This is a genomic window from Roseomonas sp. AR75 (assembly GCF_005222815.1).
In the GTDB taxonomy this organism is placed as follows: Bacteria; Pseudomonadota; Alphaproteobacteria; order Acetobacterales; family Acetobacteraceae; genus Falsiroseomonas.
In genome coordinates, this window is record NZ_STGB01000004.1 from 548,398 (window position 1) to 604,126 (window position 55,729).

Below are 55,729 nucleotides of genomic sequence, written 5' to 3' on the forward strand. Positions count from 1 at the left end.
GCCTTCCCCGCCGCCTTCCTGGTGCTGCGGGCGCTGGCCGGCGCCTGGGCGGACCGGCTGCAGCCGGCCACGCGCTTCCTGCTGGCCTGGGCCGTGCCAGTCTGGCTGATGTTCGAGGCGGTCACCACCAAGCTGCCGCACTACACGCTGCCGGCCTTTCCCGCGCTGATGCTGCTCGCCGCCGCCTGGGCCATGGACCCGCTGCGCCGGCCGCCGCCGCGCTGGCTGCACTGGCTTTCGCTGCTTGCGCTGGTCGGTGCGGCCGCCGGGCTCGGCATCGCCGCGGCGATCCTGCCGGTGCTGGCGGATGGCGCCGTCTCCCCCGTCTCGCTGCTCGGCCTGCCGGTGGCTGCGGCGATCGCCGTGCTGGTGCTGCGCGAATTGCGCGCCGGACAGCCGGCGCGGGCGGGCCTGCTCGCCGTCGCGCTTGCCGTGCCGTTGAACTGGGTGGTGCTGGAAGGCGTCCTGCCGCGGCTGACGGCGCCCTGGATTTCGCCCCGCCTGGCGGCCCTGGTGCAGCAGGCGCGCCCCGGGCTGGCGGATACGCAGTTCGGCGTGGTCGGCTACCACGAGCCGTCGCTGCAATTCGCGCTCGGGGGCGGCATCGCCTTGCTGCGCGACGGCGCGGAGGCGGCGCTTTTCCTGGCAGCGGCCCCGGGCCGCCTGGTGGCGGTGGCCGACAGGCAGGCTGAAGAATTTCGCCGGGCGGCGGCGGAGCAGGGGATCGCACCCCGAGAGCATGGCGTTGTTGCCGGGTTCAACTATTCGCGGGGCCGGCGCGTGGCGCTGACCGTCTACGGAGCAGGCGAATGATCGAATGGGTGACCGGCGTCGTCGCCGCGCTCGGCTGGCCGGGCGTCCTTGCGCTCATGTTCCTGGAGAACCTGTTCCCGCCGATCCCCTCGGAGGTGATCATGCCGCTGGCGGGATTCGCCGCCTCCCGCGGGCAGATGTCCTTCGTGCTCGCGGTGCTGGCCGGCATCGCCGGCACGCTGCTGGGCAATGCCGTGTGGTATGAGCTCGCCCGCGCCATCGGCGCGCGCCGCATCCGGCCGCTGTTCGCGCGCTACGGCCGCTGGTTCGCGGTGGACGAGAAGGATTTCGACCGCGCCGAGGCGACGCTGCGAAAATACGGGGCGGTCGCGCTGTTCTTCGGACGCCTGCTGCCGGCGATCCGCACGCTGATCTCCATCCCCGCGGGCATCGCGCATATCCCGCGCCACGTTTTCTACGTGTGGACCGCCGCGGGCAGTGCCGTATGGGTGCTGTTCCTGGCCAGCGCCGGCTACATGCTGCGCGACCACTACGACAGGATCGAGACCTGGCTGGAGCCGATGTCCTATGTCGTGCTGGCCGCGATCATCGGCAGCTATCTCTGGCACATCTGGTCCACGCGCGTCCGCCGCCAGGATTGATCGCCTGTCCGGCGGATCGCGGCTGATCCGACCGCGCGCGCCGCGCAACGGAAATCACCACGTCGCGATGTCAGACAAAGGCTTTGCATGCCGCGGCGCCGGCATCGCAGACTCCGCGCAACCTCATCCTGTCGAAGGGCCGTCAACACAGGGAGGACGCCATGGCCGACGGAGTGGTTGCCAGGCTGCGGGAGAAACTGCGGGGCAGCGCGATCGGGCGGACCGATCCGGATTACGAGGCGGCGCGCGCGCTCTACAACGGCATGATCGACAAGCATCCGCTGCTGATCGCGCGCTGCGCCGACGTGGCGGACGTGATCGCCGCGGTGAATTTCGGCCGCGAGGAAGGCCTCGACATCGCGATCCGCGGCGGCGGGCATAACGGCCCCGGGCTCGGCAGCGTCGAAGGCGGGCTGGTGATCGACCTGTCGCGCCTGCGCGGCGTGCGCGTGGATCCGGAAGCGCGGACCGTGCGCGTGGAGGCCGGCTGCACCCAGGGCGACGTGGATCACGCCACGCATCCCTTCGGCCTGGCGGTGCCGGCAGGGATCATCTCCACCACCGGCATCGCGGGGCTGACGCTCGGCGGCGGGCACGGCTATCTCGCGCGGAAATACGGACTGACCATCGACAACCTGATCGAGGCCGATGTGGTGCTCGCCGATGGCAGGCTGGTGGTCGCGAGCGAGGAGAAGAACCCGGACCTGTTCTGGGCGCTGCGTGGCGGCGGCGGCAATTTCGGCGTCGTCACCAGCTTCCTGTTCCGCGCCCATCCCGTCGGCATGGTCTTCGGCGGGCCGGTCGCCTGGGATCAGGCGCATGGGCAGCGGATCATGCAGACCTATCGCGATGCGCTACCGCACATGCCGGAGGAACTCGGCGCCTTCATCGGGCTGAAGAAGGTGCCGTCCACGGCGCCTTTCCCGGAAGCGCATTGGGGGCAACGGATCTGCCTGCTGATGAGCTGTTATGTCGGCGACGAGGAAGCCGGGCGGCGTGCGCTGGCGCCGCTGCTGGACCGGCTGCCGGAGCCCTGGTTCGACTGGCGCGGCATGCTGCCCTATCCCGCGCTGCAGTCCATGTTCGACCCGCTGATGCCCAGCGGCATGCAATGGTACTGGCGCGGCGATTTCGTGAAGGAACTGCCGGACCGCGCGATCGCGGCGCATCTCGCGCAGGCCGCGCAATCGCCAAGCGAGCTGTCGCTGATGCATCTCTATCCCATCGACGGAGCCGTGCGTCGCGTGGCGAAGGATGCCACGGCCTGGGGCGCGCGGGACGCCACCTGGTCCATGGTGATCGCCGGGATCGACCCCAATCCGCAGATGGCCGGGCCGATCACGCGCTGGACCAAATCCTACTGGGAGGCGGTGCACCCCTTCGACATGGGCGGCGCCTATCCGAACTTCATGATGGATGACGAGGGCGAGGGACGGGTGAAGGCCAGCTTCGGCGACAATTACGAGAGGCTGGCGCAGGTCAAGAAGCGCTACGACCCCGCCAACCTCTTCCACGTGAACCACAACATCCGCCCGGCCGCCTGAGCGCCCGCGGGGGCTGCCCGTCGCCGTTCAGCGGCGGCGGGCACGTGCCATGGCCGGGATCAAACCCGCCGGCGCCCGGCTGCCGCCGCGGGGGCGCTGTGCGGGATCGTCCAGCATCATCGTCGCGATGCCGATCTGCGCGCAGGCATAGGTCAGGCCGAGGAAGAACCACAACGCCACGGCGGGCCACCAGTGATCGGCAGCGGTCAGCAGCACGCCGCCGGCGCCATGCGGATCGGCCAGCAGGAAGGCCACGACGAAGACGCCAGCCAGGCCGAAGCCGAAGGCGGCGTGGCAGACCAGGAAGCGCGCGAACTCCGGCAGGTCGCGCCAAGCCTTCGCGGAGGACCGCATCGGCCGTTCCTTTCTCGGCCGGCCGCCGCCGCGCTGTCCCGCGATGGCCGGTGCTCGGGTTACCCCCAGGGGTTGCGCCGCCCGCCCCCGCTCCAGGGGCCCGGCTGCCCGGATGCAACGCGCGGCGAGGGCGCATGGATGCGTGGCGCGGACGGCGGCGGGCCCATGCGGCTGGCGAGTTCCTCCAGCGCCGCCACCCGGTTCTCGGTGCGCGGATGCGTCGAGAACAGCCCGTCCATGCGCATCCCCGAAAGCGGGTTGATGATGAACATGTGCGCGCTGGCGGGATTGGCCTCGGCAGCCTCGTTCACGTGGCCGTGCTTGTATTCCTCGAGCCGCATCAGCGCGGAGGCGAGGCCGCGCGGATCGCCGGTGATCTCCGCCGCCGCCCGGTCGGCCTCGTATTCGCGGGAGCGGCTGATCGCCATCTGCACGATCATCGCCGCGATAGGCGCCAGCACGATCAGCAGGATGCTGCCGATCGGGCCGAAGGGGTTGGAGCGCCCGTCGGAACTGCGGCCGCCGAACAGGAAGCCGAACTGCGCGAGCATGCCGATGGCGCCGGCCAGCGTCGCGGTGATGGTCATGATCAGCGTGTCGCGGTTCCGGATGTGCGCCAGCTCGTGGGCGATCACGCCGGCCACCTCGCGCTCGCTCATCATGTCGAGCAGGCCGGTGTTCACCGCGACCGCGCCCTTCTCGGGATTCCGGCCGGTGGCGAAGGCGTTGGGCTGGTCCTCATGGATCACGTAGAGCGCGGGCATCGGCAATCCGGCGCGCTGCGCGAGCTCCTGCGTCATCTGGTACAGGCGCGGCGCATCGTGCGGGCCGATGGGCTGGGCATTGTGCATGCCCAGCACCACGCGGTCGCTGTTCCACCAAGCGAAAAGGTTCATGCCGCAGGCCATCAGGAAGGCGATCACCATCCCCTGCTGCCCGCCGATGGCGGCGCCGATGCCCACGAACAGCGCCGTCATCGCCGCCAGCAGCAGCGCGGTGCGGAAGTATCCGGCCATGGATTGACGCTCCCGAATGGCTCCGTTGCGCGTTGGCCTCGCGACACCGCGCATGGAGGACCTAGATGTGGGGCATGAACCAGGCAAGCAACGGGGGCGGCGACGCCTCCTCCCGCAAGGCGCAGATTCCGATCCCGCCGGGAGATCCCACCGGCCCGCAGCCCGGCCGCCCGGTGCCGGAGCCGAACCCCGGCCCGCCGCCGGCACCCGACATCGAGCCTCCGCTGCCGGGTGAGAAGAAGCCGCCGGTCGGCGACCCGCCCAAGGAGGAGCCGGTGCGCCTGCGCAAGGAGGTCGGCGGCCCTGCCGGCCCGGAACCCACCCGCTACGGCGACTGGGAGCGGAAGGGCCGCGTCAGCGACTTCTGACCGAAGTGCCCTCCGCGCGACTCGGGCGATGGTGCTGGAACGGCCTTGTGGGTGAAAAACCGAATCGCCCCAAGGTCTTGTGGCAGGAGAACGCTGTCAGGGGGGTCAGCGATTCGTTCGCGCGACTCGGGCCAACCCGCTGAAAAGGCGAAGTTCCCGGTGTGCGATTCGCGTTCCGATTCACGTCCCGTTCCATCGGCGGGGCGAATCGCGAACCGTTGGGCAAGCTCAACGACCGCCCGCGGCCCCTCGCCGACCCGCCCGGGAAAGCCAGACGGCCAGCAGCACCATGCCCGCCGCAGAGGCCAGCAACGCGGCGACCGGGCCCACCGTCGCCCAGCCCGCGCCCATCAGCACCGGCCCGACGGACTGGCCGAGGAAGAAGCTGCAGGCATGCAGCGACACGGCGCTGCCGCGCGACTGCGGCGCAACCTCGGTCACCCGGGTCTGGATCGCCGAGTGGATCATGTAGAAGCCGGTGCCGAGGACCAGGCACGCTCCGATGCCGATCCAGGCCAGCGGCGCCACAGCCAGCATGGCCAGCCCGCCGCCACAGACCACCCCGCCCAGCATGATCGTGCCGGACTGGCCGAGCCGGCGGAGCAGGACGGGCGCCAGCGCGGCGAACACGAAACCGCCGAGCGCGTACCCGGCGATGGCGAAGCCCGCCTCGAGCGTGCCGCCCTGGCCGCGCTGGGCGAAAAGCGGCGCGAGGAAGGGAAACACGCCGAACAGCAGCGCCCCCTCGATGAACACCGCCATGTAGAGCCGGCGCGCTGCCGCGAGGCCGAGGATCGACCGATAGCGGTTCAGCGCCTCCGCCAGGTTGAAGCGTCGGGCTGCCGGCGGCGGCGATTCCTCCCGCAGCACCAGCAGCGAGGCAAGGCACGCCGCGGCGCAGAGCAGCATCACGCCGCGCCAGCCGATGAAGGGCTCCAGCAGGGCCGAGAGCGCGCCGCCCGCAATCGACCCGCTGAGCCCCGCCACCAGAAGGCGCGACAGCGCCACCTGCCGGCGTTCCAGCGGCACGTTGTCGCCGACGCTGGCGATGGCGAGCGGGAAGACGCCGCCCGATGCCGCGCCGGCCAGGACGCGCAGCACGGCGAGGGCGGCAAGGGTCGGCGCGAAGGCCGAAGCGACAAGGGCGAGGGTCAGCACCACCAGGCAGACGCGGATGACGCGCCGCTTGCCCAGCGCATCGCCGATCGGCCCCAGGATCGGCTGCACCAGCGCATAGGGCAGCGCATAGGCGGTGGTGAGCAGGGCGACGGTCGCGGCCGCGACGGCGAACTCGCCGGAGAGCACGCCGACCAGCGGGTCGAGCGCCCGTCCCGCCAAGGACGATGCGCCGGCGCCGAGGCCCAGGACGAAGATCAGCCGCGTGGTCGGGTCGGAGATGAGCGGCATGCCCCGAAGCTCTGCGCCGTGCCTGCCCGTCGCGCAATCCGGCAAGGCGGCATGCGAGGCATCACGCGGGCGCGGTGGTGGCTGGCATGACAGCCCCCACCCGACCCTCCCCCGCATGCGGGGGAGGGCCTTGATGCCTCACCCGACGCGGTTCTCGATCAGGTCCTGCACCACCGTCGGATCGGCGAGCGTCGAGGTGTCGCCCAGGCCGTCGGTCTCGTTCGCGGCGATCTTGCGCAGGATGCGGCGCATGATCTTGCCCGAACGCGTCTTCGGCAGGCCCGGCGCCCACTGGATGGCATCGGGCGCGGCGATCGGGCCGATCTCCTTCCGCACCCAGGCCACCAGCTCCTTGCGCAGCGCGTCGGTCGGCTCCTCGCCCGACTTCAGCGTCACGTAGCAGTAGATGCCCTGGCCCTTCAGGTCGTGCGGCATGCCGACCACGGCGGCCTCGGCCACCTTCGGATGCGCGACCAGCGCGGATTCGATCTCGGCCGTGCCCATGCGATGGCCGGAGACGTTGATCACGTCGTCCACGCGGCCGGTGATCCACCAGTAGCCGTCGGCGTCGCGGCGCGCGCCGTCGCCGGTGAAATACATGCCCTTGAAGGTGGAGAAGTAGGTCTGCCCGAAGCGCGCATGGTCGCCATAGATCGTGCGCATCTGCCCAGGCCAGGAATCCAGCAGCACGAGGTTGCCCTCCGCCGCGCCCTCGATGATCTTCCCTTCACCATCCACAAGCGCGGGCTTCACGCCGGGGAGCGGCAGCGTCGCGGATCCCGGCTTCTGTGCGATGGCACCGGGCAGCGGCGAGATCAGGATGCCGCCCGTCTCGGTCTGCCACCAGGTGTCCACGATCGGGCAGCGCTCGTCGCCGACATTGCGGTAGTACCAGAGCCAGGCTTCCGGGTTGATCGGCTCGCCCACGGAACCCAGGATGCGCAGCGACTTGCGGCTGGTCTTCTTCACCGGCGACTCGCCCTCGCGCATCAGCGCGCGGATCGCGGTGGGCGCGGTGTAGAAGATGTTGACGTTGTGCTTGTCGATCACCTCCCAGAAGCGGGAGACGCTCGGGTAGTTCGGCACGCCCTCGAACATCAGCGTGGTCGCGCCGTTCGCGAGCGGCCCATAGACGATGTAGGTGTGGCCGGTCACCCAGCCGACATCGGCCGTGCACCAGTAGATCTCGCCGTCGCGGTAGTCGAACACGTTCTCATGCGTGAAGGACGCCCAGACCATGTAGCCGCCGGTGGTGTGCAGCACGCCCTTGGGCTTGCCCGTGCTGCCGCTGGTGTAGAGGATGAAGAGCGGATCCTCCGCGCCCATAGCCTCGGGCTCGGCCGTGTCCTTCTGCCGGTCGCAGAGATCGGACCACCAGATGTCGCGGCCGGCCTGCATCGGCACATCGCCGCCGGTGTTCTTCGCGACGATGACGTGCCTGATCGAGGGGCATTGCAGCAGCGCCTCGTCGGCATTGGTCTTGAGTGGCACGGTGCGCCCGCCGCGCCGTCCCTGGTCGGCCGTGATCAGCACGCTGCATTCGGAATCCTGGATGCGGCTGGCCAGGCTGTCCGGCGAGAAGCCGCCGAAGACGATGGAATGGATCGCGCCGACGCGCGCGCAGGCCAGCATCGCGACGGCCGCCTCCACGATCATCGGCAGGTAGATGCAGACGCGGTCGCCCTTCTTCACGCCGAGCTCGCGCAGCCCATTGGTCAGCTTGCAGACGCGGGCATGCAAATCGCGGTAGGTGACCGTCGAATCGCTCTTCGGGTCGTCGCCTTCCCAGATGATCGCGACCTGGTCGCCGCGCGTGGCGAGGTGGCGGTCGAGGCAGGAGACGGAGGCGTTCAGCACGCCATCCTCGAACCACTTGATGCTGACATCGCCGGTGAAGTCCACGTCCTTGATCTTCGTGGGCGCCTTCATCCAGGCGATGCGGTTCATCTGCTGCCGCCAGAAGCCATCGGGGTCGCTGGCCGCCTGGTCGTACATCGCGCGGTATCTCGCGGCGTCCACATGCGCCTTCGCGGCGATCTCGGGCTTCACGGCGATCAGGCTGTCGGTCATGCGCTTCCCCCAAAAGGCTGGGCCAGGACCCCTTGCTCGGGGCGGCGCCTCTATCCGGGGCAATGGGCCACGCGGCCTTGATGTGCGTCAACCGCCAGCCTGGACCGCGCTTATGCGTCCGGCTCAGCACGATGTCGCGACGGGATGGCGCAATAAAACGGTGGGCTTGCGCTGCATTACGGCAATTTCAGCCCATCACCATCCCAGGGAGAGAACCGCTCCCGCATCCTTCGCGCCGATGGGGTGCCATGCTGATTGGCGGGCGCCCTGGGTCATCGGTGTCGGCCATTTCCCGGCAGGCCGCCGCCGACGAGGCCGGTTCCCCGTTTGGGGTGTCGGCCCCTTCGGGCCGGTCGCAGCAATGCGACCGGCCCTTTCTTTTTCTGGTGCCCTCAATCGCCGGGCGCGCGCATCCGCGTGCTTGGCTTGCGCGCCTCAGCAAGACGCCGGGCGTCCACGGCGGTCGCTTCATGGCGTATCGAACGCCTGCCCGGTTTTCCCACTGTCGGTGGCTTATTCCGGCCGACCAGCCAGGCATTGCCGAACCAGCGGCTGCTTCGGCCGCCGCTTACATCGGCGCGAAGAGTTCCTCCACATCCGCCTCGGTCAGCCGCAGGGCTCCACCTTCCTCGCCGCCCAGCACGGTCGCCACCAGCGCGCGCTTGCGCTCCTTCAAGACGTCCGTCTTCTCCTCGATGCTTCGAAGCGTGATCAGCCGACGCACGAAGACTGGCTTGTCCTGGCCGATGCGGTGAGCGCGGCCCGTCGCCTGATCCTCGGCGGCGGGGTTCAAACACCTCGACCGGCTTGGCGAAGTCGACGAGCGATCGGTAACATCCTGCTCAGCTTTGCCCAGTTCGAGCGCGAGGTGAGTCCCCGACGCCTGTGTGATGTGAGCCGGATTGGTGAGCATCGGAGGCTCACCATGGCGCGCGCCATCGCCCTGCGTTCGTACGTCACCGCGACCAAGCTGCGTCAGCTGGCGCCGCGCAGGAAGGACGCTGCCCAGGCGCGGCGGCTGCTCGCGCTGGGCACATCGGTTCTCTGTGGGAGTCGGTGTCAATTCACGGCGAAGCAGTAGAACAGGCCGGCGCCGCCGCTGCTGCGCAGGTTGTCCTGGCTGCAGCCGCGCGACGGATGCGAGGTGTTCCAGGACTTCGCCGCATCCGACTCGTCCAGCCCGATCCGGTCGTGATGGCCCACCATCGCCGAGCCTTCGCCGCCGCTGTAGGTCCAGTTGCGGCAGGTGCGGTCCTGCCCCGCGGCGAAGGCCGTGCCGTCCGCCTGCGAGCCGGTCAGCACGTCATGCTCGTTCGGCGTGTCGCCGCGGCCGTTCACCACCTGCCCGCGCTCGTTCACGTTGGTCTGCTTGGTCATGGCGTTGGCCGGCGAGTGCAGATCCGCGATGCTGCGCGCGATCACCACGCCCCTGGCGTTCTGCCAGGGGCCGGCGCCGATGCGGTCGCGGGCATTCACGGCGCCCGTGCCCTGCGTGCTGAGATAGGCGCGCCAGGTGCGGCCGCCGGCGCCCACCGCCTGGGCCAGGGCTTGGCAATGCGCATCGGCGCCCGCAAGCCCGCCCAGATCGGCGCCGCGGCCGAGGCCGACGCTGGTGACGAAGAAGGTCGTCGCCGCGGCATTCGGCGCGGGCGACTGTGCATCGGCTGCCAGGATGGGCGCCATCAGGCAGCCGGCCGTCAGCATGGCCCTGAGCGGGTATGGCATCGCGTTCCTCCACCGTCCCGGTTCTGTCCGGGCGTGGGGTAAGGATGATGCTGAATCGCCGCCGAAAGAAAGCCTGCTGTTGCGGCGGTCAGATTACCTGGTAGCGCGCCTTGGCCGCGCGCTCGATCGCGCCCGCGATCAGCCGGTCGATGTCGAGGCCGATGCGCAGGTCCTGCAGGAACTGCAGTTCCTCCTGCGTGGCCTCGCCGTCGGCGGCGCAGACCTCGCAGGCCAGCAGGTAGGCGGTCTCCCGCAGGCGCATCGGCAGCGCGTCGCGCAGCAGCGTCATGACCTGATCGAGCCCGTCGGTGCGGCCGAGCAGCCGCGTGACGGCATCGGTGACCGTCTCGATCTCGCGGCTCTGGAAATCCGCGAAGGCTGGCAATTCCTGCACGAGGCGGCTCATCATGCCGAGCTCGGCGTCGGACATCGGGCCATCGGCGACGGACATCACGACCATGGCGCAGACCAGCGCTTCCTGCGCGGTGAAGCGGGCGATCGGCGGCTCGGTGCGGGCGTTCATGGAGGCACTCCGGCGTGGTCCGCCTTCCCTTGCGCGCCGGTGCGGCGGGGTCAAGCGGCGGATCGGTCACGTCTGCGGCGGGTCGTCCGAGTCGCGGGCGGCGTCGAGCGCGGCGCGCAGCCGGCGAAGCAGCGGCAGCGCGGATCGGATCTCGTGCTCCGGCAGGCCGGCGGCGACGGGGGCGATCGCGGCCGTGGCGGCGGAAACGGCGGCGGCGCGCGCGGCCCGGCCCGCGGGGGTCAGGAACACCAGCTTGCCGCGGCCATCCCGCGGGTGCGCCGCGGTGCGCACCATGCCGCGGGCTTCGAGCTTCTGGATCGTGTTGGTCATCGCCGGCCGCTCCACCTGCACGGCGCGCGCGATGCGCGCCAGGCTGCGGCCGTCGCCCAGCCGCGCCAGGTGGTTCAGCACGACGAAATGGCTGGCGCGCAGGCCGTCGGGCAGCACGCGTTCCAGCCGGTTGCGGGCGAGATGCTCGATGATCGCGATCTCGTTCAGCAGCGCGAAGAGCGGGGGGTCGCCGCCCTCGGCGCTGCCAGGCGGGTCAGACGACACGCATGCGGCTCTCCACCGGCCAACGGGGCGTCGGCGGCACCGGCGCAGCATAGCCGAGCCGGCCCAGCATCTGAACCGTGCCGCCGCCCGGCGCGAGGGCGGCATGGATCTCGCGGTAGGGGCCGCGCATGGCGTCGAATTCCTGCAGCGCCTGGCTGACGGGATGCAGCGCCAGGCCGAGCGCGGTGGCGGCCAGGTTCACGCGCAGCCAGTCCCGGCCGGCGGCGAGTTGCGCGGCGCGGTCGTTGCCGTCGGTGGTGAGCCAGAGATAGGCCGGCGTCGCGGCGAGCATGGCAGTGTAGCGCTCGATCATGACGCGGTAGCCGGCACCGCCGGGCAGCATGGAATCGCGGGTCACCTGCCCGGCGGCGATCGCCTCCTCAAGGCCGGGGCCCCAGACGCTGATGCCGTCCGGGCTGGTGGCGACCGCGGCACGCCCCAGCCGCATCAGCGCGACGCTTTCCCCATGCGCGGCGGGGTCGCCGGCTTCCACCTGCCAGGCGCGCCAGGCGATCTCGCGCAGCGCCGCGACCTGCATGGGCGCGCCGGTCCCGCCGAAGCGGACCGGCGCCGCGACGGCGTCGGCCAGCGTGGCGAAGGCGGCATCCGGCACCGGGCGGTCCATGTCGAAGGGCCGCTTGGTGGATCGGCGCCGGCCAGCATGGGTGAAGAGCGGGTCCGGCACCGCGCTGCCGGGCGCCCCCAGCCGCAGCAGCGCGACGGGGCGGGCATCGAGGCGCGGCGCCGGCTCGCCTTCGGGGAAGGGCACCAGGGTGGCGGCGCGGCCGGTCTCGGCGGCGGCAAGCCGGAACAGCTCGGCGAAGGCGCCGAGCCCGATGGTGATCTGCCGGTCGAAGGGATCGGTGACGGGCAGGCGCCGGTCGAGGTCGCAGCGCAGCACCACGATCTCCGGCATGGCGGCCGGCAGCTCGGCGATCCAGGGCTGCCGGTTGTGGGGATTGGGCGCGAGCACGGCCCAGGCCAGCGCCCGGACGCGCGGATCGGGGTGCGCGGCAGCCGCTGGCGCGGCGTCCCAGGGGGCCAGCGGATCGGGCGTCGCCGCGCGCACCACCTGCCCCCCGCCGAAGGGAGCAAAGGTGAGAGCGGCCGCGCCGGCAGCGCGAAGGACGAGGCGGCGGGGCAGGGTCACGGTCGGCTCCACATGTTCGACTTCGAACCAGATAGTTTGATATCGAACATCATGCAAGCCGGTTCTTCCCGTGGCCGCGCAGTCCTAAGCTGGCGGCGTCGGCGAGAGGGCGCTGCGATGGATGGTCGCACCGAGGCATCCGGCGGCTGCCTGTGCGGGGCGGTGCGGTTCCGGGCGGGGTTGCCCAGCCGGTGGGTGGCGCATTGTCACTGCGCGATGTGCCGCCGCGCGCACGGCGCGGCCTTCGTCACCTGGGTCTCGGTGCCGGCCGCGCGGTTCCGGCTTCAGGAAGGGGCGGAGGCGGCGCTGGCCTGGCATGCTTCCAGCGCCGAGGCGGAGCGCGGCTTCTGCCGCCATTGCGGCGCCTCGATGCTGTTCCGCTCCCGCCTCTGGGCGGAGGAGATGCACGTCGCGGCCGCCTGCCTGGATGACGGCCCGGACCGGATGCCGCAGATGCACGCCTTCTGGGACGCGCATGTCGGCTGGACCCGCGCCGATCCCGACCTTCCGACCCGGACCGAGGCCGAGATCCGCGCCGCGCTGGCGAAGCGTCAGGGCTGAGACAGGAAGTCCCGCACGATATCCACGGCCTGCTTCAGCCCGCCGCGCTGCACGATCACGCCATCGGGCAGCCCGGCCAGCAGGCGCGACGGCGTGCGCGCATCCAGGATCACGAAGACGCCCTTGTCGTCGGCGCGGCGGATCAGCCGGCCGAAGGCCTGGCGCAGGCGGTGGCGCGCGATGGCGTCGTCATGCGCCTTGGGGCGGCCTTCGCTGAGATGCAGCCGGCGTTCGCGGTGCAGGATGGAGGGGCGCGGCCAGGGCACGCGGTCGAAGACCAGCAGGCGCAGGGAATTGCCCGGCACGTCCACGCCGTCGCGCATCGCGTCGGTGCCGAGCAGGCAGGAGGTTTCCTCCGCGCGAAAGACGTCCACCAGCGTGCCGTTGTCCATCGCGTCCATGTGCTGCGCATAGAGCGGGATGCCGGCGCGGGCGAGCGGCTCCGCGATGCGGGCATGCACCTCGCGCAGGCGGCGCACGGCGGTGAACAGGCCGAGGCCGCCGCCGCCGGCGGCGAGGAACAGCGCGCGATAGGCCGCGGCGATCTGGCCGAAATCCTCGCGTGACACGTCGTTGACGACCAGCGCACGCGTGCGCGCGCCGTAATCGAAGGGGGAGGGCACGGCGGCGCGGATCGCGGGCGCGGCCAGGTGCAGCAGGCCGGTGCGGGCCTCGGCGCCGTGCCAGGCGGCTTCCGGGTCGTCGGCTTCCTCGCCGGTGTCGCGCAGGGTTGCGGATGTGATCAGCACGCCATGCGCGGGCGCGGCGACGGTGGTGGCGAAGGGCTGCGTCGGGTCCAGGTGATGGCGGAACATGCCCGCATCCACCTCCCGCCCCTCGCGCCGTTCCAGGGCGAACCAGTCCACGTAGTCGGGCCGCGTGCCGGGCGGGCGTGGCGGCTCCGCGATGGTCGCCAGCATCGCGCCCCAGGCAGTCAGCGGCATCAGCGCGCGGCGTTCCAGGCCGCGGCAGGCGGCCTCGATGCGGATACGGTCGCCGACCTCCAGCTCCTCCGCTTCGTCTTCCAGCCGCGCCTGCAGGCGGTCATGCAATGTGCGCAGCGGCGCGTGCAGCGCGGCGAAGGCGTCGCGCAGCGAGGCCGCGGCCTCGGCCACGCCGGGGTTGAGCGGGTGCAGGTCGCATTCCAGGCCGTAGCCGGCATCGTCCTCCTGCGTCCGCGCGATGACCTGCCGGCGGACGGCATGAAGAAAAGATTCGGCGGTGCCGCGGGGGTCGTTCTCCGTCAGGCGGCTCGGCCAGCCGGGGCCGGGCAGGGCGCGCGCGGCCTGCAAGGCTTCCTCCAGCGGCATCAGCAGGTCGGGGCGGTCGCCGATGAGTTCTTCCATGCGGCGGGCGAGGCCGCGCGCGCGGGAGCGGCCGCCTTCCGCGCCGAGCAGCCAGCGGCGGAGCTCCGCCGTCTCGCCGCCCGTCAGGTCGGCGCTGAACGCCGAGTCCGCGGCGTCGAACAGGTGGTGACCCTCGTCGAAGACGATGCGCAGCGGCTTGCCGTCCTCCCCGCCGCCGAGCGCGGCCTGCACCATCACCAACGCATGGTTGGCGACGACCAGCGTCGCGGATTTGGCGCGGCGGATCGAATGCTCGACGAAGCACGCCTTGTAGTGGCCGCAGGCGGAGTGGATGCATTCGCCGCGCCGGTCGGCCAGCGGCCAGACGGCGTGATGGCCGAACAGCTCGGAAAGCCAGCCGGGGAAGTCGCCGCCCATCAGGTCGCCGTCGCGGGTGGCGAGCGCCCAGCGCGCGACGAGCGCGAGCGGCAGCAGCATCCCCGCCATCTGCGCCGCGCCGATCTGCTCCTCGAGGTTCAGCAGGCAGAGGTAGTTTTCCCGGCCCTTGCGGACCACGACGCGGCGGCGGCGGTCCTCCGGGTTCGGGTAGAGGCGCGCGGTCTCCTGGTCGATCTGGCGCTGCAAATTGCGGGTGTAGGTGGAGATCCAGACGGGGGCGTGGTTGCGCTCCGCCCAGAGCGATGCGGGTGCGACATAGCCGAGCGTCTTGCCCGTTCCCGTGCCGGCTTCGGCCAGCACGAGGTTGGGCGCACCGCGCGCCTCCCGGACCTGGAAGGCGCTGGCGGCGGCGGAGGCGTAGTCGGATTGCTGCGGCCGCTGCTCCGCGCCTTCGCCCAGAATTTCCGCGAGGCGCGTGCGGGCCTCGGCCTGGGTGATGGGCTGGTGGGCGGGGGGCGGGGGCGGCGCTTCCTCCTCCCATTCCGGCAGGCGGCGCCAGACCTTCAGCGAGTCGAGCGAGGGGCGGGCATCGGGCTGGCCGAGTGCCGCCAGGACGGACTCCGCCCAGGGCCAGCGGATCTCGGCACCGAGTTTCTGGGCCAGCATCGCGGCATCGCGGTTCAGCGGCAGGTGGCGGCCGGCGGCGAGGTGGCGGAGCAGCGCGGTGGCGAGCTCCGGCAGCAGGGCGGCGGCGGATTCGTCGTCCGCGGGCGGGTCGCGATCCAGCGCGATGGCGAGGCCACGCGGGGTGGGGGCGGCCGGGTGGGCCGGGCGGCAGAAGGCGAAAAGCTCGAGCAGGTCGCAGGCCGGCAGGGGCGGGATGCCGAGGCGCTTCCAGGTGGCCGGGGCATGGACCAGCAGCGGCGGCGGGCCGTCCCGCAGGCGCCGGCCGAGCTCGCCGGCGGTGAGCGTCAGCAGCTCGCCATCGGTGGTCAGCAACGCGCCGCGCCCGAAGCCGGCGACCAGCGCGGGGGCTTCGGGGAGGAGGAGGCGCGGCTGGTGGGTGGGTACGGCGGCGCGGGGCGGGGGCACGGGGGCAATCTGGACCGGATGACGGTGCGAACAAAGGGGGAAGCCTGCTCGCCGATGAAGCGCTAGCATGCATGTGGCAACGGGCGCAGTTTGTGCTTGCTAATGCAGATAAGCAAGCATAATGTCGGCTCGTAGCAAGCATGGGATGCTGTCTGTGTCTGACACCAAGCAGAGCAGGGGCGGCAAGGCTCGGGCGGCGAAGCTGTCCGGCCCAGAGCGCCGCCAGATCGCAAAGAAGGCTGCCGACGCGCGATGGGCTCTGCCCCGCGCCACCCACGAGGGAACGCTTACGATCCCCGGAATCGTTCCGCTTCGGGTCGCCAATCTGAATGACGGGAGGCGCGTGTTGATCAGCCGGGCTTTCCTTGAGGCGCTAGGCAGACCGTGGAAAGGCACCTACAAGCGGACCGAACGGCCCAACTTCTTGGATGCGAAGAATCTTGATGGCTTCGTCACTGACGAAGTGCGAGAATTTCTTGAGCCTATCGAGTACGTTAGCGAGCGAGGCCAAGTCGTAACTGGGTATCGTGCCGAATTGCTTCCGCTGGTGTGCGATGTTTATTTGCAGGCGCGGGCGCATAATTCGCTCAATCCCGCTCAGCAGGCGGTGGCTGAATACGCGGAGCGCCTTGTCAGAGGCCTTGCCAGAACAGGCATTATCGCGCTTGTCGACGACGCTACTGGTTACACGAAGCTGCGCGCGCGCAGCGAGTTGCAGGCAATTCTGGCGGCGTATGTGGCGCCTGAATTGCTGCCTTGGTCGAAGAAGTTTCCTGATAGCTTTTATGAAGAACTACACAGAGTTCGGGGCTGGAGGTATGCGCCCGGTTCAAATGCCCGGAATCACTACATTGGAAAGCTTACGAACGAGCTAATCTATAGACAGCTTCCCGAGGGCGTTCTTGAAGAACTGCGCAGGAAGAACCCGCGCGACCCCGAGAAAGGGCGGCGACGATTCACGCATCACCGATTCCTTACGGATGAAGTCGGGAATCCTCATCTAGAAAAACAAATCGTTGCGGTCACGACGTTGCTTTCTGTTGCCGACGACTGGCAGGATTTCACCCGTCTTTTTGTAAAGAAATTTCCGCCAGGCCCTGGTGATTTGTTTGCTATGCCACCGCCTGGTGATTTGGCCGAGGGCGACTCGCCTCCTTAGCCGAACGTGGCGCTGCTGCCCTGAGCAGCGCCACGCCGGGAAGCGCCTAAGCCGCCGCCTTCAGCGCCGGCACCAGCTCCGCGATCTGCACGGCGTTCAGCGCCGCGCCCTTCAGCAGCTGGTCGCCGCAGACGAAGAGGTCCAGGCCGTGGTCGCCGAAGACGAGGTTCTGGCGGATGCGGCCGACCTCGCAATCGTCCTGGCCGGTCGCCGTCAGCGGCATCGGGTACTGCTTGTTGGCGACGTCATCCACGACGCGAACGCCCGGCGCGGCGCGCAGCACTTCGCGCGCGGCTTCCGGCGTGACGGGCTTCTCGGTCTCGATGGTGATCGCCTCGGCATGCACGCGCATGGTCGGGATGCGGACGGCGGTGCAGGAGACGGGAAGGTCGGGCAGGCCCATGATCTTCCGGGTCTCCCAGACCACCTTCATCTCCTCCTTCGTGTAGCCGTTGGGCTGGAAGGCATCGATGTGCGGGATGACGTTGAAGGCGATGGGGTGGGCGAAGACCTCGTTCTTCGCCTGCTCCCCTTCCACCAGCACGCGGCGCGTCTCCCGCTCGAGCTCGGCCATGCCCTCGGCGCCGGCGCCGGAGGTGGCCTGGTAGGTCGAGACGATCACGCGCTTGATGCCGAAGGCGCGGTGCAGTGGCGCGAGCGCGACCACGGCGATGGCCGTGGTGCAGTTCGGGTTGGCGATCAGTCGAGCGTTGCCCACCGCGGCCGCGTTCACCTCCGGCACCACCAGCGGGACGTTGTCGTCCAGCCGGAAGGCCGAGGAATTGTCCACGACCGTCACCCCGGCCGCGACCAGCGCGGGCGCGTGCTGCTTGGCGAAATCGCCCGAGACGGCGAGCAGAGCCAGATCCAGGTCGCGCGCCTTATCGGGCGAAAATTCCTCGATCGTGACCTCGCCGAAGGGCGTTTTCACCCGCGTGCCCGCGCTGCGGCCCGAGGCGAAGAGGCGGAGTTTCGTCACCGGGAAGCGACGCCGCCCCAGGACCTCCACCAGTTCCTTCCCCACCGCTCCGGTGGCGCCGATGACGCCGACACGCATGTCAGGCTGTTCCTTCGTTGCAGGCCAAGGGTGGGGCCAATAGCGCAAAGTCGCGGCGCGGCCAAATGCGGGATTCGGGGGACAGCCCTGCCGGGGCGCGGCGCGGGGTCGCCTCGCCCGGCGGCGGCACCTATAAGGCCAGACCCGACCAGAAGATTCCGCCGGACGCCATGTCAGACGCCGACTATTCCGCCGCCAGGGCCTGGCCCTTCGAGGAGGCCCGCAAGGTCGCCGCACGGGTTCAGGCCTCGGGCAAAGGGTCGGCCCTGTTCGAGACGGGCTACGGCCCCTCCGGCCTGCCGCATATCGGCACCTTCGGGGAGGTCGCGCGCACCACCTGGGTGCGCAACGCCTTCCATCGCCTGACCGGCCTGCCCTCCCGCCTCGTCGCCTTCAGCGACGACATGGATGGCTTGCGCAAGGTGCCGGACAACGTGCCGAACAAGGCGATGCTGGCGGAACATTTGGGCAAGCCGGTGACGGCCATTCCCGACCCCTTCGGCACGCATGAAAGCTTCGGGCACCACAACAACGCTCGGCTGCGCGCCTTCCTCGACCAGTTCGGCTTCGAGTACGAATTCGCGTCATCCTCCGACTACTACAAGTCCGGCCGCTTCGACGCGGCGCTGATCCGGATGGCGGAGCGCCATGAGCAGGTGCGCGCCGTCATCCTGCCCACGCTGGGGCCGGAGCGGCGCGCCACCTACTCGCCGTTCCTGCCGATCCATCCGGTGACGGGCGTCGTGATGCAGGTGCCGATGGAGGAGGTGCGCCCGGCAGACGACCTGCTGGTCTGGCGCGATCCCGAGACCAACGAACGCTACGAGACCCGCATCACCGGCGGGCATTGCAAGGCGCAGTGGAAAGCGGACTGGGCGCTGCGCTGGTTCGCCCTCGGCGTGGACTACGAGATGTCGGGCAAGGACCTGATCGATTCCGTGAAGCTCTCCGGCGCGATCTGCCGCGTGCTGGGGGGCGAGCCGCCGATCGGCTTCACCTACGAGCTCTTCCTCGACGAGGAAGGGACAAAGATCAGCAAGTCCAAGGGCAACGGGCTTTCCATCGAGGAATGGCTGCACTACGCGCCGCCGGAATCGCTGGCGCAGTTCATGTACAACCAGCCGCAACGCGCCAAGCGGCTGTTCTTCGACGTGATCCCGCGCGCGACCGACGAATATGTGCAGAACCTCGACCGTCTGCGCGCGGCGCCCACGCCGGACAACCCGGCCTGGCACATCCATGGCGGCGGTACGAACGACCCGGGGTCGCCGATCTCCTTCACCATGCTGCTGAACCTGGCCAGCGTGATCAACGCGGACAATGCGGAGATGCTCTGGGGCTTCCTGCAGCGCTACGCGCCGGAGGTGACGCCGGAAAGCCACCCGCTGGTGGCGCGGCTGATCGAGCGCGCGGTGGCCTACTACCGCGACCGCGTCGTGCCGGAGAAGAAGCACCGCGCCGCCACGCCGCAGGAAGCCGAGGCGATGCGCGCCCTGGCCGGCATGCTGCGCGAACGCATCCAGGATCTGGAAGCGCTGCCGCCGGATGAGCGGGCGAAGGCGATCCAGGACCTGGTCTATGACGCCGGCCGCCGTGAACCCTTCCTGGAGCCGGCGAAGGATGGCGGCCGCCCCGGCGTCTCCCGCGCCTGGTTCAACGCGCTGTACCAGGTGCTGCTGGGCCAGCCGGAGGGGCCGCGCTTCGGCGGCTTCGTGGCGCTTTACGGCATCGCCGGCACGATCGGGCTGATCGAGACCGCCCTGGCCCGCGATCCCGCCCAGGCATGACGGAGGAGCCCGGCGCCGGGGCGGAACCCGCTCAACCGCCGGCACGGCGCCGGCGCCTTGCCGGCCTGCTGCCGCTGGTCCGCCGGCACGGCATGACGGTGTTCGGCCTGCTGTTGCTGGCGGCCGCGGTCTGGGTGGTGCAGCACGAGTTCCGCCACCTCTCCGTCGCGGACATCCGTGCGGCGCTGGACGCGATCCCGAATGCGACGCTGCTGAAGGCGGCGGGCTGGACGCTGCTGGCCTATGCGGTGCTGACGGCGTACGACCGTCTCGGCAGCGTCTATGCGGGCCATCCCGTGAGCTACGCGCGCACCTCGCTGGCGTCCTTCTGCGCCTACACGCTGGCCCACAACCTGGGCTTCGCCGCGGTGTCGGGTGCGGCGGTGCGCTATCGCTTCTACGCCGCCTGGGGCCTGCCGCCGCTGGCCATCGCCAAGGTCGTCGCCTTCACCAGCCTGACCTTCGGCCTGGGCGGCTTCGCGCTGGGCGGGCTGGTGCTGGTGGTGGAACCGGAAGTCATTCCCGGGCTCGGCGAGCATGTGCCGCATTTCATCATGCGCGCGCTCGGCTTCGCCTGCTGGGCCATCGTGATCGCCTATGTGACCATGTCGCGGGTGCGCAGCCATGTGGTGCTGTTCGGGCATCGCGTGGACCTGCCGGGCTTCCGCATGGCAGTGGCGCAGACCGTGCTGGCCAGCGTGGATGTCGCCGTGACAGCGATGATCTTCTACGTGCTGCTGCCCCCGGCGGAGGGCCTGACCTTCCTGCGCTTCCTGGGCATCTACATCGCGTCCTACCTGGCTGGCATTGCGGCCAGCCTGCCCGGCGGCATCGGCGTGTTCGACACCGCCATCATCATCGGGCTGCAGCCCTGGCTGACGGCGCCGGAGGTGATCGGCTCGCTGCTGGTGTTCCGGCTGTACTACTACGTGGTGCCGCTGTTCATCGCCGGCGCGCTGTTCGCCGGGTTCGAGGTGGCACAGCGGCGCCAGGCGCTGGCCAAGCTCGCCGCCGAGCAGCGCGTGGCGGATGCGCTGGAGGTGCCGGCGATCGCGAGCCTGGTCGGGCTGGCAGGCACGGTGCTGATCTTCCTCGGCGCGCTGCCGAGCAAGGGCAACCCGGTTGCCGCCTGGGCGGGCTACGAGGCGGCGATCGCCTCGCATTTCGCGGCCTCGGTGGTCGGCTCGCTGCTGCTGGTGATCGGCTACGGGCTGATCCGGCGGCTGACCATCGCCTGGGGCTTCGGCATCCTGCTGCTGCTGAACGGCGTGCTGATCTGCCTGCTGCGGCAGGAACCGTGGTGGCTCTCAGGGCTGTTCGTGCTGGTGGCGGTGCTGCTGAGCGCGATGCGCAGCGCCTTCTACCGCGATGCGCGGCTGTTCCGCGAACCGCTGGCCGGCAACACGCTGCTGGCGCTGACGGTGGTGGGCTTCTGCGCCATCCTGCTGGCCAGCATCTCCTATGGCGGTCGCGTCGGCGACGAGAGCTGGGTGGAGGTGGTTGCCTCGCCACTTGCGCCGGACAGCCTGCGCTTCACCGTGGGCGTGGCGGCGGTGATGCTGCTCGTTGCCACGGTGCGGCTGCTGCGCCCGGTGAAGCACCGCGCCGCGGACTGGACCGAGGAGACGCGCGCGCGGCTGCGTGCACTGGGCGGGATGGCGCCGGAGCACGCCGACGGCGCGGTGTTCGGGGAAGCCGGCCGGGCGGGCTTCGCCTTCGTCAGGCGCGACGGCGTCTGGCTGGCGCTGGGTGATCCGGTGGGCGAGGAGCGCGACCGGATCTCCGCCATCTGGCGCTTCCGCGACATCTGCGACCGCGCCCGGGTGGACCCGGCCTTCTGGCGCGTCGCGCCGGATCTGCTGCGCGTCTATGGCGATATCGGCCTGACCGCCTTCCCGCTGGCCGCGCCGCCGCCGGGCGAGACGCAGCGCTACCTGGCCTGCCGCGCGGAGAAGGACCTGGAGCAGCTCATGGCGCTGCTGCCGCAGCAGGAACCGAGCGGAGGACGACGATGAGCGAGCCCGGCTGGGGCGAAGGCGCCCCGCCCGTTGCCCGGAGGCTCGGCGGGAAGCGCGGATATACTAGCAAGCAGATGGCGGATGCCTGCGAGATGATCGTCGCTGCAGAACTCACGCTTGCGGGTGTTCCAGCCATCAAGGTCGCCGATAATTGGCCAGACTACGATGTGATCGCTCAGCCTTTGGGACTTGCTCCGCAGCGCGTATCCGTAAAGTCAAGGACATTTACCCGTGGGGCATCCTTCATCGAATACGACACACGAAATCACTTTGAGTGGCTGGCACTAGTCCTGCTTCAGTGCGAAGGTGCAAGTGAGCGGCGGATATTCGTAATCCCCAGACAAGTGGCCGAATCGCGGGCACGAAGAAACGGGCCGACTACAAAAAGCCATCAGATGCGCTATTGGCGCGTCGATGAGGTGGCGACACGCTTCATGGAGTTCGAAAACAACTTCGCTCTTCGCCACGCTCAGGGCTAATCTGGAACGCTACTGACTTGCCCAGACGATGCGGTGCATGAACTGCAGCTCTTCCAGCCCGAACGAAAAACCCGGATGCAGCGGGTTCAGGCTGGCGAGCTCCACGCGGCGGGCGGATTGGCGCATCAGCTCCTTGGCCATCACCTCGCCCTTGCGGGTGCGCACCACCACGCGGTCGCCGCGGCGCACCGGCGCGGCGGGGGAGACGATCACCACATCGCCGTCGCGGAACACCGGCTCCATGGAATCGCCGCTGATCTCCAGCGCATAGGCGTTCGGATCGGGGACGTCGGGCACCGAGATCTCGTCCCAGCCGGCACCCACGGGATAGCCGCCATCGTCGAAGAAGCCATCGGCGCCGGCCTGCGCCAGGCCGATCAGCGGGATGCGGCGCCCCGCCATCGCCCTGCCGCGTGGCAGCGCCGGCGCGCCGGTGACCAGGGAGGCGAAGGCCTCGATCCCCGTGCCGGTGGCGGCCAGCACTTTCGCCACGCTCTCGGTGGATGGCCAGCGGGACCTGCCATCCGGCCCGGTGCGCTTGGAGGGGTTGAAGGCGGTGGGATCGAGCCCGGCCTTGCGTGCGAGGCCAGAGGCCGACAGCCCATGTTCCGCCGCCAGCGCGTCGATCGCCCGCCAGACATCCTCATGCCGCATCATCGAAGCCAGCCCCTTTGCGAATCGGCGCCGGCGGCGCGACTCGACCTGGGCATCACATCCTAGGTTTCGAGTCTGGAAGCAATAGGAACTTCTACCTTGCAACCTCAGGTGGAACGAGTTAACGTCCGTGAGTTCCTGTTTTGTTCAGGATCGAAGGAAGGACGCCCCATGCCCATCGCCCCCGGCCGAGCCCCCGTTCTCGCCTCGCTCGCCAAGGCCGAACCCTTCGCCAGCGCCGAGGAGGCCTGGTTCTGGACCATGGCCGCGCTGATCGCCCGCCGCGACGGCGCGCGGCTTTCCGCGGCGCGCGGGAGCGTCGTGCGGCCCTGCGAGCCTGACGACGTCGTGAAGTGCCTGGACCGGCTGTATCGACAGCGCCGGATCGAGCTGCACCACGCGCGCATCCTGCGGATCTGGGGCGAGCGCGGCACGGCGCCGAATCCGCGCTTCCCCAGCGAGCGCGGCGATGTGCGGCTGTGGCGGGAGGCGATGGAGCGGCTGGACTTCCCGCTGCGCCAGAAGGGGATCGTTGCGGGGCCGCCGCGCGGCATGGCGCCGCCGGAGGGCGCGGAGGTGATCCCCTTCCCGATGGCGCGCGCATGACTCGGCTGGCGCATCGGCGCATGGCGGAAAGCGGTCCTGGACAGACGGTCTGGATCGCTTTTGGCGGTGAGGCCGACCAGCCCTGGCTGCGCCTGCTGCGCCGCGGCTTCCGCCATTGCTTTGCGGCGGTCGCCGACGAGACGGGTTGGACGGTGCTCGAGCCATTGTCGGGCCGGCTGCTGGTGGCACGGCTGCCGGTGCCGGCGGCCTTCGACCTGCCCGGCTTCTATCGCCGCGCCGGCCTGGCGGTGCTCGGTCCCTTCGAGCCCGGGGCGCCGCGCGGCGGCTGGCGGCCGGGGCTGGCGCCGCTCACCTGCGTCACGCTGTGCCGCGCGCTGCTGGGCAGCGACGCACCGCGCGCGATGACGCCCTATGGCCTGTTCCGTGCACTGGGGGGTCGCCCGGCGAGGAACCGTCTGTGGAATAGGAAAAAAATCTTGACATAGGATGGCCCTTGGCGCTATCCAGGCCAGGCCACGGGGCGAATTGCGTCCTCTGGCGACTTCCTCCCGTCTCCCGCCTCGGCCCGTCCGGTTTCGCCGGACGGGCCTTCCTTTTGGTGGGAGGCGGTTCCGTTCCTCCAGACCGAAGGATCCGCGCATGGGTGGCCTGTTCCGCGCGCCGAAGCCGGTGGTGATCGACTCGCCGCCCCCCGAGGTGCAGGCGGAGAGCGTCGCGCAATCCAACGCGCAGACCGCCGCCGCCGCCGAGACCGCCGAGCGCGCCGCGCGGCAGCGCGCTGTGGAACGCGCCCGGCGTGGCATCGCCGGCACCATCGCCACCAGCCCGCGCGGCGTGCTGGCGCCGTTGCCGGCCGCGCTGCAGCGCAAGACGCTGCTCGGGGAATGAGCGCGATGGGACCGGAGGAGATCCTGGCGCGCCATGCCCGCGCCGCTGCTCGCCGCCGCCCGCTGGAGGCGACCTGGCAGGATTGCTACGACCACGCCCTGCCCGCGCCGGGCGCCGCGCCGCTTTTCGACGCGACGGCCGCCGATGCCGCGGAACAGCTTGCCGCTTCGCTGCTGGCGGAGCTTGCGCCGCCGTGGTCGCGCTGGTTCGACCTGGCGCCGGTTCGCGAGAACCAGGATCCCGCCATCGCGCGCAGCCTCTCCGCCGTGGCGGAGACGCTGCAGGCGCACCTCGATCGCTCCAATTTCGCGCTGGAGCTGCACCAGTCCTTCCTCGACCTCGTCGTGGCCGGCACGGGCGTGATCAGCATCGAGGAAGCACCGCCCGGAGAAGCCTCCGCGCTGCGGTTCCGTGCGGTGCCGCTGCGCGAGGCGGTGCTGGAGGAAGGCGCGGGCGGGCGGCTCGACACCGTGTTCCGCAGCCTGCGCCTGACCGAGGACGAGATCCGCGCGCGCTGGCCCGATGCCGAGCTGCCGCGCCGGCGCCGGGATGCGTCCGAGGAGCCGCCGAAGCTGCGCGTGGTGGAGGCCGCCTGGGCCGATCCGCGCGTCGGCCATCGCTTCGCGGTCGTGCTCGACCAGGAGGAGGGCGCGCCGCGGCTGCTTGCGGAGGGGCGATTCGCGGAGGATCCCTTCGTCGCCTTCCGCTGGCTGAAGCTGCCCGGCGAGACCTATGGCCGCGGCCCGGTAGCGAAGGCGCTGCCGGATATCCGCACGGCCAACAAGGTGGTCGAGCTGATCCTGAAGAACGCCTCCATCGCCGCGACGGGGATGTGGCAGGCCGAGGATGACGGTGTGCTGAACCCGTCGACGATCCGCCTGGTGCCGGGCGCGATCATCCCGAAGGCGGCGGGCTCCGCGGGCCTCACGCCGCTGGCGGCGCCGGGCAATTTCGACGTGTCGCAGATCGTGCTGCAGGATCTACGCACGCGCATCCGCGGCGCGCTGCTGGCCGACCGCATCATCGCCGCCGAGAAGGCGCCGATGACCGCGACCGAGGTGCTGGAACGCGCCTCCGCCGCGGCGCGGCTGCTGGGCGCCACCTATGGGCGGCTGCAGGCGGAGCTGCTGACGCCGCTGATCGCGCGTTGCCTGGCCGTGCTGCGCCGGCGTGGCGAGGTGCCGCCGGTGCTGCTCGATGGGCGCGAGACGCGGCTGGTCTACGCCTCGCCGCTGGCGCGCGTGCAGGCGCGGGCCGATGCGGCGGACACGCTGCTGTTCCTGGAAGCGGCGGCGAAGATCGGCGGGGAGGCGACCGCCAGCCTCGATGCCGGCGCAGCGACACGCTGGCTGGCCCGCACGCTTGGCGCGCCGCCGGAAATCCTCCGGCCGATACCCGCTGTCGCCGCAACAACCAACCCTCAGGAGTGATCATGGCATGACCGAGGATCTTTTGGACGTGGTCGCGGGCGATCAGAACCTGCCAGCGCAAGCGACGGAAATTCCGGAAAAATTTCGGGACCCGGTAACCGGGGCGTTGCGCGTGGAGGTGTTGCTGAAATCCTACCTCGAGCTGGAGCGCGCGATGTCGCGCCGCATGGCAGCGCCTGCCGAGGACGCGCCGCAGGACGAGCGCCTGCGCTGGCGTCGCGCCATCGGCGTGCCGGAGACGCCGCAGGACTACGCGATCACGCCATCGCACGATCTCTGCGGCCCCGACGAGGAGGTGAACCGCCGCCTGCACGAGGCCGGCTTCACCTGCCGCCAGGCGCAGCTCGTCTATGATCTGGCCGCCGAGCGCCTGCTGCCGCTGATCGCCGAAGCGGCCGCGGAGTTCGAGGCCGGCAAGCAGCGCGACAAGCTCAACGCCGAGTTCGGCGGCGAGGATCGCTACCGCCGGCTGGCGCCGCAGATCGCCGCCTGGGGCCGCGCCAACCTGACCGAGCCGGTCTTCGCCGCTCTGGCGACGACGGCCGAGGGCGTGCTGGCGATGTATCGCATGATGGGCGCGAAGGAACCGCCGCTGTCGCGCGACGCCGCAGCGGAGGCCGCGCCGGACGAGGCCGAACTGCGGAAGATGATGCGCGACCCCCGCTACTGGCGCACCCGCGAGCCCGACTTCGTCAAGCGCGTGACCGAAGGCTTCCGCCGCCTGGTCGGCGAGAAGGCCTGACGCCCTCGGCGCCTCCCGCTCCTCCCGCGGTCGAGGCGCCGTTCCCGCCGCGCGCGCTTCCCCTACGCGCGCGGCGGTCGCGGGGCGGATGACGCCGGCGCCTGCGCGCCGCCATCCGCCCCGCACGACTTCACCCCCGAACACGCCGCCGAACACGCCCGCAGACACACCCGCACCCCGGGCCTGCGGGTCGCGCGACGCGTCGCCTGCCCATCCGGCCAACAGGCGCCGCGCGCATCCCCCAACCCCATCGAGAAGGCAGAACGCGCGCCATGAGCACGCAGATCGACGCCGTCTTCACCAAGCAGTTCCAGGCCGAGGTGCACGAGGCCTACCAGCGCCAGGGCTCCAAGCTGCGCAAGACGGTGCGCAGCAAGACCGGGATCGGCGGCACCTCCACCTTCTTCCCCAAGGTCGGCAAGGGCACCGCGGCCGCCAAGACGCGGCACGGCGCCGTGCCCGTGATGAACCTGGAGCACGCCCAGGTGGAGTGCATCCTGCAGGACTATTATGCCGGCGACTGGGTGGACCGGCTGGACGAGCTGAAGACCAACCTCGACGAGCGCGAGGTGATCGCCAATGCCGGAGCCTATGCGCTGGGTCGCAAGACCGACGAGCTGATCATCGCCGCCTTCGACACCGGCACGCAGGAAGCGGTCGGCACCGCCTCCGGCACCACGGACACGGATGGGCTGACCAAGGCGAAGGTGCTGCTCGCCTTCGAGATGATGGGCGCGTCCGACGTGCCGGATGACGGCAACCGCTACGCCGTGGTCGGCTGGAAGCAGTGGTCCGAGCTGCTCGAGATCGAGGAGTTCGCCTCCGCCGACTATGTCGGCAGCGAGGAGCTGCCCTGGCGCGGAACCCAGGCGAAGCGCTGGCTCGGCGCGATGTGGATGCCGCATTCCGGCCTGACCAAGGTCGGCGCGCTGCGCTACTGCTATTTCTATCACCGCACCGCGGTGGGCCATGCCGCGGCGGCCGAGGTTCAGACGGACGTCACCTGGCATGGCGACCGCGCCGCGCATTTCGTGGCGAACATGATGAGCCAGGGCGCGGTGCTGGTGGACGACACCGGCGTCATCCGCATGCGCGCTTTCGAGTAGCGCGGCGTCTCCCTCCCCCACCTCGTTCTCCCTCCCCCGCCTTGCGGGGGGAGGGTCGGGGTGGGGGCATGCGCCGACCCACCCTCCAGCGGAATCGAGAAAAGATGTCCCTCACCGCCCTCGCGCTCTGCTCGCGCGCGTTGCTGCGCCTGGGCGCGCAGCCGATCGCCTCGCTCACCGAGGGCACCGCGGAAGCGGAGGTCGCGGCGAATCTCTATCCGGGCATCCGCGACGCGCTGATCTCCGCGCATCCCTGGTCCTTCGCCACCGGGCAGGCCGCGCTGCCGCGCCTGACCGCCGTGCCGGTCGCGGATTACGCGTATGCGTTCCAGCTCCCCGCCGGCTTCCTGCGCGTGCTGTCCGCCGGGCAGGCCGGGCGCGGCCGCGGCATTCCGTACCGGATCAACGAAGGCAAGCTGCATGCGGATGCGGAGGCGGTGACGCTGACCTACATCTTCCGCCCCGACGAGAGCGCCTTCCCGCCCTTCTTCGCCACCGCGCTGGTCGCGCGTCTGGCGGCCGAGTTCTGCCTGCCGCTGACCGAGAGCGCATCGCGCTCCGAGGTGCTGTTCCGCCTGGCCGAGCAGGAGCTGCGGCAGGCGCGGCTGGTGGACAGCCAGCAGGACACGCCGCGCGCGATCGAGGGCTTCCCCCTCGTCGACATCCGGGGCTGATTGCCATGCCCGCCGCAACCCGTCGCACCAAGGCCAGCTTCGCCGCCGGCGAGCTGGCGCCCGAACTCTATGGCCGCGGCGACCTGCGCGCCTTCGAGAACGGCGCGCGCCGCCTGCGCAACGTGGTGATCCAGCCGACCGGCGGCGTCGCCCGCCGCCCGGGCCTGCGCCATGTCGCGATGCTGCCCGGCCCCGCGCGCCTGATCCCCTTCGAGTTCAACACCGAGCAGACCTACCTGGTCGTGCTCAGCGCCGGGCTGCTGCAGCTGTTCCGCGACGACGTGCCGGTTGCCGCGCTGCCCGCGCCATGGACGGCGGAGATGCTGCCGCAGATCGCGTTCACGCAGAATGCCGACACGCTGCTGCTGTTCCATCCCGACATGTTTCCCAAGCGGATCACGCGCACCAGCGACGTGGACTGGACGATCGCCGACTTCGACTTCGTCCGCCCGCCCTTCCACCTGTTCACGCCGGGCATCGCGATCCAGGCCAGCGGCACCAGCGGCGCCGTCACCCTGACCGCGGCCGGCGACGTGTTCCGCTGGCAGCATGTGGGCGCGCGCTTCAAAATCGGCGGCCGCCGCGTGATGATCACTGCGGTTGCCGGCGTCAGCCAGGCCGCCGCGCTGGTGGAGGATACGCTGGCGGACACCAACCCGACGCTCGACTACACCGAGGCGGCGTTCAGCGATGCGCGCGGGTGGCCGGTTTGCGGCTGCTTTCACCAGGCGCGGCTGGTGCTGGGCGGCTCGCGCGAACTGCCGAACCGGCTTTGGCTGTCGCGCACCGGCGATCTCGGCGACTTCGATCCGGGCACCGGGCTGGACGACGAGGGCATCGACTTCGCGCTGCTGTCGGATCAGGTGAACGCCATCCGCGGCGTCTTCTCCGGCCGCCACCTGCAGGTGTTCACTTCCGGCGCCGAATGGATGGTCACCGGCGATCCGCTGACGCCGGCCTCGATCCAGCTCAGCCGGCAGACGCGCATCGGCAGCCCGGTGGATCGCATGGTCCCGCCGGTGGACGTGGACGGCTCGACGGTGTTCGTCGCGCGCAGCGGGCGTGCGGTGCATGAATTCGCCTATACCGACGTGGCCGACGCGTATCAGGCGAACGACCTGGCGCTGGTGGCGCGCCACCTGGTGCAGACGCCCCGATCGATGGCCTATGACCAGACGGAACGGCTGCTGCACATGGTGATGGCCGACGGCAGCATCGCGACGCTGACTCTCTATCGCGCCGAGCAGGTGATCGCCTGGACGCGGCAGGAGACGCAGGGCGCCTTCCGCGCCGTTGGCGAGACCGACGGGCGTGTCTTCGCAGTTGTCGAGCGCGACGGCACGCATCGCCTGGAGCGCTTCGATGCGACGCTCGCCCTGGATGCCGCGCTGTCCGGGACGGCCGCGCTGCCGCAGGACAGCTGGTCGGGCCTCGACCACCTGGAAGCGCGCGAGGTCGGCGTGCTGGCCGATGGTGCGCCGCGCGGCATGGCTGTGGTGGCGAATGGCCGGATCACGCTGGATCCTCCGGCCGGCAGCGTCGCGGCGGGGCTGACCTTCGCGCATGTGATCGAGCCGCTGCCGCCGCAGCTTGCCATCGGCGCGGGTGCCGGTGCTGCGCCGCTGCGGCTGGTCTCCGCCACCTTCCGCGTGCTGGCGACGCCGGCGCTGTCGGTGGATCTTGGCCGCGGCTTGCAGCCGGTGCCGTTCCGCCGCCTTGACACCGCGCTGCTGGATGCCGCGCCCGCGCCCTTCACCGGCGATGTGACGCTGCGCGCGCTGGGATGGCGCCGCGATGCGCTGGCGCCGCTGTGGCGCGTGGAAGGCGACACGCCGCTGCCGCTCACGCTGCTGTCGGTCACCACGGACACAAGGATGAATGATTGATGGCGCAGATCGCCCCCATCGCGACGACGCTGCTGGGTGCCGGCGCGTCGCTCTATGCGACCACGCGGCAGGCGCAGGTGCAGTCCGCGCAGTCGCGCCAGCAGGCCGCGGCCGCACAGGCGCAGACCGAGGCGCGCAACCAGCAGGCCGCCGCGCAGCAGGCCGCCGAGCAGCGCGCGCGCGATGCGCGCCTGGCCGGCACCGTCGCGGCAACCCGCGCGCGGCTGGCGGCCGGCGGCGTGCAGCCCGATGAAGGCTCCGCCGCCGCGCTGACCGCCGGCTTCCAGCGCGACGCCGCGGCCGCGCAGGCGGATTCCGATGCGCTCTTCGCCGCGCGGCTGTCCGCCGGGCGGCGCAGCCTGCTGAACGATGACGGGTCCCTGACGCCCTGGCTGCGCGCCGGCGCGACCTTCGGGAACACGCTGCGCAATCTTCTGGACTGACGCGCTGCCCCATTCGGCCGCGGCACTTCGTGGTGCGGCAGGGGCGCCTGCACTCAACCCCTTACGGAGGCCCTCATGGCCGAGCACATCCGCATCGGCGACGTCGCGCCGCGCGTGCAGTATGTCGGCGACGGCGCCCGCACCGACTTCGATTTCCCCTTCCCGATCTTCGATTCCGACGATCTGGAGATCCGCGTCGGCGCGGTGGTGCTCACCGGCGGCTACAGCGTGGCCGGCGCCGGGCAGAGCGAGGGCGGCACCGCCGCGCTGGTGGAGCCGCCCGCGCCTGGCGAGAGCGTCACGCTGCGCCGCCGCGTGCGCGTGGAGCGCAACACGGATTTCCAGGACAACGGCCTGCTGCGCGCCCGCACCCTGAACGACGAGCTGGACCGGCTGATCGCGGTGCTGCAGGAGCAGCGCGACGAGATCGGTTCCGCCATCCGCCAGGACCCGTCCGAGATCGGCGGGCAGCTCACGCTGCCGCTCCGCCCTTCGCGCGCGAACCGTCTGCTGGGCTTCGATTCCAACGGCAACGCCGTCGTCTTCCCGCGCGATTCCGGCCTGCTGACCGCGCCCTATCCCGGCGCCATCCCACGCACCGCCGAGGACAAGCTGGGCGAGCGTCTTTCGGCGCGCGACTTCGGCGCGACCGGCAACGGCGTGACGGATGACGGGCCCGCGCTGCAGGCAGCGATGAACGCCGCCGCGGCGGCCGGCAAGACGCTGCTGATCGGGGAGGGAAGCCACCGCACCACCCAGCCGCTGACCCTGCCGGGCGCGGCCGCAGGGCTGATCATGCGCGGTGCCATCGTCTATGCCGGCCCCGCCGACCAGGCGGCGCTGACCATCGGCGATGGCGGCATTGCGCGCAACGCGAACAAGATCCTGACGGGCCTGACGGTGCTGCGCGCCAGCGTCGGCGCCTGGGCCGACGAGAGCGAGATCGGGATCGTGCTGCGCAACCTCGACGCCAGCGTGGTGGAGATCCGCGAGGTGAACGGCTTCACCATCGGCGTGCGCACGGTGGGCGACGGCCGCGGTTTCGAGGACACGACGCTGTATCTCGGCCGCATCGTCAACAACGGCATCGGGCTCGACATCCACACGCTGACGGCGGGCGCCTGGAACACTTCGGTGCGCTACTATGGCGGGCACTTCGCCATCGGCAGCACGGTCAACACCACCAAGGACCGCTTCGGCATCCGGCTTTCCGCGGCGCCCGGCGCCTATGTCGCGCACAACCGCCACCTGTTCGACGGGCCGAACTTCGAGCTCCAGGCCGAAGACAAGCCGATCTCCGGCATCCCGTTCCTGTGCCAGGTGAACAGCCGCGCCATCGTCGCGCGCGCGATGCGCATGGAAGGCTGCTCGCCCTTCGTCGCGCGGCACACCGCCGGCGCGCAGGACCACCTGTACGAGGTCGCCTGGGCCAGCCAGGGCTACCGGGTGGAGATCGAGCATGCCGCCGGCGCCACGCGCCTCGGCGGTGCGGTGCGCGTGCTGCACCAGGCCGCGCCGCATGTGGAGGCGCGGCGCGAACTGGCGGCGCTGCCCTGCCTGCGCGCCGCGGCGATCCGCTGGAACGCGACGGAGACGGGCTTCGAGACGCTGGCCGTGCTCTCCTCGAATGTCGCGGGCTCGCCTTCCGTCCTGGGTGATTTCGTCTTCCCCGGCCTCGACAATATCGGGCTGACCAACCGGGGCGCGGTGCTGGGCGGCGGGCGTGCGCTGGGCTTCGTGGTGGATGCGCGGCAGTGCAAGGATTTCGCGCTTGCGCTGGATGCCGATACGCCCCGGCTGATGGTGATGACCTTCGATGCCAACATGAACCTGCTGACCGACGCTGCGGGGCAGGCGGTGCTCGCCTCCGGGCAGTCGGTGGTCTGGAACCCGGCGGCGCGCTGGTGGCAAGGCGCGGCGGATATGGAGGATTCCACGCTGACCCGCCTGCAGGCGGTGAAGCTCTCCGCCGCGGTGGGCTACGCCGTGATCGGCGTGGCGCGTATCGGCACCGACTACGAGGTGCGTGCGATGCGCCTCGCCTGCGATCCACGCCACGCGCCGGCCGTTCTCTACGGCCTGCCGGACCTGAAGCATGGCGCGCGCGAATTGGTGGCCGAAGCGGCGTGGGATCCCATCTCGCTCGCCGCGGGCGGCACCGCGCAGACCAACGTGACCGTGCCTGGCGCACGGGCCGGCGACTTCGCGCAGGCAGCCTACAGCGTCTCGACCATCCTGCCCTTCATCGCCCAGGTCAGCGCGCAGGACACGGTGACGGTCGCGGTGTGGAACCGCACGGGCGGCACGGTGGACCTCAATCCCGGCACGGTGCGGGTGCGCGTGGTGAAGGCATGAAGCGCCCGCGCAAGGCTGCCAACCCGACCGCGGCGATCACGAAGGACCTGTTCGACGCCGCGCGCGGCAAGCTGGAAGCCGACTATGTCGCTTTCGTCCAGGACACCGCGACCGAGGACCCGAAGCGCTTCATCGCCCGCAACGCCGCCGCGCGCGACGCGCTGGAGCATCTGGTGCAGCTCGCCGGCCATGCCGGCGCGCTGGAGCCGGAAGGGCCGGGCGATCACACGCTGCAGCAGCTCATCGAGGCGGCGCGGCGCGGCGTCGCGGACGAGAACAAAACGTGATCAATTATCCCGACACCGATCGCCCCGCCGACCTGCTGGAATTCGCCTGGATCTGGAACACCCGCGCCCGCCTGCGCACGCCCACGCTGCATCGCCGCGTGCTGCGCTGGCTTGAGGATGCACTGGCGGCGGGCGACCGCCGGCTGCTGCTGATGGCCTTCCGCGGCGCGGGCAAGTCCACCCTGGTCGGGCTGTTCTGCGCCTGGCAGCTCTATCGGAACCCGGAGCTGCGCATCCTGGTGCTGGCCGCCGACCATGCGCTGGCCACGCGCATGGTCTCCACCGTGCGGCGCATCCTGGCGCGCCATCCGCTGTGTGGCGCGCTGCTGCCGGAGGCGGGCGAGGGCGGCTGGGCGGCGGACCGCTTCACGGTGGCGCGCGACGCGGTGCTGCGCGATGCCTCCATGATGGCGGCGGGCATCGGCGGCAACATCACCGGCGCGCGCGCCGAGCTGATCGTCTGCGACGATGTCGAGGTCGCCGGCAATTGCGACACGCCGGCCAAGCGCGAGGAGCTGCGCGAGCGCCTGACCGAGACGGAGTTCGTGCTGGTGCCTGGCGGCAGCATGCTGTTCGTCGGCACGCCGCATTGCGCCGAGAGCCTCTATGCCGAGGGCGAGGAGGGCTTCCTTGCCGGCTGCCGCCGCCTGGTGCTGCCGCTGCTGGATGGGGAAGGCCGCAGCGCCTGGCCGGAACGCTTCCCCGAGGAAGCGGTGGCGAAGCTGCGTGACCGTGTCGGGCCGTTGGCCTTCCGCCGCCAGATGCTGCTGCAGCCGGTGGCGGAGGAGGCGGCGCGGCTCGATCCCGGCCTGATCGCGCGCTACGCGGCCGAGCCGGAATACCGGGAAGCGAATGGCCGTGGCGTGCTGACGCTGATGGGCACGCGGCTGGTCTCCGGCGGCGGCTGGTGGGACCCGGCCTTCGGGCGCCCCGACAAGGGCGATTCCAGCGTGGTCGCCGTGACCTATGCCGATGCGCAGGGCCGCACCTATCTGCACCGCATCGCCTATGTCACGCAGGATTCCGGCGCGCGCGACGATCCGGCGACGCAGCAATGCCGCGCCGTCGCGCGCATCGCGCAAGACCTGCTGCTGCCGGTGATGCGCGTGGAGACCAACGGCATCGGCGGCTTCCTGCCCGGCCTGCTTCGCCAGGAATTCTCCCGCGTTGGCATTTCCTGCTCCGTCGTCGAGATGGCCAGCCGCGTGCCGAAGGTGCAGCGCATCCTGGGCGCGCTGGATCCCGTGCTGGCCGCGCGCCGGCTCTCCGCGCATGAGAGCGTGTTCCGCACGCGCTTCCCGCAGGAGATGGCGGCATGGCGGCCGGATGCCACGCATGCGCGCGACGATGCGCTGGATGCGCTGGCCGGCTGCCTGCTGGCCGAGCCGGTGCGCCTGCCGCTGCTGCCGCCGCGCGGAAGCGGGCCGAACTGGCGTGGTCTTTGATTACGCCGCGCTGCGCCGCTTCAGGATCTCGGTGCCGTGGCGCTCCGTGCCGGCATCGGTGATCTCGAAGCGGCCGTCGCTGCGCAGCCGCGCCAGACCCAGGCCCTGCAGCCGTTCCAGGCAGGGCCCGTCCTTCAGCCCGTCGGGCCGGCCGATCGCCCCCACCAGCGTCAGCCGGTGCAGCGCCGATCGGCAGCAGGTCTCGAGATAGGGCTCGTTCCACATGGTCCCGGTGTCGCCTGACGGTCCCGCAAGGGTGGGCTCGCCGCGCCGCCGCTTCAAGCCACACGCCCCAGCGCAAGGAGTGACACGCATGATTCCCGACCTGCCGCCCCCGCTGGTGGCGGCGCTGGCGGATACGCCGCTGGTGCTGGCCCTGCTGTGGATCGTCATGCTGCTGCGGCGCGACCTGGCGGCGCGCAACGAGCTGCCGCCGATCGTCCACGCACCGCCGCCACGGGAGGAGCGCGACGACCTGGCCGCCTTCAAGCTGGAGGTCGCGCGCACCTATGTGCCGCTCACGCTGATCCGTGACCTGGACCACCGCCTGACGCAGCAGCTTGGCCGGCTGGAGGCGAAGCTCGACGAGGTCAGCCGCGCCGCGACCGCCGCGGCCGCCGTCTCCGGCCAGGCGCTGCCGTCGCGCAGCATCGGCTTCGGCCTGCGCGCGAAGGAGCATGAGGCATGAGCGCGCTGGCCGCGGCGGCGCCGCGCCTTGCCGGGCCCGCCGAGGTGCTGGCGCTCACCCTGTGGGGCGAGGCGGCGCACCGCCCCGTCCGCGCCATGGAAGCAGTGGCGAGCGTGGTGATGACCCGCGTGCGCCTGGCCGCCGCGCCCGGCGGCCCGGCGCATCTCGGGCGCGGCGTGGCCGGCGTGTGCCGCGCGCCCTTCCAGTTCGCCTGCTGGCATCCCGGCCATCCGCGCCACCGCGCGCTGGCCGAGTTGCGGGAGGATGCGGCGCTCGGCGCCTGCAGCCGGATCGCCGCGCGGGCGATCGCCGGCGCGCTGCCCGACCCGACCGCGGGCGCGACGCATTACCACGAGGAATGCGTGCTGCCCCGCTGGGCGCTGGGCGCCACGCCGAGCGCGGCGCTGGGCGGGCTTGTGTTCTACCGCCTGATCGGGTGAGCGCCAGAAGGCAGGCTCCTTGGGAAATCGATCACTGTTCGGCAACTTCCGTCGCTGAAGATGCTTGACAAAAGAGGAATCGGTTGGATTGCAGGGATGTTCCGAGTCTGCCACTTTACCACCGTCGTTCGGAGGGAGGACCACGCAGTGAGCCGGGCTGAGCAACTCGCTCTCTTGCAGAGCCAGTTCAACATTGCACTGCAGCCTGTTCCAGGATATTTTGAAATGCCAACGGCGTGGCGGCAGGTTGAGTCTTTCACCGTTCATAATACTCCGCCCAGTGCCCATCAGATGCAGGAAGCGAAGACGTTCGATGCCGAACTGGAGCGACGTGCTGGACGAGGTAAATAGGAGCGCACAGAGACATCAACGTGATCTAGCCGGCGTTTTTGACACCGTCAGACGCCGGTATCTCAAGAAATATTTTAAGAAAACCGGGCGGAACACAATTGCCTATTATTCCGGATGGCTCACTAGATCATCCATTGCCGGCCTGGAAATTAGAGACGAAGATAAGAATGCTTTTATGATGGCGGTCCATAACATGGACCGTTCGAAGGGGTTGGACCTGATATTGCACACCCCGGGCGGTAGTATTTCTGCTGCTGAAAGTATCGTGACTTATCTGAAATCAATGTTTGGCGACGATATTCGGGCGGTCGTCCCGCAGATTGCCATGTCTGCGGGTACAATGCTCGCGTGCGCTTGCAAAGAGATAGTAATGGGCAAGCATTCAAATTTGGGTCCCGTCGATCCGCAGTTAAATGGCCTTCCAGCGCACGGTGTGATCACAGAGTTTGATACAGCTCGGCGTGAAATTGCCCAAGACCCGAGCAAATTACAAGTCTGGCAGTTCATATTGAGCAAATATACGCCCAGTTTCCTGAATCAGTGTCAACAAGCCATCATGTTGTCTGAGCAATTTGTGGCGCGAGAGCTGCGAGCCAACATGTTCCGCGAAGATCCTAGAGCCGCGGAAAAAGTGCAGAGAATCGTAGCTGCGCTCACTAATTATGCCAGCAATCTTACCCATGACAAGCACATACACGTTGACGAATGCAAGGGCATGGGACTCAAGGTCAAAGATATAGAAGACGACCAAGAGTATCAGGATCTCCTACTAACGATACATCATTGCTACATGCACACCCTGGGTAACACAAGGGCCTTCAAAATTGTGGAGAATCAGCTGGGGGTCGCTTTCATTAAGGTCGTTGGAGAGCAGAGCCCATAACGTGCCCGAGACAGCAATTTACACCCTGGTGCGCGGCGCCGACTGGCGGGATGCGGAACGCGCCGGCGCCTATGCCGGCAGCGCCGACGATGCGCGCGACGGTTTTCTTCACTTCTCCACCGCCGCGCAGGTGCGGGAGAGCGCGGCGAAGCATCGGCGCAGCGAGCCGGATCTCTGGCTGATCGAGGCCGACGCCGCGCGGCTGGGCGACGCGCTGAAATGGGAACCGGCGAGCGGCGGCAAGCGGCCCGGCCTGTTCCCGCATCTCTACGGCGCTCTGCCGCTATCCGCCGTGCTCAGCGCGACGCGCCTGACGCTGCGCGCGGATGGCACGCACGAATTCCCAGACGGCGTGCCCTGAAGGAACCGCTAGGCGGGCCCGTCGACGATCACGAAATTGCCGGTCGCGCTGTTCAGCCGCAGTGGGATCACGGCCTGGTAGGCATCCGATGCGTACCAGCCCTCCGCTGCCGTGCGGGAGGGAAATTCGATGATGACGAGACGCGGATGCGGCCATTCGCCCTCGACCACGGTCAGGGCGCCGCCGCGGACCACGAACGTCCCGCCGAAGGGCTCCAGCGTCGCCATCACCGCCTTGCGGTAGGTGTCGAACCCCGCCTGGTCGTGCACGGTCTCCGTCACCACGGCATAGGCCTTCATGGCAGGTCCTCCTCGCGTTGCGCCACGCGGCGGGAGCCACCGGCGGCGGCATGCTCGCTCATCACGCAGGCGAAGACCACCACCACCGCGCCCAGAAGCATCGGCCAGCCCGGCAGGTGGCCCCAGAGCGCGAGGTCGAAGGCCACGCTCCAGACCAGTCCGGAATAGCCATAGGGCGCGAGGCGGGACGCCGAGGCGTGGCGGAACGCCTCCGCGAGCGCCGCTGTCGCCGCGCCGACGATCAGCCCGTTCGCGACCATCAGCGCCAGCGCCAGCGCGTCCGGCGTGCGCCACACGGCGATCCCGGGCGCAAGCATCACCACGAGGCCCAGCAGCGCCGGCCACAGCACCACGCGCGCCAGCCCCGATTCCTGCCGCAGCCGGCGGTTCAGCACGAAGACCAGCGAGTAGCAGAGCGTGCCGCAGATCGCCCAGAGATAGCCAATCGGCGCGCCGCCCGCGGCCGCGGCCAGCCCCGGCGCCAGCCCGATCGCCACGCCCCCGAAGCCCAGCACGACCCAGCCCCAGGCCGCCGCACGCGGCGCCTCGCCCAGGAACAGCGCGGCCAGCCCCAGCACGAAGAAGGGCGAGGTGAAGAACACCAGGTAGCCCTCGACCAGCGGCAGTTCGCTGAAGGCCAGGAAGAAGAAGGTGGCGCTGCCGAGCATGGCGCAGGCGCGCAACAGGTGGATGCGGGGCATGTGCGTGTGCAGCGGGCCGCCCCAGCCCGGCCACAGCGCCCGGATGCCCAGGATCACGACCAGCATGGTCGCGAATCGCACCAGCAGCACCTGCCAGACCGCGTGATTGTCCGAGAGCAGCTTGCTGATCGCGTCCAGCAGCCCGAACAGGCCGATCCCCAGCAACATGAAGGCCGGCCCGCGCACCATTCCCTCCCGCGATGCAGGGCTGAGTGGGGCCGCGCCGCGGCGCGGTCAATGCGGCTTCCCTTCGCGTGCGGCGCAGGGCACAAGCGCCGCCGGCCATGACCCCGAAACTCGCCTCCATCCTCATGCCGCTGATGCGCGGCATGGACCCCGAGCGCGCGCATGACATCGCGCTGCGCGCCCTGCGCTTCGGGCTCGCTGGGCGCGACACCTCGCCGGACGACCCGATCCTGGCGACGCACGCCCTCGGCCTTGATGTCCGCAACCCGATCGGGCTGGCCGCGGGCTTCGACAAATCCGCCGTCGCGGTCGCGCCGCTGATGCGGCTCGGCTTCGGGTTCGTGGAGGCAGGCTCCGTCACCCCGAAGCCGCAGATCGGCAATCCGAAGCCGCGGCTGTTCCGGCTGGCGGAAGACCGCGCGGTGATCAACCGCATGGGCATGAACAATGCGGGCCTCGCCGCCTTCCGCGCGCGGCTGGCCGCCTTGCCGCGGCCTGCGCCGGCGGTGCTCGGCGTGAACATCGCCATCAACAAGGAAGGCGCCGCGCCGCTGCGCGACTATCCCGCGCTCTACGAGGCGGTGGCGCCGCTGGCCGGCTACGTCGCGGTGAACGTCTCCTCCCCCAACACGCCGGGCCTGCGCGACCTGCAGGGCGAGCAGCAGCTTTCCGAGATTCTCGCCGCCCTGGCGGAGACGCGCGCGCGGCTGAAGGGCGCGCAACCGCCGATCCTGGTGAAGATCGCGCCCGACCTTGCGCCCGGCGCGGTGGAGCCGATCGTCGCGGCCGTCGTGCAGCACGGCATGCAGGGGCTTATCGTCTCCAACACCACCATCACGCGGCCCGGCCTGCGGAGCGCGCATCGCAACCAGGCCGGCGGCCTGTCCGGCCCGCCGCTGCGCGCGCTCTCCACCGCGATGCTGCGGCGCGTGGCGGAACTGGCGAAGGGGCAGGGCCTGACGCTGATCGGCTGCGGCGGCGTCGGCTCCGGCGCCGACGCGTTGCAGAAGCTGCGCGCGGGCGCATCCCTGGTGCAGCTCTACGCCGCCTTCGCCTATGAAGGGCCGGCGCTGATCCCGCGCATCAAGCGGGAACTGGCGGCGCTGCTGCGGCGCGAGGGGGTGCGCAGCGTTTCGGATATCGTGGGGGCGGACATCGCATGAAGCTGCTGGACGGCATCGCCCCGCTGGCGGAGCGCTATGATGGCTTCATCCTGGACATCTGGGGCGTGGTGCATGACGGCCGCCGGCCCTATCCGGGTGTCGCGGAGGCCTTTGCCGAACTGAAGCGCCGCGGCAAGCGCATCGCGCTGCTGTCCAACGCGCCGCGGCGCTCCCACGTTGTGGATGCGCTGCTGACCGGCATGGGCCTCGACCGCGAGTTGTGGGACGCAACCATCACCAGCGGGGAGCTCGCCTGGCGCGCGCTGAACGATCGCGCGGCGCTGGGCTATGGCGACCGCGCCCTGCATATCGGGCCGGAGCGCGACCTCTCGACGGTGGAGGGGCTGGACATCGCGCTGACCGGCGATCCCGCCGAGGCGGATTGGGTGCTGAACACCGGGCCCGACCCCGAGCGCGGCAACGGCGCGGTCGAGCCGTATCGCCCGATGCTGGAGGCCTGCGCGGCGCGGCGGCTGCCGATGCTCTGCGTCAATCCGGACCGCTTCGTGATGGTGGGGGAGCACCGCGTGATCTGCGCCGGCGCGCTCGCCGACCTGTATGTTGCGCTGGGCGGACCGAAGGCGAAGGAGATCGGAAAGCCCGATCCGGCCGTCTATGCGCCCGTGCTGGAGGCGCTCGGCACTGCGGATCGGTCGCGGGTGGTCGCGATCGGTGACAGTCCGCACACGGACCTCGCCGGCGCGCAGGCGGCGGGGCTGGACGCGGTCTGGGCGCTGACCGGCCTGGCGGCCCATGCGCATGGCGAACGTCCGGACCCGGAGAGGCTCGCGGCGGTGGCGTTGGAAGAGGGTGTTGCGCCCATCGCGGGGCTCTCCGGCCTGCGTTGGTAATGGTTGCGCGGCTGATCCCGACAAATCCTCACATTGTGATGGGATGGCTCTGACATCATCGTCAGCGCGGCTGTAAAGAATCCCGACGCTGCGGCCGCCATGCTGAATGTAACGTTCCGTATGCGGTGCGGATTGGCGTGTCCGGCGGCCGTCTGCTCGCACTGCGCGTAGTGCCGTCCCAGATCCGCAAGCGCCAGTGGAGCCGTGACCGTAGCCCTGTAACCGACCAGGCTGCATCTGTCTCATTCATTCAAAGGTTGCCTCTTTTGCCGAGGCATTTTGCGTAAATGCAAGATTGATGACCTTTGATGTGCAAAGTTTGAGGCATGATGGCGAACCAGCGTCGGAATATTTTACAGGCGGTACTCGGGCTGGTGACCTTGGGCTGACATTTCCTCAGAAAACAAGACGTTCCCCTACTGGCACGACCTTTGCTGACCATCGTGTTGCTAGCGCCGTGGTGGGGCCTGGCGTCGGAGGGCGCTTGCCCCTCGGCACCACGATGTTTCTTGCGAGAGGTGCAAATGCGTAATCTTCTGAAGCGGCTTGCGGGCGGGGCGGCCGCATTGCTGATCGGGTTGGCCCTGATCCAGCCTGCCTCCGCCGCCCTGGTGGCGACGTCGAATTCGGGCGACCTCCAGTTCACCATCCTCGAGGCCCTGATGGATGGCGTCCCCGACGCCGATGTCGGCGTGGTCGCGGTCGGGCCGAACGGCTTCCGCCTGGTCCGCGTGGGGGGCGGTCCGCTGGTGGATACCGGCAACGACCTGCTGCTGTTCGCCCAGGTCGAGGCGCTGACCGGCACCATCAGCCAGTGGAACGGCATCCTGGAAGGCACGCAGGGCGGCACGATGGGCGAAGACGTGTTCGACAGCAGCCTGAGCGGTCTCGGCAGCTTCGTCGTGACGGCGAGCAACCCGGCCGGCTCGGTCTCCTTCGATCCGCAGACCCTGATCTATGTCGGCAAGGACATCAACGGCACGCAGGGCCTGATCACCTCGGTGTTCCAGGGCGTGCCCGTGCCCGAGCCGGCCAGCCTGCTGCTGCTCGCCAGCGGCGTCGTCGGCATCGCCGGCCTGCGCCGGCGTCGCCAGGCAGTCGCAGCCTGACGCACTCGGCCCCCGCTCGCCGTGAATGGCGGGCGGGGCGCCGCGCGCGCTCCTGATCGCGGCGGAGCCACCGGCTCCCGCGCCTCCAATCCGGCCCACACGGCATACGAAATCAGACCCCAGGGATCTGGCAGATGAGCATCACCTTCAGCCGTACCTTCAGCAACGTCACGGATAGCGGCCTGCTGTTCAGCAACATCCAGGCCCTGGAAGTCCGGACAACCGCGACGGACTCGATGCTCGACGAGCCGGGCCTGCTGCCCAATCCCTTCGTGGGTCCCTTCGCGGGGCTCAACTGGGCCGGTTTCGTCGCCGGCGTGAACGACAAGAACCAGAGCCTCAAGGTCACCTTCGACTACGACATCACCGCGACGAATGCCGCGCAGGCCATCACTTCGATCGCGTCCAACACGATCCTGCCGGACAGCGCCATTCCCGTCGGTGTCCGCTATATTGTCGTGCAGGAGATCTTCGACGCGGACGGCAACCTGATCGGCCGCAGCGAGCTCGACCGCTCCGCCGTCGACAACGACACGCAGGATCCGCCGCTCGAGGCGGGCGACTTCCAGCTGACCCGCGCCTACAACTCGGTGCATGTGCGCCTGACGGTCGAGGTCATCAGCGACGACACCGCGCCGGACGGCGCCACGGCGTCCTTCAGCCGCCTCTCGCAGGTGTACAACCCAGGCCTGCCCGCCGGCCTCGGCGACTATGTCTGGGAGGACGTGAACCAGGACGGCCTGCAGGATGGCACAGACCTGCCGATTGCGGGCGTGACGGTCCAGCTTCTCGACACCAACGGCAACCAGATCGACGAGACCACGACGAACGGCGTGGGCTACTACGAATTCACCAACCTGGTCGCCGGCGACTACTCCGTGCGCTTCGTCACGCCGGCCGGTTACGCGCCGACGCTGTCGAACCAGGGCGGCAACGACGCGGCGGACAGCGATGCCGTCGGCGGCGTGACGCAGGAGATCACCCTCACCGCCGGCCAGTTCAACGGCACGCTGGACGCGGGCTTCTTCAAGCCCGTCGTCATCGGCAACGCCGGCCTGGGCGACTATGTCTGGGAGGACAAGAACCGCGACGGCATCCAGGGCGATGACGAGCAGGCGATCGCCGGCGTCACGGTGCAGCTGCTCGACACGGACGGCAACCAGATCGACGAGACGACCACCGACGGCACCGGCTACTACCAGTTCATCGGCCTCGTTCCCGGCGACTACTCGGTGCGGTTCCTGACGCCGTCGGGCTACACGCCGACGCTGTCGAACCAGGGCGGCGACGACGCCGAGGACAGCGACGCGGTGGGCGGGATCACGCAGGAGGTCACGCTGACCTCGGGCGAGTTCAACGGCACGCTGGATGCGGGGTTCTTCCGCCCGGCCGGGCTCGGCGACTATGTCTGGGAAGACAAGGACCGCGACGGCATCCAGGACGATGACGAGCAGGCGATCGCCGGCGTCACGGTGCAGCTGCTGGATGGCGACGGCAACCAGGTCGGCGAGACCACGACGAACGGCGTGGGCTACTACGAGTTCGTGGGGCTGAACCCCGGCGACTACTCGGTGCGGTTCCTGACGCCGTCGGGCTACACGCCGACGCTGTCGAACCAGGGCGGCGACGACGCCGAGGACAGCGACGCGGTGGGCGGGATCACGCAGGAGGTCACGCTGACCTCGGGCGAGTTCAACGGCACGCTGGATGCGGGCTTCTTCCGTCCGGCGGGTCTCGGCGACTATGTCTGGGAAGACAAGGACCGCGACGGCATCCAGGACGATGACGAGCAGGCGATTGCCGGCGTCACGGTGCAGCTGCTGGATGGCGACGGGAACCAGGTCGGCGAGACCACGACGAACGGCGTGGGCTACTACGAGTTCGTGGGGCTGAACCCCGGCGACTACTCGGTGCGGTTCCTGACGCCGTCGGGCTACACGCCGACGCTGTCGAACCAGGGCGGCGACGACGCCGAGGACAGCGACGCGGTGGGTGGCGTGACGCAGGAGGTCACGCTGACCTCGGGCGAGTTCAACGGCACGCTGGATGCGGGGTTCTACAAGCCGAACCGCTCGCTCGACCTGGAGAAGACCACGGACGGCTCCAGCAACAGCAACACGACCGACTCCGACTACGACAACGAGGACGCTGCCGACGGTGCGGGCGTGCCGATCCTCGCCGCAGGCTCGGACGTGACCTGGACCTACCGTGTGGAGAACACCGGCGAGGATGCCTTCCAGGCCTCCGAGATCACGCTGGTGGACGACAACGGCACGCCGGGCGATGCGGCGGACGACATGTCCATCGCCAACGGCGAGATCATCCGCATCGCCGATGAGGTGGGCGACAACGACGACCTGCTGGAGGCCGGCGAGGTGTGGCTCTACCAGGCCACGGGGACCGTGCAGAATCTCGGCAGCGTCGGTGCCCCCGTGACCATCGTGATGGAGGGCAACAGCGCGCTTTCCGGCACGGCCGGCAACGAGCGCAGCTTCGGCGCCGGCGGCGTGGACGTGAAGGCCACGGCCTTCAGCCGCGACAGCGGCGGCGCCTGGTCCAAGGCCTTCCTCGGCGCCTTCGGCGGCGGGCTCGGCGTGACCGATGGCAGCGAAGGCAATGGCAGTGGCAACTCGCACACGGTGGACAACACCGGCCGCGACAACTACGTCCTGTTCCGCTTCGACCAGAGCGTCGTCGTGGACCAGGCCTATCTGGGCTACGTGGTCAACGACAGCGACCTGCGGCTGTGGATCGGCACGGTCGACGGCGCCTTCGACAGCTCCATCATGCTGTCCGACGCCTTCCTTGCCGGCCTCGGCTTCACCGAGGTGAACGAGACCACCTCGAGCAGCGCGCGCTGGGCCGACTTCAATGCCGGCAACCTCGCGGGCAATGTCCTCGTGATCGCCGCCAACACCGGCGAGCCGACCACCGAGGACAATTTCAAGATCGAGAAGCTGAAGGTCGCCCCCGGCAATACCGGGATCTACGAGAACATCGCCACCGTTTCCGCGCCGGATACGCCGAGCGATTCCGACGCCAGCCACTACAAGAACGGCCCGCCGCCGGCGCCGCCGAAGCCCGGGCTGGATCTGGAGAAGACCACGGACGGGTCGACCAACAGCAACACGACCGACTCCAACTACGACAACGAGGACAGCGCCGGCGGCATCGGCGTCCCGAAGCTGGTCGCCGGGTCCGACGTGACCTGGACCTACCGGCTCGAGAACACCGGCGAGACCACCTTCACCGCCGCCGAGATCGTGCTGGTGGACGACAACGGTACGGCCAGCACCTCCGACGACATGTCGATCGCCAACGGCAAGATCGTGCGCATCGCCGACGAACTGGGCGACAACGACGACCTGCTCGAGGCCGGCGAGGTGTGGCTCTACCAGGCGACGGGCGTGGTGAAGAACCTGACGACGCCGGGCAGCAGCACGACCTTCGACTTCTCCGGCAACACCGCGACGGACGGTTCGGACGGAAATGTCCGCACCTACAGCTCCGGCGGAATCAATGTGAAGGCGAGCGCCTTCAGTGAGGTGAGCGGCGGCTGGGCCACGGCCTATCTCGGTGCCTATGGCGGCGGCCTCGGCGTGACTGATCGCGGCGAGGGCAGCGGCAGCGGCAACGCGCACACGGTCGACAATGTCGGCCGCGAGAACTTCGTGGTGTTCCGCTTCGATCAGAGTGTTGTTGTCGACAAGGCCTTCCTCGGCTACGTGGTCTGCGACAGCGACATCTCCGTCTGGATCGGCAACGTCGACAACGCCTACAGCGGGTCCTTCTCGCTGAACTCCTCGGTGCTGAACGGCCTCACCCACTATGAGGTGAACAACACCGACTCCTCCTATGAGCGCTGGGCGGACTTCAACGCGGGCAATGTCGCCGGCAACATCCTGGTGATCGCCGCCTCGCTGGCCGACACCACGCCGGACGACTACTTCAAGATCGAGAAGCTGGCGGTGGCCAAGCTCGGCACCGTCGGCGTCTACGAGAACGAGGCGACCGTCTCGGCGCAGGGCGTCACCGACAGTGACCTCAGCCACTACACGAACGGTGCGCCGACGGCTCCGCCGAAGGCCAGCATCGACCTCGAGAAGTCCACGAACGGCCCGAGCAACACCAACACCACCGCGCCGGGCTGGGACAACGAGGACGCAGCGAACGGCTCCGGCGTGCCGGTGCTCACCCCGGGCTCCAGCGTGACCTGGAGCTACAAGCTCTACAACGACGGCGGCACGAAGATCGCCGCCTCCGACATCGTGCTGGTGGATGACAACGGCACCACCAGCACCTCCGACGACATGTCCATTGCCAACGGCAAGATCACGCTGAAGGAGAAGCAGGGCGGCAACCAGGACAACGTCCTGGATCCCGGCGAGACCTGGCTCTACGAGGCGAAGGGCACGGTGAAGGACCTGGCGACCTGGGGCAGCGCCACCACCTTCGACTTCTCCGGCAACAGCGCGACCGACGGGTCGGACGGCAACACGCGCCTCTACACGATGGGCGACATCTCGGTGAAGGCGAACGCCTTCAGCGAGGTGAACGGCGGCTACGCCACCGCCTGGCTAGGCGCCTATGGCGGCGGTCTCGGCGTGACCGACCGCGGCGAGGGCAGCGGCAGCGGCGACGCGCACACCGTGGACAACATGGGGCGCGAGAACTTCGTGATGTTCCGCTTCAACCAGGATGTCGTGCTGGACAAGGCCTATCTCGGCTACGTGGTCTGCGACAGCGACATCTCCGTCTGGATCGGGCACATCGACAACGCGTTCACGACCTCGATCTCGCTCAACGCGTCCACGCTGAGCAGCCTCGGCTTCTACGAGGTGAACGACACCACCTCGAGCAGCGCGCGCTGGGCGGATGTGAATGCGGGCAACCTGGCGGGCAACGTGATCGTCATCGCCGCATCGCTGGCGGACACCACGCCGGACGATCGCTTCAAGATCGAGAAGCTGGCCGTCTACAAGACGCCGGAGATCGGAGTGTATGAGAACGAGGCGACCGTCTGGGTGCCGGGCGCGAGCGACTCCGACCTCAGCCACTACACCAACCCCGACATCTGGTCCTGATCTGATCGGCGCCGGGCCGGCTTCCGCCGGTCCGGCGCGCGAATACGGCCTCGGCGCCCGTCGGCATCCCGCCGGCGGGTGTCGTGCGTTCCGGGGCATGAGCAGGGAACCGCGTGCCGGGTGCAGTCCGGGCGTTCGGCTGGCCGAGGTCTGGCAGGTGAGCGAAGGCGGGCCGGCAAGGGCCGGTGCCTTCGTGCGCCTGCTGATCCTGACCGCGGCGCGCGAGATGGAAACCGCCGACATGGCGACCGGTGAGGTGCGGCTGCCCGCTGCGGTCTGGCGTATCCCGAGCGAGCGGACGAAGAACGGCAACGCGCTGGTGCTGCCGCTCTCCCCGCCGGCGCTGGCTGAGGTGCGCGCGGTGTGGCCGGCGCACGACGCCGAGGCTGGCAAAGACTGGCGCCTCCTCGGCAGCATCAAGGGCAGCCGGGTTCGGGGCTTCTCCAATCTGTCACACACGACTCCTACGCTGAAGCGCGCCCGCTCGCACTGCGCGGGGCTCGGCTCGGCCACCCGCCTCCGTTCCGTCGACTGACTGCCGTTCTCGCCTTGCGGAATGCGGGGGGCGAGGGCAGCCTTGCTACCAAGCCGTGGGGAAAACCCGGCGACTGGGGAGCAACGGCCGGCGTCGCAAGCTGCGGCCGCGCAGCCTCCCCGCTGGAACGCTCAGGGGAACGCCATGAAACTGATCGCCAGATTTCTCGCAGCAACCGCCCTGGCAGGCGCGCTCGCCGTGGGCGCGACGCCAGCCTTGGCGCAGACACGGATCGATCTCGCCGTCTTCCACACCGAGGGCGACGCCTTCGCCGCCGCCTCCAAGCACTGGGCGGAGCGGCTGGCGGCGCGCACCAACAACCGCGTGCAGATCCGCCCGCACTACGCCAGCTCCCTGGTGCGCATCACGGAGACGCTGAGCGCGGTGCGCGACGGCATCGTGCCGCTCGGCACCATCTCTGCCGGCGCCGTCTCCGGCCAGGTGCCGGCCATGGGCTTCGTCGAGACGCTGGGCGGCCTGCCCGGCGACGCCGCCGGCTTCAACGCCGTGGCGCAGGCGCTGCAGGAACCGACACGCGCCGCGTTCCAGCGCCAGGGTGTCGAGTATCTCTGGATGCAGCCGGCCTTCGGCGGACTCGTCATGTGCCGCGATGCGCATCTGCGCACGCCCGCCGACTGGCGCGGCAAGCGCGTGCGCACCGCCGGCCGCTGGCAGAGCCAGCAGCTGCAGGAGCTCGGCGCCGTGCCTGTGACGATCGACCCGGCCGAGCAGTACGTCGCGCTGCGCCAGGGCACGGTGGATTGCGTGCTGTCCAACAACACGCTCGCGCTCGGGCTGCGGCTGCACGAGGTGGCGCCGCGCATCACCCAGCTGCGCGTCGCCGCGGCCATGCTGGGCTACATTGCGGATCCGCGCATGATGGCGCGCCTCTCGGAAGCCGACCGACAGGCGGTGCGCGAGACCGGGCTGGAAGCGCAGGCCTTCGCGGTTCGCTACCTGACCGAGCAGCAGGAGGCCGCGGCGAACGCCATGCGCGCCGGCGGCGCCCAGATCCACGCGCTCACCGACGAGGAGCGCGCCGCCTTCCTCGCCGCGGTCCGGCCGGTCTATGCCCGCATTGCCGAGAACGCCGGCGAGGCGGGGCGCGCGGTGGAAGCGGTGCTGCGGCCCAACTGGTGAGCCTGCTCGACCGGGCGATGGAGGCGCTGAACCGCGCCTTCGTCGCCGCTGCGGCGCTGGCCGTTCTCGTGATGCTCTTCGCGGTGCTGCAGGACGTGGTGCGGCGGCTGCTGGGGATCTCGCCCTCGCTCTGGGGGCTCGACCTCGCCCGCTACATGCTGACCTGGGCCTTCTTCCTCGGCCTCGGACCCGCGCTGGCCAGCGGCCACCATGTCGCGGTGGACCTCTTCGAGCGCGCCTGGCCGGGGCCGCTGCGCCGGGCCATGCCGGTGGTCGCGGCAGTGATGACCCTGGCCTTCGCGGTCCTGCTGCTGTGGTTCGTCTGGCGCCTGACGGGGCGCACCTTCGCCTCCGACCCGCTGGCGCCGACCGTGGTGCCGGTGCGGCTGAAATGGATCCAGGCGGTGGGGCCCGTCGGCTGCGTCGTCTTCGCGCTGAACGCCGCCTGGCTGGCGCTGCGCTGCCTGCGTGGTGAGCGGCGGGCCGCGGGCGGTCACTGAGATGGAGGCAGAGGCCGCCATCGTCCTCGCCGTCTTCCTGGGCGGTCTGGTCCTCGCACTCGCCACCGGCGCGCCGGTCGCGGTCGGGATGGGATTGATCGGCGCGATCGGCGTCGCGTTCTTCGTCTCGGTGCCCGCGGTGGCGCAGATCGCCAACCTCGCCTTCGCCGAATCGGCAAGCTTCATCCTGGTGGTGGTGCCGCTCTTCGTGCTGATGGGCGAGGTGCTCGCGCGATCGGGCATGGGCGAGGTGCTGTTCCGCGCCGCGCGCGTCTGGCTGCGCGGGCTGCCCGCGGCCTCGGCCGTCTCCACCATCGGCGCCTGCGCGATCTTCTCCTCGGTCTGCGGGTCGAGCCCGGTGACGGCTGCAACCATCGGCAGCTTCGCGGTGCCGGAGATGGTGAGGCAGGGCTACCGGCGCAGTTTCGCGCTGGGTGCCACGGCGGCGGGCGGCACGCTCGGCATCCTCATCCCGCCTTCGGTCCCGATGATCCTCTACGGCGTGCTGACCGAGAGCTCGATCGCGGAGCTCTTCGCCGCCGGGCTGTTGCCCGGCTTGATGATGGCCGCGCTGCTGGCCGCGACCGCCATGCTGGTGGCGCACTTCGACCGCGGCGCAGCGCCGCGCGAGGTCATCGAGATCAAGCCCGGCGAGCGCGGCCGGTCGCTCCGCGATCTCGTCCCCGTGCTGCTGCTGGTCGGCGGCGTGATCGGCTCGATCTATGCCGGCGTCGCGACGCCGACCGAAGCGGCGGCGGTCGGCGCGGCGGGGGCCATGCTGCTCGCGCTGTCCTGGCGGCGGCTCACCCTCGAGGTCTTCGGGGCCTCGCTCGACCGCACCGTGCGCACGACGGCGATGTTCCTGCTGCTGCTGGTCTCCGGCCTTTTCGCCACCTTCATGCTCTCCCGCCTCGGCGTGCCGCAGGCGGTGGCGGAGGCGCTCTCGGGCCTGCCGCTGCCGCCCTGGGCGGTGCTCGCCGCGATCGTCGCGACACTGGTGGTGCTGGGATGCTTCCTCGACCCGATGAGCATCCTCGTCATCATGGTCCCGATCCTGTTCCCGACCGTGGTGGCGCTGGGCTACGACCCGATCTGGTTCGGCATCATCGTCACCATCACGATCGAGATCGCGGCCATCACGCCGCCGGTCGGCTTCAACCTGTTCGTGCTGCGCGCCGCAGTCCCGGGCGCCTCCGTGGTGGAGGCCGCGCGCGGCTCGCTGGTCTTCGTGCTGCCGATGCTTATGGGCGTCGTCATCCTGTTCCTCTTCCCCGGCATCGCCCTGCTGCTGCCGGGCATGATGCGCTGAGCGAGGAGCCCCGATGTTCCGCACCCGCCTCGACGAGCTGACACGCGGGCCGTTGCAGGTGATGCCGACGCCGCTCGCCCGCGCGAACAAGGAGCTGCTGGAGCGCCACTTCGCCGCCGAATGGTCGAGCGACATCGAGGCGACGATGGCCACCATACATCCCGACGAGCCATGGCAGCGCATCCCCGCCTTCGGCACGCATGTGCGCGGCCTCGACGCCGTGCGCGACTACTACCTCAAGCGCTTCGAGAGCTGGCCGGGACCCGCGATGGAATGGTTCGACCGCACCACCGTGACGGAGAGCTGCATCATCGTGGAGGGCACGCTGCAGGTGAAGCCACGCGGCGACTTTGCGGGCATGGCGGCGGCGGGTCGCGTGCTGAGCGCGCCCTGCGTCATCGTCGTGGACTGCCGCGACAGCCTGATCCTGGGCGAGACCGTCTATCTGGACGCCGCCGCGCTGCGGGGCGGGTCATGACGGGCGTCGCGCTGGTCACCGGCGGCGCGGGCTCGATCGGCCGGGCTATCGGACGGCGCCTGGCGGCGCAGGGCCTGCATGTCCTCCTTGCCGATGTCGTGCCGCCAGCGGAGATGCCCGAAGGCTGCGCGCCTGAGCCGCTGGACGTGCGCGACGCCGGCGCGATCGCGGCGCTGCTCGACCGCGCGACGCAAGCAGGGCCGCTCGCGGCGCTCGTGCTGGCGCATGGCATCCTGCGCGAGACGCCGCCGCTCGTGCTGGCAGAGGCGCCGATGCGCGAGGTGCTGGACATCAACCTGGAGGGCGTGGCGCGCGTGCTGGCACTGGCCGCGCCGCGCATGGCCGATGGCGGGGCGATTGTCACGCTGAGCAGCGTCACGGCCGCCATGGGCCGCACCCAGGCCGCGGTCGCCTACCAGGCCTCCAAGGCGGGCGTCGAGTCGCTGACACGCAGCTATGCCGTCGCACTCGCCCCGCGCGGGGTACGGGTGAACTGCGTCGCGCCCGGCTACCTCTCGGTGCCGATGGCCGGCGACGGCGCGATGCTGCGCGCGCGCCAGGGCGGTAATGCCGCGCTCACCGCCTTCACGCCCTTCGGCCGGCTGGTGACGCCGGAGGAGGTGGCCGCAGTCGCCGCCTTCCTCTGCGCGCCCGGCTCCTCCGGCGTCTCCGGCGTGGTACTGCCGGTGGACGGCGCGCAGCGCGCCTGGTGAGGGAGGAGCGGATGGCGACACGCGCGGATTTCGACTTCTCGGCCGAGATCATCATGGCCGGCGGCGCCGCCGCGCGTCGCAACTGGGAGGTGCTGGAGGCGCACACCGTCGCCGAATGGTCCTGCGACCTGGAGGCGACGATGGCGACGATCACCCGCCGCGATCCCTTCCAGATCATGTACGCCACCGGCCTGGACGTGCGCGGCTTCGACGCGGTGCGGGAGTTCTACCGACGCCGCTTCGAGACCTTCCAGGGCCAGGGCTTCTTCGCCCGGCGCTGGGTCGTCTCCGACAGCGTCATCGTCGGCAACGGGCTGTTCCGCGGCACGCCGCGCGGCACCTTCTTCGGCACGCCCACCACCGGCAAGCGGCTCTGCCTGCCGATGACGGTATGGGTGCACTTCGAGGATGAGCTGCTGAAGGGCGAGGCGAGCTACCTCGACGGCGCCGAGGAGGTGAAGGTCTGGTGAGCGCCCTTCCCGATCCGCTCCGCCTGCATCGCTGCATGCTGCTGATTCGCGCCTTCGAAGAGCAGGTGCGCCGGTTGGCCGCGGCAGGGCTCGTGCCCGGCCTCGTGCATCTCTGCACGGGACAGGAAGCGGTGGCGGCGGGCGCCATCGTGCAACTCGGGCCGGAGGACCGGATCGCCAGCCATCATCGCGGTCATGGCCATTGCCTGGCGCGCGGGGCCGATCCTCGGCGCCTGATGGCGGAGATCCTGGGCCGTGCGCCCGGGCTTTCGGGCGGGCGCGGCGGCTCGATGCATGTCTACGACGCGGCGTCCGGCAATCTCGGCACCAATGGCATCGTCGGCGGCGCGGTGCCGCTGGCCACCGGCGCGGCGCTGGCGGCGCAGCGGCAGGGCAGCGGCGGCATCGCGGTCGCCTTCTTCGGCGACGGCGCGCTGAACCAGGGCCTCGTCTCAGAATGCATGAACATGGCCGCGGTCTGGCGGCTGCCCGTGCTCTTCCTCTGCGAGCACAACGGCTATGGCGAGTTCACCGCCAGCGCCGATGTCACCGCCGGCCCCAGCCTGCTCGCGCGCGGCGCGGTCTTCGGGATGCCGGCCGAGGAGGTGGACGGGATGGATGCGCTCGCCGTGCAGCAGGCGGTCGCGGGCGCCGCAGCGCGGGCGCGAGGTGGCGAGGGGCCCTCCTTCCTGCTCTGCCACACCTGGCGCTTCAGCGGCCATCACGCCGGCGACCGCCAGGACTACAAGGATGACGAGGAGACGCGGCGCTGGCGCGCGCGCGATCCCATCCCGCGCCTGGCCGCGCATCTACGCGCGACGGGCCTGGCCGACGATCCCGCGCTGGCCGCGATGGAGGCGAAGGCTGAGCGCATCGCGGCCGATGCCGCCGCCTTCGCACGCGCCGCGCCGGAGCCGGAGCCGGCCGCGCTGCACCAGCATCTCTTTGCCTGACATGCGCACCCTCTCCTACCGCGAAGCGGTGATCGAGGCGCTGGCGGGCGAGATGCGCCGCGACCCTTCGGTGGTGCTGATGGGCGAGGACATCGGCGCGGCCGGCGGCGTCTTCCGCCAGACCGCCGGCCTCTTCGATGAGTTCGGCGCCGCCCGCGTCATCGACACCCCGATCTCCGAAGCCGGCGCCTTCGGCATCGCGGTGGGTGCATCGATGTGCGGCCTGCGCCCGGTCTTCGAGGTCATGTTCGGCGATTTCATCACGCTGGTGATGGACCCGCTCGTGAACCAGGCGGCGAAGCTTTCCTACATGTCGGCGGGCGGCTTCTCGGCGCCACTGGTGCTGCGCACGACGATGGGTGTGGGGTCCAACCTGGGACCGCAGCATTCGCAGTCGCTGCATGCCTGGGCCTGCCACGTGCCCGGGCTGAAGGTTGCGCTGCCGGCGAGCCCCGCCGATGCGAAGGGCCTCTTCGCCAGCGCCATCCGCGACCCGAACCCGGTCGTGATCTTCGAGGACCGGATGCTCTACACGCTGCGCGGCCCGGTGCCGGAGGGCGAGCATCTCGTCCCGCTCGGCAGCGCGGCGCTGCGCCGTGCAGGCCGCGACGCGACGGTGGTGGCGACGGGGCGGATGGTGGCGCATGCGCTCGATGCCGCCGATCGCCTCGCGGGCGAGGGGCTGGAGATCGAGGTGATCGACCCGCGCAGCCTGGTCCCGCTCGACCTCGAGGCGCTGGTCGCCTCGGTCCGGCGCACGCATCGCGTGCTGGTGGTGGACGGCGGCGCGCGGCGCTACGGCGCGGCGGCGGAGATCGCGGCGGAACTCGCCGAATCCGCCTTCGACTGGCTTGATGCCCCGGTGCGGCGCCTGGCGGCGGAGGATGTGCCGATCCCGATCAGCCGCACATTGGAACCACTGGTGCAGCCCGACGCCGCGCGCATCGCGGCTGCCGTGCATGCCTTGGTCGCAGGATGAGGGGAGGTCCGTGATGGACGCCGAACAGGGCTGGCGCTTCCTGGAGACCATGCTGCTGATGCGCCGCTTCGAGGAGGCGGTCGGCACGCTCGGCGCGCGCGGCGCCTTCCCGGGCCACTACCACCTTTATATCGGGCAGGAGGCGACGGGGGCGGGCGCCTTCTCCGTGCTGCGGGAGCAGGACCGGATCGCGACGACGCACCGCAACCACGGCCATGTGCTTGCGCGCGGCGCCGATCCCGGCGCGGCGCTCGCCGAGATCCTGGGGCGGGAGGGCGGGCTCAATCGCGGCCGCGGCGGGACGATCCATCTCTGCGCCCCCGATCTCGGCTTCGTCTCCACCTCCGGCATCGTCGGCAGCGTGGTGGGTCTGGCGGCGGGCGCGGCCTTCGCCTGCAAGGGGCGCGGCGATGGCGGCATCGGCGTCGCCTTGTTCGGCGACGGAGCGCTGGAGGAAGGCATCCCCTTCGAGGCGATGAACATCGCTGCACTGTGGAAGCTGCCGCTGCTGCTGCTCTGCGAGAACAACAGCGCCGACGCCTGGGGCATGGCCAAGGGCGGCTATCCCGCGCTGGTCCATGCCGCCAACGACCTTCGCGCCATCCCAGGCGCGCTTGGCATCCCCGCGATCCGCGTAGAGGGCATCGATCCCTTCGCCGTGTGCGACGCCGTGGCCACCGCCGCAGCGCGATGCCGCGCCGGCGAGGGGCCGGTCTTCATCGAGGCGATGACGCGCCGCTGGGCCGGCAGCGCGCCGCTCTGGCCGGAACTCGCGACCGGCATCACCGATCTCGGCATGGCGACCGGCGAGACGCCCATCCCCGAAGGCCCGCACGCCGAGTGGTTCGCGCGCAACGACCCGGTGCTGCGTCTCGCGCGCCTGGTGCTGGCGCAGGGCGGTGACTCGGCTGCGCGGCTGCGAGCGCTGGACGCGGCGGTGTGCGCGCGGATCGGGGCGGCGGAGCGGTTCGCGCTCGCCAGCCCGCTGCCCGATCCCGCCACCGCGACCGACTTCACCTTCGCCTGAGGACGCCGCCATGACAGAGCGCCAGAGCTACGCACGCGCTTTCGTGGATGCGCTGCTGGAGGCGATGGAGGAGGATGCGTCGGTCAGCCTGATCGGCAGTTCGCCACTCGGCCTCGGCCCGCAGCGCGGGCTGACGGAGGAGATCCGCCGCCGCTTTCCCGACCGCGTCTTCGACCCGCCGACGGCCGAGGGCGGGATCGCCGCGCTGGGTGTGGGCGCGGCGATGGCTGGCGCGCGGCCGATCGTGGACCTGCTGACCGGCAGCTTTGGCTTCCTCGCCTGGATGCAGGTGGCGAACGAGGCGGCGGTCGCACACCTCATGTCCGGCGGGCGGCTGACCTGCCCCGTCACCTTCCACTGCCTTGAAGGCGTGCGAGGGGCCGGCGCGCCGCAGCACAGCCAGACGCTGCATGCGATGCTCTGGAACGTGCCGGGCCTGGAGATCGTGGTGCCGGCGACGGCGGCCGATGTCCACGGCTTGATGCTGACCGCGATCCGCAGCCCGAACCCGACCTTCGTCTGCGGCCATGCGAAGCTGCTGGGCCACGAGGTCGTCATGCCCGACCCGCGCGCCCCGATCCCCTTCGGCCGCGCCGACATCAAGCGTCGCGGTCGCGACGTGACGATACTCGGCATCTCCATCGGTGTGCTGCACGCCCTTGCCGCCGCCGAGGACCTGGCACGCGAAGGCATCGAGGCCGAGGTCGTGGACCCGCGCACCCTCGCGCCGCTGGACGAGGCGACCATCCTGGAGAGCGTCTCCCGCACCGGTCGCCTCGTGGTCGTGGACGAGGCGCCGCTGCGTGCGAGCGCGGCCTCCGAGATCGCGGCGATGGTGGCCGAGAAGGGCTTCCGGTACCTGCGAGCGCCGATCCGCCGCGTGGCGCGCGCGGACGCGCCGGTGCCGTTCAGCCCACCACTGGAGGCTGCGGTCACGCCGGGTCCGGCGGAGATCATCCGCGCCGTGCGAGAGGCGCTGGCGGGGTAACCTGCGACTACCGCCTGTTGGCGACTCGTCTGATCCTGCCGGCCTTCGGCCGCCGCGCGGTGGACGACATCGTACTTGT

At 70.2% G+C, this 55,729-nt stretch carries 55 protein-coding genes (1 of these 55 cut by a window edge); 40 read left to right on the forward strand and 15 right to left on the reverse strand.

Going from position 1 to position 55,729, the window contains the following annotated elements; all coding sequences use genetic code 11:
• From E4T13_RS16705 to E4T13_RS16715, 3 genes are all read left to right on the forward strand, one after another.
• Positions 1-813, forward strand: the 3' portion of a protein-coding gene (locus tag E4T13_RS16705; RefSeq protein ID WP_137179425.1) for a glycosyltransferase family 39 protein. The gene continues 861 nt to the left of window position 1, outside the view; only the last 813 of its 1,674 coding nucleotides appear in the window; its start codon lies beyond the left edge, outside the window; the stop codon is at positions 811-813.
• Positions 810-1,415, forward strand: a complete 606-nt coding sequence (locus tag E4T13_RS16710) for a DedA family protein (protein ID WP_137179426.1) — start codon at positions 810-812, stop codon at positions 1,413-1,415. Before E4T13_RS16705 ends, E4T13_RS16710 begins: the two co-directional genes overlap by 4 nt.
• 161 nt (positions 1,416-1,576) lie before the next feature.
• Positions 1,577-2,959: an FAD-binding oxidoreductase gene (locus E4T13_RS16715; protein WP_137179427.1), complete on the forward strand. Its 1,383-nt coding sequence runs from the start codon at positions 1,577-1,579 to the stop codon at positions 2,957-2,959.
• Between the two features lie 27 nt (positions 2,960-2,986).
• Here E4T13_RS16715 and E4T13_RS16720 read toward each other — a convergent pair whose 3' ends face one another.
• Positions 2,987-3,313: a hypothetical protein gene (locus E4T13_RS16720; RefSeq protein ID WP_137179428.1), complete on the reverse strand. Its 327-nt coding sequence runs from the start codon at positions 3,311-3,313 to the stop codon at positions 2,987-2,989.
• Between the two features lie 59 nt (positions 3,314-3,372).
• On the reverse strand, positions 3,373-4,329 hold the full coding sequence (gene htpX, locus E4T13_RS16725; RefSeq protein ID WP_137179429.1) for a zinc metalloprotease HtpX: 957 nt from the start codon (positions 4,327-4,329) through the stop codon (positions 3,373-3,375).
• Between the two features lie 131 nt (positions 4,330-4,460).
• Here htpX and E4T13_RS16730 point away from each other — a divergent pair, with 131 nt between their 5' ends.
• Complete coding sequence (locus tag E4T13_RS16730) at positions 4,461-4,697, forward strand: DUF1674 domain-containing protein (RefSeq protein ID WP_408906393.1); 237 nt, start codon at positions 4,461-4,463, stop codon at positions 4,695-4,697.
• 228 nt (positions 4,698-4,925) lie between these two features.
• Here the strand turns inward: E4T13_RS16730 and E4T13_RS16735 are convergent, their stop codons facing one another.
• The 7 genes from E4T13_RS16735 to E4T13_RS16765 all read right to left on the reverse strand — a co-directional run bounded on the left by E4T13_RS16735 (position 4,926) and on the right by E4T13_RS16765 (position 12,127).
• Positions 4,926-6,104, reverse strand: a complete 1,179-nt coding sequence (locus tag E4T13_RS16735) for an MFS transporter (RefSeq protein ID WP_240791164.1) — start codon at positions 6,102-6,104, stop codon at positions 4,926-4,928.
• A 138-nt stretch (positions 6,105-6,242) separates the two neighbouring features.
• On the reverse strand, positions 6,243-8,174 hold the full coding sequence (gene acs / locus E4T13_RS16740) for an acetate--CoA ligase (protein ID WP_137179430.1): 1,932 nt from the start codon (positions 8,172-8,174) through the stop codon (positions 6,243-6,245).
• Positions 8,175-8,742: 568 nt separating this feature from the next.
• Positions 8,743-9,087 (reverse strand): DEAD/DEAH box helicase, encoded by a 345-nt coding sequence (locus tag E4T13_RS16745; protein WP_137179431.1) that lies wholly within the window; start codon positions 9,085-9,087, stop codon positions 8,743-8,745.
• A gap of 146 nt (positions 9,088-9,233) precedes the next feature.
• Positions 9,234-9,899 carry a hypothetical protein gene (locus E4T13_RS16750; RefSeq protein ID WP_137179432.1) on the reverse strand — a complete coding sequence of 222 codons (666 nt, stop codon included), beginning with the start codon at positions 9,897-9,899 and terminating at the stop codon, positions 9,234-9,236.
• A gap of 88 nt (positions 9,900-9,987) precedes the next feature.
• Entirely contained in the window at positions 9,988-10,422 is a 435-nt protein-coding gene (locus E4T13_RS16755) for a tellurite resistance TerB family protein (protein ID WP_137179433.1), read from the reverse strand.
• A gap of 66 nt (positions 10,423-10,488) precedes the next feature.
• Positions 10,489-10,977 (reverse strand): MarR family winged helix-turn-helix transcriptional regulator, encoded by a 489-nt coding sequence (locus tag E4T13_RS16760; protein WP_206030199.1) that lies wholly within the window; start codon positions 10,975-10,977, stop codon positions 10,489-10,491.
• The gene (locus E4T13_RS16765) at positions 10,967-12,127 is read right to left on the reverse strand and encodes an Acg family FMN-binding oxidoreductase (protein ID WP_137179435.1); all 1,161 of its coding nucleotides are present in this window, start codon (positions 12,125-12,127) and stop codon (positions 10,967-10,969) included. The genes E4T13_RS16760 and E4T13_RS16765 overlap by 11 nt, the downstream gene beginning before the upstream one ends.
• A 117-nt stretch (positions 12,128-12,244) precedes the next feature.
• On the opposite strand from E4T13_RS16765, the gene E4T13_RS16770 reads away from it, so the two are divergent.
• Positions 12,245-12,688, forward strand: a complete 444-nt coding sequence (locus E4T13_RS16770) for a GFA family protein (protein ID WP_137179436.1) — start codon at positions 12,245-12,247, stop codon at positions 12,686-12,688.
• Here the strand turns inward: E4T13_RS16770 and E4T13_RS16775 are convergent.
• Positions 12,679-15,465, reverse strand: a complete 2,787-nt coding sequence (locus E4T13_RS16775) for an ATP-dependent DNA helicase (RefSeq protein ID WP_240791165.1) — start codon at positions 15,463-15,465, stop codon at positions 12,679-12,681. The two genes, E4T13_RS16770 and E4T13_RS16775, sit on opposite strands and share 10 nt — an antisense overlap.
• 154 nt (positions 15,466-15,619) lie before the next feature.
• Here E4T13_RS16775 and E4T13_RS16780 point away from each other — a divergent pair, with 154 nt between their 5' ends.
• A complete protein-coding gene (locus E4T13_RS16780) occupies positions 15,620-16,624 on the forward strand; it encodes a P63C domain-containing protein (RefSeq protein WP_137179438.1) in 1,005 nt (334 codons plus the stop codon).
• 46 nt (positions 16,625-16,670) lie between these two features.
• Here the strand turns inward: E4T13_RS16780 and E4T13_RS16785 are convergent, their stop codons facing one another.
• Complete coding sequence (locus E4T13_RS16785) at positions 16,671-17,681, reverse strand: aspartate-semialdehyde dehydrogenase (RefSeq protein ID WP_137179439.1); 1,011 nt, start codon at positions 17,679-17,681, stop codon at positions 16,671-16,673.
• Positions 17,682-17,851: 170 nt separating this feature from the next.
• On the opposite strand from E4T13_RS16785, the gene E4T13_RS16790 reads away from it, so the two are divergent.
• Genes E4T13_RS16790 through E4T13_RS16800 form a run of 3 tightly spaced genes read left to right on the forward strand, consistent with a single transcriptional unit; the run spans position 17,852 to position 21,965 of the window.
• Entirely contained in the window at positions 17,852-19,468 is a 1,617-nt protein-coding gene (locus E4T13_RS16790; protein ID WP_137179440.1) for a lysine--tRNA ligase, read from the forward strand.
• Entirely contained in the window at positions 19,465-21,483 is a 2,019-nt protein-coding gene (locus E4T13_RS16795) for a phosphatidylglycerol lysyltransferase domain-containing protein (RefSeq protein ID WP_137179441.1), read from the forward strand. The genes E4T13_RS16790 and E4T13_RS16795 overlap by 4 nt, the downstream gene beginning before the upstream one ends.
• Entirely contained in the window at positions 21,480-21,965 is a 486-nt protein-coding gene (locus E4T13_RS16800) for a hypothetical protein (RefSeq protein ID WP_137179442.1), read from the forward strand. Before E4T13_RS16795 ends, E4T13_RS16800 begins: the two co-directional genes overlap by 4 nt.
• Positions 21,966-21,974: 9 nt before the next feature.
• Here the strand turns inward: E4T13_RS16800 and E4T13_RS16805 are convergent, their stop codons facing one another.
• Positions 21,975-22,619, reverse strand: coding sequence for a helix-turn-helix transcriptional regulator (locus E4T13_RS16805; protein WP_137180000.1), 645 nt, complete (start codon positions 22,617-22,619; stop codon positions 21,975-21,977).
• A 171-nt stretch (positions 22,620-22,790) separates the two neighbouring features.
• Between E4T13_RS16805 and E4T13_RS16810 the strand changes: the two genes are divergently transcribed.
• The 12 genes from E4T13_RS16810 (at position 22,791) to terL (ending at position 34,442) form a co-directional block, all read left to right on the forward strand.
• Positions 22,791-23,225 carry a hypothetical protein gene (locus E4T13_RS16810; protein WP_137179443.1) on the forward strand — a complete coding sequence of 145 codons (435 nt, stop codon included), beginning with the start codon at positions 22,791-22,793 and terminating at the stop codon, positions 23,223-23,225.
• Complete coding sequence (locus tag E4T13_RS16815) at positions 23,222-23,671, forward strand: hypothetical protein (protein ID WP_137179444.1); 450 nt, start codon at positions 23,222-23,224, stop codon at positions 23,669-23,671. Before E4T13_RS16810 ends, E4T13_RS16815 begins: the two co-directional genes overlap by 4 nt.
• 154 nt (positions 23,672-23,825) lie before the next feature.
• Complete coding sequence (locus tag E4T13_RS16820) at positions 23,826-24,074, forward strand: hypothetical protein (RefSeq protein WP_137179445.1); 249 nt, start codon at positions 23,826-23,828, stop codon at positions 24,072-24,074.
• Positions 24,071-25,504 carry a portal protein gene (locus E4T13_RS16825; RefSeq protein WP_306768498.1) on the forward strand — a complete coding sequence of 478 codons (1,434 nt, stop codon included), beginning with the start codon at positions 24,071-24,073 and terminating at the stop codon, positions 25,502-25,504. The genes E4T13_RS16820 and E4T13_RS16825 overlap by 4 nt, the downstream gene beginning before the upstream one ends.
• Positions 25,505-25,511: 7 nt before the next feature.
• Positions 25,512-26,246 (forward strand): capsid assembly protein, encoded by a 735-nt coding sequence (locus tag E4T13_RS16830; protein ID WP_137179446.1) that lies wholly within the window; start codon positions 25,512-25,514, stop codon positions 26,244-26,246.
• Positions 26,247-26,518: 272 nt separating this feature from the next.
• Complete coding sequence (locus E4T13_RS16835) at positions 26,519-27,352, forward strand: phage capsid protein (RefSeq protein ID WP_137179447.1); 834 nt, start codon at positions 26,519-26,521, stop codon at positions 27,350-27,352.
• Positions 27,353-27,456: 104 nt separating this feature from the next.
• Positions 27,457-28,026 (forward strand): hypothetical protein, encoded by a 570-nt coding sequence (locus E4T13_RS16840; RefSeq protein ID WP_137179448.1) that lies wholly within the window; start codon positions 27,457-27,459, stop codon positions 28,024-28,026.
• Between the two features lie 5 nt (positions 28,027-28,031).
• Positions 28,032-29,912, forward strand: coding sequence for a hypothetical protein (locus tag E4T13_RS16845; protein ID WP_137179449.1), 1,881 nt, complete (start codon positions 28,032-28,034; stop codon positions 29,910-29,912).
• Positions 29,912-30,355: a hypothetical protein gene (locus E4T13_RS16850; protein WP_137179450.1), complete on the forward strand. Its 444-nt coding sequence runs from the start codon at positions 29,912-29,914 to the stop codon at positions 30,353-30,355. The genes E4T13_RS16845 and E4T13_RS16850 overlap by 1 nt, the downstream gene beginning before the upstream one ends.
• A gap of 75 nt (positions 30,356-30,430) precedes the next feature.
• Complete coding sequence (locus E4T13_RS16855; RefSeq protein WP_137179451.1) at positions 30,431-32,710, forward strand: phage tail fiber protein; 2,280 nt, start codon at positions 30,431-30,433, stop codon at positions 32,708-32,710.
• Entirely contained in the window at positions 32,707-32,997 is a 291-nt protein-coding gene (locus tag E4T13_RS16860; protein ID WP_137179452.1) for a hypothetical protein, read from the forward strand. The genes E4T13_RS16855 and E4T13_RS16860 overlap by 4 nt, the downstream gene beginning before the upstream one ends.
• Positions 32,994-34,442 (forward strand): phage terminase large subunit, encoded by a 1,449-nt coding sequence (terL, locus tag E4T13_RS16865; protein ID WP_240791166.1) that lies wholly within the window; start codon positions 32,994-32,996, stop codon positions 34,440-34,442. The genes E4T13_RS16860 and terL overlap by 4 nt, the downstream gene beginning before the upstream one ends.
• Here the strand turns inward: terL and E4T13_RS16870 are convergent, their stop codons facing one another.
• On the reverse strand, positions 34,443-34,667 hold the full coding sequence (locus tag E4T13_RS16870) for a hypothetical protein (protein ID WP_137179453.1): 225 nt from the start codon (positions 34,665-34,667) through the stop codon (positions 34,443-34,445). It lies immediately after the preceding gene.
• A gap of 88 nt (positions 34,668-34,755) precedes the next feature.
• Here E4T13_RS16870 and E4T13_RS16875 point away from each other — a divergent pair, with 88 nt between their 5' ends.
• From E4T13_RS16875 to E4T13_RS16890, 4 genes are all read left to right on the forward strand, one after another.
• Positions 34,756-35,130, forward strand: a complete 375-nt coding sequence (locus tag E4T13_RS16875; protein WP_137179454.1) for a hypothetical protein — start codon at positions 34,756-34,758, stop codon at positions 35,128-35,130.
• Positions 35,127-35,570, forward strand: a complete 444-nt coding sequence (locus tag E4T13_RS16880) for a cell wall hydrolase (protein WP_137179455.1) — start codon at positions 35,127-35,129, stop codon at positions 35,568-35,570. The genes E4T13_RS16875 and E4T13_RS16880 overlap by 4 nt, the downstream gene beginning before the upstream one ends.
• A 313-nt stretch (positions 35,571-35,883) precedes the next feature.
• The gene (locus E4T13_RS16885) at positions 35,884-36,804 is read left to right on the forward strand and encodes an SDH family Clp fold serine proteinase (RefSeq protein WP_137179456.1); all 921 of its coding nucleotides are present in this window, start codon (positions 35,884-35,886) and stop codon (positions 36,802-36,804) included.
• A gap of 1 nt (position 36,805) precedes the next feature.
• On the forward strand, positions 36,806-37,165 hold the full coding sequence (locus tag E4T13_RS16890) for a DUF952 domain-containing protein (protein ID WP_240791167.1): 360 nt from the start codon (positions 36,806-36,808) through the stop codon (positions 37,163-37,165).
• An 8-nt stretch (positions 37,166-37,173) separates the two neighbouring features.
• Here E4T13_RS16890 and E4T13_RS16895 read toward each other — a convergent pair whose 3' ends face one another.
• Together E4T13_RS16895 and E4T13_RS16900 are read right to left on the reverse strand one after the other, a co-directional pair.
• Positions 37,174-37,464, reverse strand: a complete 291-nt coding sequence (locus E4T13_RS16895) for a DUF1330 domain-containing protein (RefSeq protein ID WP_137179457.1) — start codon at positions 37,462-37,464, stop codon at positions 37,174-37,176.
• Positions 37,461-38,351 carry a DMT family transporter gene (locus E4T13_RS16900; RefSeq protein WP_240791168.1) on the reverse strand — a complete coding sequence of 297 codons (891 nt, stop codon included), beginning with the start codon at positions 38,349-38,351 and terminating at the stop codon, positions 37,461-37,463. Before E4T13_RS16900 ends, E4T13_RS16895 begins: the two co-directional genes overlap by 4 nt.
• A gap of 98 nt (positions 38,352-38,449) precedes the next feature.
• Between E4T13_RS16900 and E4T13_RS16905 the strand changes: the two genes are divergently transcribed.
• The 15 genes from E4T13_RS16905 (at position 38,450) to E4T13_RS16975 (ending at position 55,650) form a co-directional block, all read left to right on the forward strand.
• On the forward strand, positions 38,450-39,514 hold the full coding sequence (locus tag E4T13_RS16905) for a quinone-dependent dihydroorotate dehydrogenase (RefSeq protein WP_137179458.1): 1,065 nt from the start codon (positions 38,450-38,452) through the stop codon (positions 39,512-39,514).
• On the forward strand, positions 39,511-40,365 hold the full coding sequence (locus E4T13_RS16910) for a TIGR01459 family HAD-type hydrolase (RefSeq protein ID WP_137179459.1): 855 nt from the start codon (positions 39,511-39,513) through the stop codon (positions 40,363-40,365). Before E4T13_RS16905 ends, E4T13_RS16910 begins: the two co-directional genes overlap by 4 nt.
• A 524-nt stretch (positions 40,366-40,889) precedes the next feature.
• Positions 40,890-41,474: a PEP-CTERM sorting domain-containing protein gene (locus E4T13_RS16915; protein ID WP_137179460.1), complete on the forward strand. Its 585-nt coding sequence runs from the start codon at positions 40,890-40,892 to the stop codon at positions 41,472-41,474.
• Positions 41,475-41,608: 134 nt separating this feature from the next.
• Complete coding sequence (locus E4T13_RS16920) at positions 41,609-46,558, forward strand: SdrD B-like domain-containing protein (RefSeq protein ID WP_137179461.1); 4,950 nt, start codon at positions 41,609-41,611, stop codon at positions 46,556-46,558.
• Between the two features lie 157 nt (positions 46,559-46,715).
• Positions 46,716-47,093 carry a hypothetical protein gene (locus E4T13_RS16925; protein ID WP_137179462.1) on the forward strand — a complete coding sequence of 126 codons (378 nt, stop codon included), beginning with the start codon at positions 46,716-46,718 and terminating at the stop codon, positions 47,091-47,093.
• Positions 47,094-47,237: 144 nt separating this feature from the next.
• Positions 47,238-48,233 (forward strand): TRAP transporter substrate-binding protein, encoded by a 996-nt coding sequence (locus E4T13_RS16930; protein WP_170985035.1) that lies wholly within the window; start codon positions 47,238-47,240, stop codon positions 48,231-48,233.
• Positions 48,230-48,733, forward strand: a complete 504-nt coding sequence (locus tag E4T13_RS16935; RefSeq protein WP_137179464.1) for a TRAP transporter small permease — start codon at positions 48,230-48,232, stop codon at positions 48,731-48,733. The genes E4T13_RS16930 and E4T13_RS16935 overlap by 4 nt, the downstream gene beginning before the upstream one ends.
• 1 nt (position 48,734) lies before the next feature.
• Positions 48,735-50,042 (forward strand): TRAP transporter large permease, encoded by a 1,308-nt coding sequence (locus tag E4T13_RS16940; RefSeq protein ID WP_137179465.1) that lies wholly within the window; start codon positions 48,735-48,737, stop codon positions 50,040-50,042.
• A gap of 13 nt (positions 50,043-50,055) precedes the next feature.
• Positions 50,056-50,520 (forward strand): nuclear transport factor 2 family protein, encoded by a 465-nt coding sequence (locus tag E4T13_RS16945; protein ID WP_137179466.1) that lies wholly within the window; start codon positions 50,056-50,058, stop codon positions 50,518-50,520.
• Entirely contained in the window at positions 50,517-51,233 is a 717-nt protein-coding gene (locus tag E4T13_RS16950; protein WP_137179467.1) for an SDR family NAD(P)-dependent oxidoreductase, read from the forward strand. The genes E4T13_RS16945 and E4T13_RS16950 overlap by 4 nt, the downstream gene beginning before the upstream one ends.
• Before the next feature lie 11 nt (positions 51,234-51,244).
• Positions 51,245-51,703: an ester cyclase gene (locus tag E4T13_RS16955; protein ID WP_137179468.1), complete on the forward strand. Its 459-nt coding sequence runs from the start codon at positions 51,245-51,247 to the stop codon at positions 51,701-51,703.
• The gene (locus tag E4T13_RS16960; protein WP_240791169.1) at positions 51,700-52,656 is read left to right on the forward strand and encodes a thiamine pyrophosphate-dependent dehydrogenase E1 component subunit alpha; all 957 of its coding nucleotides are present in this window, start codon (positions 51,700-51,702) and stop codon (positions 52,654-52,656) included. The genes E4T13_RS16955 and E4T13_RS16960 overlap by 4 nt, the downstream gene beginning before the upstream one ends.
• A 1-nt stretch (position 52,657) precedes the next feature.
• Entirely contained in the window at positions 52,658-53,635 is a 978-nt protein-coding gene (locus E4T13_RS16965; protein WP_137179469.1) for an alpha-ketoacid dehydrogenase subunit beta, read from the forward strand.
• A gap of 13 nt (positions 53,636-53,648) precedes the next feature.
• Positions 53,649-54,662, forward strand: a complete 1,014-nt coding sequence (locus E4T13_RS16970) for a thiamine pyrophosphate-dependent dehydrogenase E1 component subunit alpha (protein WP_170985036.1) — start codon at positions 53,649-53,651, stop codon at positions 54,660-54,662.
• Between the two features lie 10 nt (positions 54,663-54,672).
• Positions 54,673-55,650 (forward strand): alpha-ketoacid dehydrogenase subunit beta, encoded by a 978-nt coding sequence (locus E4T13_RS16975; RefSeq protein WP_137179471.1) that lies wholly within the window; start codon positions 54,673-54,675, stop codon positions 55,648-55,650.
• Positions 55,651-55,729: the final 79 nt, after the last annotated feature.

Bases quoted from the DNA above. Each gene is read 5' to 3' on its own strand.
- E4T13_RS16850 (WP_137179450.1), top strand. From the start codon at position 29,912: ATGGCGCAGATCGCCCCCATCGCGACGACGCTGCTGGGTGCCGGCGCG.
- E4T13_RS16750 (WP_137179432.1), bottom strand. From the start codon at position 9,899: ATGCCATACCCGCTCAGGGCCATGCTGACGGCCGGCTGCCTGATGGCG.
- E4T13_RS16955 (WP_137179468.1), top strand. From the start codon at position 51,245: ATGGCGACACGCGCGGATTTCGACTTCTCGGCCGAGATCATCATGGCC.
- E4T13_RS16720 (WP_137179428.1), bottom strand. From the start codon at position 3,313: ATGCGGTCCTCCGCGAAGGCTTGGCGCGACCTGCCGGAGTTCGCGCGC.
- E4T13_RS16965 (WP_137179469.1), top strand. From the start codon at position 52,658: ATGCGCACCCTCTCCTACCGCGAAGCGGTGATCGAGGCGCTGGCGGGC.
- E4T13_RS16870 (WP_137179453.1), bottom strand. From the start codon at position 34,667: ATGTGGAACGAGCCCTATCTCGAGACCTGCTGCCGATCGGCGCTGCAC.
- E4T13_RS16895 (WP_137179457.1), bottom strand. From the start codon at position 37,464: ATGAAGGCCTATGCCGTGGTGACGGAGACCGTGCACGACCAGGCGGGG.
- E4T13_RS16795 (WP_137179441.1), top strand. From the start codon at position 19,465: ATGACGGAGGAGCCCGGCGCCGGGGCGGAACCCGCTCAACCGCCGGCA.
- E4T13_RS16800 (WP_137179442.1), top strand. From the start codon at position 21,480: ATGAGCGAGCCCGGCTGGGGCGAAGGCGCCCCGCCCGTTGCCCGGAGG.
- E4T13_RS16835 (WP_137179447.1), top strand. From the start codon at position 26,519: ATGAGCACGCAGATCGACGCCGTCTTCACCAAGCAGTTCCAGGCCGAG.
- E4T13_RS16940 (WP_137179465.1), top strand. From the start codon at position 48,735: ATGGAGGCAGAGGCCGCCATCGTCCTCGCCGTCTTCCTGGGCGGTCTG.
- E4T13_RS16860 (WP_137179452.1), top strand. From the start codon at position 32,707: ATGAAGCGCCCGCGCAAGGCTGCCAACCCGACCGCGGCGATCACGAAG.
- E4T13_RS16790 (WP_137179440.1), top strand. From the start codon at position 17,852: ATGTCAGACGCCGACTATTCCGCCGCCAGGGCCTGGCCCTTCGAGGAG.
- E4T13_RS16845 (WP_137179449.1), top strand. From the start codon at position 28,032: ATGCCCGCCGCAACCCGTCGCACCAAGGCCAGCTTCGCCGCCGGCGAG.
- E4T13_RS16785 (WP_137179439.1), bottom strand. From the start codon at position 17,681: ATGCGTGTCGGCGTCATCGGCGCCACCGGAGCGGTGGGGAAGGAACTG.
- E4T13_RS16815 (WP_137179444.1), top strand. From the start codon at position 23,222: ATGACTCGGCTGGCGCATCGGCGCATGGCGGAAAGCGGTCCTGGACAG.
- E4T13_RS16770 (WP_137179436.1), top strand. From the start codon at position 12,245: ATGGATGGTCGCACCGAGGCATCCGGCGGCTGCCTGTGCGGGGCGGTG.
- E4T13_RS16885 (WP_137179456.1), top strand. From the start codon at position 35,884: ATGCCGAACTGGAGCGACGTGCTGGACGAGGTAAATAGGAGCGCACAG.
- E4T13_RS16920 (WP_137179461.1), top strand. From the start codon at position 41,609: ATGAGCATCACCTTCAGCCGTACCTTCAGCAACGTCACGGATAGCGGC.
- E4T13_RS16905 (WP_137179458.1), top strand. From the start codon at position 38,450: ATGACCCCGAAACTCGCCTCCATCCTCATGCCGCTGATGCGCGGCATG.
- E4T13_RS16805 (WP_137180000.1), bottom strand. From the start codon at position 22,619: ATGCGGCATGAGGATGTCTGGCGGGCGATCGACGCGCTGGCGGCGGAA.
- E4T13_RS16950 (WP_137179467.1), top strand. From the start codon at position 50,517: ATGACGGGCGTCGCGCTGGTCACCGGCGGCGCGGGCTCGATCGGCCGG.
- htpX (WP_137179429.1), bottom strand. From the start codon at position 4,329: ATGGCCGGATACTTCCGCACCGCGCTGCTGCTGGCGGCGATGACGGCG.
- E4T13_RS16810 (WP_137179443.1), top strand. From the start codon at position 22,791: ATGCCCATCGCCCCCGGCCGAGCCCCCGTTCTCGCCTCGCTCGCCAAG.
- E4T13_RS16745 (WP_137179431.1), bottom strand. From the start codon at position 9,087: ATGCTCACCAATCCGGCTCACATCACACAGGCGTCGGGGACTCACCTC.
- E4T13_RS16755 (WP_137179433.1), bottom strand. From the start codon at position 10,422: ATGAACGCCCGCACCGAGCCGCCGATCGCCCGCTTCACCGCGCAGGAA.
- E4T13_RS16970 (WP_170985036.1), top strand. From the start codon at position 53,649: ATGGACGCCGAACAGGGCTGGCGCTTCCTGGAGACCATGCTGCTGATG.
- E4T13_RS16825 (WP_306768498.1), top strand. From the start codon at position 24,071: ATGAGCGCGATGGGACCGGAGGAGATCCTGGCGCGCCATGCCCGCGCC.
- acs (WP_137179430.1), bottom strand. From the start codon at position 8,174: ATGACCGACAGCCTGATCGCCGTGAAGCCCGAGATCGCCGCGAAGGCG.
- E4T13_RS16945 (WP_137179466.1), top strand. From the start codon at position 50,056: ATGTTCCGCACCCGCCTCGACGAGCTGACACGCGGGCCGTTGCAGGTG.
- E4T13_RS16715 (WP_137179427.1), top strand. From the start codon at position 1,577: ATGGCCGACGGAGTGGTTGCCAGGCTGCGGGAGAAACTGCGGGGCAGC.
- E4T13_RS16910 (WP_137179459.1), top strand. From the start codon at position 39,511: ATGAAGCTGCTGGACGGCATCGCCCCGCTGGCGGAGCGCTATGATGGC.
- E4T13_RS16840 (WP_137179448.1), top strand. From the start codon at position 27,457: ATGTCCCTCACCGCCCTCGCGCTCTGCTCGCGCGCGTTGCTGCGCCTG.
- E4T13_RS16975 (WP_137179471.1), top strand. From the start codon at position 54,673: ATGACAGAGCGCCAGAGCTACGCACGCGCTTTCGTGGATGCGCTGCTG.
- E4T13_RS16855 (WP_137179451.1), top strand. From the start codon at position 30,431: ATGGCCGAGCACATCCGCATCGGCGACGTCGCGCCGCGCGTGCAGTAT.
- E4T13_RS16930 (WP_170985035.1), top strand. From the start codon at position 47,238: ATGAAACTGATCGCCAGATTTCTCGCAGCAACCGCCCTGGCAGGCGCG.
- E4T13_RS16830 (WP_137179446.1), top strand. From the start codon at position 25,512: ATGACCGAGGATCTTTTGGACGTGGTCGCGGGCGATCAGAACCTGCCA.
- E4T13_RS16710 (WP_137179426.1), top strand. From the start codon at position 810: ATGATCGAATGGGTGACCGGCGTCGTCGCCGCGCTCGGCTGGCCGGGC.
- E4T13_RS16735 (WP_240791164.1), bottom strand. From the start codon at position 6,104: ATGCCGCTCATCTCCGACCCGACCACGCGGCTGATCTTCGTCCTGGGC.
- E4T13_RS16915 (WP_137179460.1), top strand. From the start codon at position 40,890: ATGCGTAATCTTCTGAAGCGGCTTGCGGGCGGGGCGGCCGCATTGCTG.
- E4T13_RS16820 (WP_137179445.1), top strand. From the start codon at position 23,826: ATGGGTGGCCTGTTCCGCGCGCCGAAGCCGGTGGTGATCGACTCGCCG.
- E4T13_RS16880 (WP_137179455.1), top strand. From the start codon at position 35,127: ATGAGCGCGCTGGCCGCGGCGGCGCCGCGCCTTGCCGGGCCCGCCGAG.
- E4T13_RS16875 (WP_137179454.1), top strand. From the start codon at position 34,756: ATGATTCCCGACCTGCCGCCCCCGCTGGTGGCGGCGCTGGCGGATACG.